Source organism: Nocardioides sp. WJ219 (assembly GCF_058559815.1).
Map to the genome: position 1 here is coordinate 394,485 of NZ_JBZUJV010000002.1, position 55,430 is coordinate 449,914.

Annotated in this window: 57 protein-coding genes and 1 riboswitch (2 of these 58 cut by a window edge); of the genes, 27 read left to right on the forward strand and 30 right to left on the reverse strand. The window is 72.5% G+C overall.

The window, feature by feature from the left end:
- From AC4MBH_RS05925 to AC4MBH_RS05950, 6 genes are all read left to right on the forward strand, one after another.
- Positions 1 to 8: the final stretch of a type II secretion system F family protein gene (locus AC4MBH_RS05925; protein ID WP_491793432.1), read on the forward strand. 1,915 nt of this gene lie to the left of the window's left edge; 8 of the gene's 1,923 nt are visible here — the last part of the coding sequence; its start codon lies beyond the left edge, outside the window; the stop codon is at positions 6 to 8.
- A 1-nt stretch (position 9) separates the two neighbouring features.
- The gene (locus tag AC4MBH_RS05930) at positions 10 to 927 is read left to right on the forward strand and encodes a type II secretion system F family protein (RefSeq protein ID WP_491793434.1); all 918 of its coding nucleotides are present in this window, start codon (positions 10 to 12) and stop codon (positions 925 to 927) included.
- Positions 928 to 941: 14 nt separating this feature from the next.
- Positions 942 to 2,468 (forward strand): sensor histidine kinase, encoded by a 1,527-nt coding sequence (locus AC4MBH_RS05935; RefSeq protein ID WP_491793436.1) that lies wholly within the window; start codon positions 942 to 944, stop codon positions 2,466 to 2,468.
- Between the two features lie 58 nt (positions 2,469 to 2,526).
- A complete protein-coding gene (locus AC4MBH_RS05940; protein WP_491793438.1) occupies positions 2,527 to 3,180 on the forward strand; it encodes a response regulator in 654 nt (217 codons plus the stop codon).
- Positions 3,181 to 3,382: 202 nt separating this feature from the next.
- Positions 3,383 to 3,589, forward strand: coding sequence for a Flp family type IVb pilin (locus AC4MBH_RS05945; RefSeq protein ID WP_491793440.1), 207 nt, complete (start codon positions 3,383 to 3,385; stop codon positions 3,587 to 3,589).
- 83 nt (positions 3,590 to 3,672) lie between these two features.
- Positions 3,673 to 3,810, forward strand: coding sequence for a hypothetical protein (locus tag AC4MBH_RS05950; protein WP_491793442.1), 138 nt, complete (start codon positions 3,673 to 3,675; stop codon positions 3,808 to 3,810).
- 8 nt (positions 3,811 to 3,818) lie between these two features.
- Here AC4MBH_RS05950 and AC4MBH_RS05955 read toward each other — a convergent pair whose 3' ends face one another.
- The 4 genes from AC4MBH_RS05955 to AC4MBH_RS05970 form a co-directional block, all read right to left on the reverse strand.
- Positions 3,819 to 5,048: a M48 family metalloprotease gene (locus AC4MBH_RS05955; RefSeq protein WP_491793444.1), complete on the reverse strand. Its 1,230-nt coding sequence runs from the start codon at positions 5,046 to 5,048 to the stop codon at positions 3,819 to 3,821.
- Positions 5,045 to 6,265, reverse strand: a complete 1,221-nt coding sequence (locus AC4MBH_RS05960; protein WP_491793446.1) for a hypothetical protein — start codon at positions 6,263 to 6,265, stop codon at positions 5,045 to 5,047. The genes AC4MBH_RS05955 and AC4MBH_RS05960 overlap by 4 nt, the downstream gene beginning before the upstream one ends.
- 55 nt (positions 6,266 to 6,320) lie before the next feature.
- Positions 6,321 to 7,268, reverse strand: a complete 948-nt coding sequence (locus AC4MBH_RS05965; RefSeq protein WP_491793448.1) for a C40 family peptidase — start codon at positions 7,266 to 7,268, stop codon at positions 6,321 to 6,323.
- Positions 7,269 to 7,349: 81 nt separating this feature from the next.
- Positions 7,350 to 7,529: riboswitch (cyclic di-AMP (ydaO/yuaA leader) on the reverse strand.
- A 143-nt stretch (positions 7,530 to 7,672) separates the two neighbouring features.
- Positions 7,673 to 7,888, reverse strand: coding sequence for a hypothetical protein (locus AC4MBH_RS05970; RefSeq protein WP_491793450.1), 216 nt, complete (start codon positions 7,886 to 7,888; stop codon positions 7,673 to 7,675).
- Positions 7,889 to 8,642: 754 nt separating this feature from the next.
- Between AC4MBH_RS05970 and AC4MBH_RS05975 the strand changes: the two genes are divergently transcribed.
- From AC4MBH_RS05975 to AC4MBH_RS05990, 4 genes are all read left to right on the forward strand, one after another.
- Complete coding sequence (locus tag AC4MBH_RS05975; protein WP_491793452.1) at positions 8,643 to 10,385, forward strand: DEDD exonuclease domain-containing protein; 1,743 nt, start codon at positions 8,643 to 8,645, stop codon at positions 10,383 to 10,385.
- A gap of 9 nt (positions 10,386 to 10,394) precedes the next feature.
- Complete coding sequence (locus AC4MBH_RS05980) at positions 10,395 to 10,673, forward strand: Lrp/AsnC family transcriptional regulator (protein ID WP_491793454.1); 279 nt, start codon at positions 10,395 to 10,397, stop codon at positions 10,671 to 10,673.
- Positions 10,674 to 10,683: 10 nt separating this feature from the next.
- Positions 10,684 to 11,295 (forward strand): hypothetical protein, encoded by a 612-nt coding sequence (locus AC4MBH_RS05985; protein ID WP_491793456.1) that lies wholly within the window; start codon positions 10,684 to 10,686, stop codon positions 11,293 to 11,295.
- Positions 11,296 to 11,478: 183 nt separating this feature from the next.
- On the forward strand, positions 11,479 to 14,880 hold the full coding sequence (locus AC4MBH_RS05990; protein WP_491793458.1) for an Ig-like domain repeat protein: 3,402 nt from the start codon (positions 11,479 to 11,481) through the stop codon (positions 14,878 to 14,880).
- On the opposite strand, the gene trpD is transcribed toward AC4MBH_RS05990, so the two are convergent.
- From trpD to AC4MBH_RS06005, 3 genes are all read right to left on the reverse strand, one after another.
- The gene (gene trpD, locus AC4MBH_RS05995) at positions 14,867 to 15,901 is read right to left on the reverse strand and encodes an anthranilate phosphoribosyltransferase (protein WP_491793460.1); all 1,035 of its coding nucleotides are present in this window, start codon (positions 15,899 to 15,901) and stop codon (positions 14,867 to 14,869) included. The two genes, AC4MBH_RS05990 and trpD, sit on opposite strands and share 14 nt — an antisense overlap.
- A 138-nt stretch (positions 15,902 to 16,039) precedes the next feature.
- Positions 16,040 to 16,477, reverse strand: a complete 438-nt coding sequence (locus AC4MBH_RS06000; protein ID WP_491793462.1) for an Rv3143 family two-component system response regulator — start codon at positions 16,475 to 16,477, stop codon at positions 16,040 to 16,042.
- A gap of 15 nt (positions 16,478 to 16,492) precedes the next feature.
- Positions 16,493 to 17,446 carry a cytochrome c oxidase assembly protein gene (locus tag AC4MBH_RS06005; RefSeq protein ID WP_491793464.1) on the reverse strand — a complete coding sequence of 318 codons (954 nt, stop codon included), beginning with the start codon at positions 17,444 to 17,446 and terminating at the stop codon, positions 16,493 to 16,495.
- Between the two features lie 74 nt (positions 17,447 to 17,520).
- On the opposite strand from AC4MBH_RS06005, the gene ctaE reads away from it, so the two are divergent.
- The 4 genes from ctaE to qcrB are packed head-to-tail and all read left to right on the forward strand — an operon-like array spanning position 17,521 to position 21,977.
- Positions 17,521 to 18,159, forward strand: coding sequence for an aa3-type cytochrome oxidase subunit III (ctaE, locus tag AC4MBH_RS06010; RefSeq protein WP_491793466.1), 639 nt, complete (start codon positions 17,521 to 17,523; stop codon positions 18,157 to 18,159).
- Between the two features lie 46 nt (positions 18,160 to 18,205).
- Positions 18,206 to 19,144 (forward strand): cytochrome bc1 complex diheme cytochrome c subunit, encoded by a 939-nt coding sequence (gene qcrC / locus AC4MBH_RS06015; protein ID WP_491793468.1) that lies wholly within the window; start codon positions 18,206 to 18,208, stop codon positions 19,142 to 19,144.
- Positions 19,141 to 20,229 (forward strand): cytochrome bc1 complex Rieske iron-sulfur subunit, encoded by a 1,089-nt coding sequence (gene qcrA, locus AC4MBH_RS06020; protein ID WP_491793470.1) that lies wholly within the window; start codon positions 19,141 to 19,143, stop codon positions 20,227 to 20,229. The genes qcrC and qcrA overlap by 4 nt, the downstream gene beginning before the upstream one ends.
- Entirely contained in the window at positions 20,229 to 21,977 is a 1,749-nt protein-coding gene (gene qcrB, locus AC4MBH_RS06025) for a cytochrome bc1 complex cytochrome b subunit (RefSeq protein WP_491793472.1), read from the forward strand. Before qcrA ends, qcrB begins: the two co-directional genes overlap by 1 nt.
- An 81-nt stretch (positions 21,978 to 22,058) precedes the next feature.
- Here qcrB and AC4MBH_RS06030 read toward each other — a convergent pair whose 3' ends face one another.
- The 5 genes from AC4MBH_RS06030 to ctaC all read right to left on the reverse strand — a co-directional run bounded on the left by AC4MBH_RS06030 (position 22,059) and on the right by ctaC (position 27,787).
- Entirely contained in the window at positions 22,059 to 22,904 is an 846-nt protein-coding gene (locus tag AC4MBH_RS06030; protein ID WP_491793474.1) for a hypothetical protein, read from the reverse strand.
- Between the two features lie 284 nt (positions 22,905 to 23,188).
- Entirely contained in the window at positions 23,189 to 24,430 is a 1,242-nt protein-coding gene (locus tag AC4MBH_RS06035; RefSeq protein ID WP_491793476.1) for a L,D-transpeptidase, read from the reverse strand.
- Positions 24,431 to 24,684: 254 nt separating this feature from the next.
- A complete protein-coding gene (locus AC4MBH_RS06040; protein ID WP_491793478.1) occupies positions 24,685 to 25,101 on the reverse strand; it encodes a cytochrome c oxidase subunit 4 in 417 nt (138 codons plus the stop codon).
- Entirely contained in the window at positions 25,098 to 26,870 is a 1,773-nt protein-coding gene (gene ctaD / locus AC4MBH_RS06045) for an aa3-type cytochrome oxidase subunit I (protein ID WP_491793480.1), read from the reverse strand. Before ctaD ends, AC4MBH_RS06040 begins: the two co-directional genes overlap by 4 nt.
- The gene (gene ctaC, locus AC4MBH_RS06050) at positions 26,867 to 27,787 is read right to left on the reverse strand and encodes an aa3-type cytochrome oxidase subunit II (protein WP_491793482.1); all 921 of its coding nucleotides are present in this window, start codon (positions 27,785 to 27,787) and stop codon (positions 26,867 to 26,869) included. Before ctaC ends, ctaD begins: the two co-directional genes overlap by 4 nt.
- 96 nt (positions 27,788 to 27,883) lie before the next feature.
- On the opposite strand from ctaC, the gene AC4MBH_RS06055 reads away from it, so the two are divergent.
- Positions 27,884 to 29,011, forward strand: coding sequence for a cysteine desulfurase family protein (locus AC4MBH_RS06055; RefSeq protein ID WP_491793484.1), 1,128 nt, complete (start codon positions 27,884 to 27,886; stop codon positions 29,009 to 29,011).
- Entirely contained in the window at positions 29,008 to 29,241 is a 234-nt protein-coding gene (locus tag AC4MBH_RS06060) for a sulfurtransferase TusA family protein (RefSeq protein WP_491793486.1), read from the forward strand. Before AC4MBH_RS06055 ends, AC4MBH_RS06060 begins: the two co-directional genes overlap by 4 nt.
- 12 nt (positions 29,242 to 29,253) lie before the next feature.
- Here the strand turns inward: AC4MBH_RS06060 and AC4MBH_RS06065 are convergent, their stop codons facing one another.
- Complete coding sequence (locus AC4MBH_RS06065) at positions 29,254 to 30,186, reverse strand: carbohydrate kinase family protein (RefSeq protein WP_491794128.1); 933 nt, start codon at positions 30,184 to 30,186, stop codon at positions 29,254 to 29,256.
- Between the two features lie 128 nt (positions 30,187 to 30,314).
- On the opposite strand from AC4MBH_RS06065, the gene AC4MBH_RS06070 reads away from it, so the two are divergent.
- Positions 30,315 to 30,518 (forward strand): hypothetical protein, encoded by a 204-nt coding sequence (locus AC4MBH_RS06070; protein ID WP_491793488.1) that lies wholly within the window; start codon positions 30,315 to 30,317, stop codon positions 30,516 to 30,518.
- A gap of 120 nt (positions 30,519 to 30,638) precedes the next feature.
- On the opposite strand, the gene erpA is transcribed toward AC4MBH_RS06070, so the two are convergent.
- Positions 30,639 to 30,998: an iron-sulfur cluster insertion protein ErpA gene (gene erpA / locus AC4MBH_RS06075; RefSeq protein WP_491793489.1), complete on the reverse strand. Its 360-nt coding sequence runs from the start codon at positions 30,996 to 30,998 to the stop codon at positions 30,639 to 30,641.
- A 92-nt stretch (positions 30,999 to 31,090) separates the two neighbouring features.
- Positions 31,091 to 32,176 carry a glycerate kinase family protein gene (locus AC4MBH_RS06080; RefSeq protein WP_491793491.1) on the reverse strand — a complete coding sequence of 362 codons (1,086 nt, stop codon included), beginning with the start codon at positions 32,174 to 32,176 and terminating at the stop codon, positions 31,091 to 31,093.
- 42 nt (positions 32,177 to 32,218) lie between these two features.
- On the opposite strand from AC4MBH_RS06080, the gene AC4MBH_RS06085 reads away from it, so the two are divergent.
- Positions 32,219 to 33,109 (forward strand): GNAT family N-acetyltransferase, encoded by an 891-nt coding sequence (locus AC4MBH_RS06085; protein WP_491793493.1) that lies wholly within the window; start codon positions 32,219 to 32,221, stop codon positions 33,107 to 33,109.
- 319 nt (positions 33,110 to 33,428) lie between these two features.
- Positions 33,429 to 34,604, forward strand: a complete 1,176-nt coding sequence (gene nadA / locus AC4MBH_RS06090) for a quinolinate synthase NadA (protein WP_491793495.1) — start codon at positions 33,429 to 33,431, stop codon at positions 34,602 to 34,604.
- A 72-nt stretch (positions 34,605 to 34,676) separates the two neighbouring features.
- On the opposite strand, the gene AC4MBH_RS06095 is transcribed toward nadA, so the two are convergent.
- From AC4MBH_RS06095 to AC4MBH_RS06105, 3 genes are all read right to left on the reverse strand, one after another.
- Positions 34,677 to 35,642 (reverse strand): sugar phosphate isomerase/epimerase family protein, encoded by a 966-nt coding sequence (locus AC4MBH_RS06095; RefSeq protein WP_491793497.1) that lies wholly within the window; start codon positions 35,640 to 35,642, stop codon positions 34,677 to 34,679.
- A 94-nt stretch (positions 35,643 to 35,736) separates the two neighbouring features.
- A complete protein-coding gene (locus AC4MBH_RS06100; RefSeq protein WP_491793499.1) occupies positions 35,737 to 37,872 on the reverse strand; it encodes a PQQ-dependent sugar dehydrogenase in 2,136 nt (711 codons plus the stop codon).
- A gap of 140 nt (positions 37,873 to 38,012) precedes the next feature.
- On the reverse strand, positions 38,013 to 39,212 hold the full coding sequence (locus tag AC4MBH_RS06105) for an ROK family transcriptional regulator (RefSeq protein WP_491793501.1): 1,200 nt from the start codon (positions 39,210 to 39,212) through the stop codon (positions 38,013 to 38,015).
- A gap of 156 nt (positions 39,213 to 39,368) precedes the next feature.
- Between AC4MBH_RS06105 and AC4MBH_RS06110 the strand changes: the two genes are divergently transcribed.
- Positions 39,369 to 39,752, forward strand: coding sequence for a hypothetical protein (locus tag AC4MBH_RS06110; RefSeq protein ID WP_491793503.1), 384 nt, complete (start codon positions 39,369 to 39,371; stop codon positions 39,750 to 39,752).
- Positions 39,753 to 39,818: 66 nt separating this feature from the next.
- On the opposite strand, the gene AC4MBH_RS06115 is transcribed toward AC4MBH_RS06110, so the two are convergent.
- Positions 39,819 to 40,385 carry an RNA polymerase sigma factor gene (locus AC4MBH_RS06115; RefSeq protein WP_491793505.1) on the reverse strand — a complete coding sequence of 189 codons (567 nt, stop codon included), beginning with the start codon at positions 40,383 to 40,385 and terminating at the stop codon, positions 39,819 to 39,821.
- The gene (locus AC4MBH_RS06120; protein WP_491793507.1) at positions 40,378 to 41,400 is read right to left on the reverse strand and encodes a hypothetical protein; all 1,023 of its coding nucleotides are present in this window, start codon (positions 41,398 to 41,400) and stop codon (positions 40,378 to 40,380) included. Before AC4MBH_RS06120 ends, AC4MBH_RS06115 begins: the two co-directional genes overlap by 8 nt.
- A gap of 141 nt (positions 41,401 to 41,541) precedes the next feature.
- Here AC4MBH_RS06120 and AC4MBH_RS06125 point away from each other — a divergent pair, with 141 nt between their 5' ends.
- Positions 41,542 to 41,979, forward strand: coding sequence for a VOC family protein (locus tag AC4MBH_RS06125; RefSeq protein ID WP_491793509.1), 438 nt, complete (start codon positions 41,542 to 41,544; stop codon positions 41,977 to 41,979).
- Positions 41,980 to 42,002: 23 nt separating this feature from the next.
- Here the strand turns inward: AC4MBH_RS06125 and AC4MBH_RS06130 are convergent, their stop codons facing one another.
- Genes AC4MBH_RS06130 through AC4MBH_RS06150 form a run of 5 tightly spaced genes read right to left on the reverse strand, consistent with a single transcriptional unit; the run spans position 42,003 to position 45,823 of the window.
- A complete protein-coding gene (locus AC4MBH_RS06130; RefSeq protein WP_491793511.1) occupies positions 42,003 to 43,160 on the reverse strand; it encodes a sensor histidine kinase in 1,158 nt (385 codons plus the stop codon).
- Between the two features lie 55 nt (positions 43,161 to 43,215).
- Positions 43,216 to 43,809 (reverse strand): PspA-associated protein PspAB, encoded by a 594-nt coding sequence (gene pspAB / locus AC4MBH_RS06135; protein WP_491793513.1) that lies wholly within the window; start codon positions 43,807 to 43,809, stop codon positions 43,216 to 43,218.
- A 5-nt stretch (positions 43,810 to 43,814) separates the two neighbouring features.
- On the reverse strand, positions 43,815 to 44,717 hold the full coding sequence (gene htpX, locus AC4MBH_RS06140; protein ID WP_491793514.1) for a zinc metalloprotease HtpX: 903 nt from the start codon (positions 44,715 to 44,717) through the stop codon (positions 43,815 to 43,817).
- Between the two features lie 27 nt (positions 44,718 to 44,744).
- Entirely contained in the window at positions 44,745 to 45,041 is a 297-nt protein-coding gene (pspAA, locus tag AC4MBH_RS06145; protein ID WP_491793515.1) for a PspA-associated protein PspAA, read from the reverse strand.
- Positions 45,038 to 45,823, reverse strand: coding sequence for a PspA/IM30 family protein (locus AC4MBH_RS06150; protein WP_491793517.1), 786 nt, complete (start codon positions 45,821 to 45,823; stop codon positions 45,038 to 45,040). Before AC4MBH_RS06150 ends, pspAA begins: the two co-directional genes overlap by 4 nt.
- Before the next feature lie 61 nt (positions 45,824 to 45,884).
- On the opposite strand from AC4MBH_RS06150, the gene AC4MBH_RS06155 reads away from it, so the two are divergent.
- Entirely contained in the window at positions 45,885 to 46,439 is a 555-nt protein-coding gene (locus tag AC4MBH_RS06155; RefSeq protein ID WP_491793519.1) for a DUF3043 domain-containing protein, read from the forward strand.
- Between the two features lie 601 nt (positions 46,440 to 47,040).
- On the opposite strand, the gene AC4MBH_RS06160 is transcribed toward AC4MBH_RS06155, so the two are convergent.
- Complete coding sequence (locus AC4MBH_RS06160; protein ID WP_491793520.1) at positions 47,041 to 48,051, reverse strand: aldo/keto reductase family protein; 1,011 nt, start codon at positions 48,049 to 48,051, stop codon at positions 47,041 to 47,043.
- Positions 48,052 to 48,076: 25 nt separating this feature from the next.
- Between AC4MBH_RS06160 and AC4MBH_RS06165 the strand changes: the two genes are divergently transcribed.
- Genes AC4MBH_RS06165 through AC4MBH_RS06175 form a run of 3 tightly spaced genes read left to right on the forward strand, consistent with a single transcriptional unit; the run spans position 48,077 to position 49,586 of the window.
- Positions 48,077 to 48,631: a GNAT family N-acetyltransferase gene (locus AC4MBH_RS06165; RefSeq protein WP_491793522.1), complete on the forward strand. Its 555-nt coding sequence runs from the start codon at positions 48,077 to 48,079 to the stop codon at positions 48,629 to 48,631.
- Entirely contained in the window at positions 48,628 to 49,287 is a 660-nt protein-coding gene (locus AC4MBH_RS06170) for an AzlC family ABC transporter permease (protein WP_491793524.1), read from the forward strand. Before AC4MBH_RS06165 ends, AC4MBH_RS06170 begins: the two co-directional genes overlap by 4 nt.
- Positions 49,284 to 49,586 (forward strand): AzlD domain-containing protein, encoded by a 303-nt coding sequence (locus tag AC4MBH_RS06175; RefSeq protein ID WP_491793526.1) that lies wholly within the window; start codon positions 49,284 to 49,286, stop codon positions 49,584 to 49,586. The genes AC4MBH_RS06170 and AC4MBH_RS06175 overlap by 4 nt, the downstream gene beginning before the upstream one ends.
- Before the next feature lie 20 nt (positions 49,587 to 49,606).
- Here AC4MBH_RS06175 and AC4MBH_RS06180 read toward each other — a convergent pair whose 3' ends face one another.
- Positions 49,607 to 49,756, reverse strand: coding sequence for a hypothetical protein (locus AC4MBH_RS06180; RefSeq protein WP_491793528.1), 150 nt, complete (start codon positions 49,754 to 49,756; stop codon positions 49,607 to 49,609).
- A 134-nt stretch (positions 49,757 to 49,890) separates the two neighbouring features.
- Positions 49,891 to 50,643: a 4-hydroxy-tetrahydrodipicolinate reductase gene (gene dapB, locus AC4MBH_RS06185; protein WP_491793530.1), complete on the reverse strand. Its 753-nt coding sequence runs from the start codon at positions 50,641 to 50,643 to the stop codon at positions 49,891 to 49,893.
- A 59-nt stretch (positions 50,644 to 50,702) separates the two neighbouring features.
- Between dapB and AC4MBH_RS06190 the strand changes: the two genes are divergently transcribed.
- Both AC4MBH_RS06190 and AC4MBH_RS06195 read left to right on the forward strand, forming a co-directional pair.
- A complete protein-coding gene (locus AC4MBH_RS06190; protein ID WP_491793532.1) occupies positions 50,703 to 51,218 on the forward strand; it encodes a class I SAM-dependent methyltransferase in 516 nt (171 codons plus the stop codon).
- A gap of 1 nt (position 51,219) precedes the next feature.
- Positions 51,220 to 52,752: an outer membrane protein assembly factor BamB family protein gene (locus AC4MBH_RS06195; protein WP_491793533.1), complete on the forward strand. Its 1,533-nt coding sequence runs from the start codon at positions 51,220 to 51,222 to the stop codon at positions 52,750 to 52,752.
- Positions 52,753 to 52,762: 10 nt separating this feature from the next.
- Here AC4MBH_RS06195 and AC4MBH_RS06200 read toward each other — a convergent pair whose 3' ends face one another.
- On the reverse strand, positions 52,763 to 54,070 hold the full coding sequence (locus AC4MBH_RS06200; protein WP_491793534.1) for a M16 family metallopeptidase: 1,308 nt from the start codon (positions 54,068 to 54,070) through the stop codon (positions 52,763 to 52,765).
- Between the two features lie 72 nt (positions 54,071 to 54,142).
- Positions 54,143 to 55,430, reverse strand: the 3' portion of a protein-coding gene (locus AC4MBH_RS06205; RefSeq protein WP_491793536.1) for a polyribonucleotide nucleotidyltransferase. Its footprint extends 941 nt past the window's final position; only the last 1,288 of its 2,229 coding nucleotides appear in the window; the start codon falls outside the window, past its right edge; it ends in the stop codon at positions 54,143 to 54,145.

A 55,430-nucleotide genomic window follows, 5' to 3' on the forward strand; every position in this document is an offset into this window, starting at 1 on the left:
AGGTCTGAGGTGGTCCTCGTCTTCGTGCTGGGCGTCGTCCTGGTGCTGGTGGCCATCGGCCTGGCCGCCCTCGCCCTCGGCGGTGGGCCGAGAGCCGGGGTGACCCGGTCCCTGGCGGTGCTCGAGCAGATGACCTCGGCACCCACCGAGCTCGCCCGGGAGATCGACCGCCCCTTCGCCGAGCGCGTCCTGCAGCCCCTGCAGGCACGGCTGCTCACGCTGGGCCGACGGCTCAGCGGCTCCGACAGCGCCGAGCGGCTCCGCCGCAGGCTCGACTACGCCGGCAACCCCCGCGACTGGAGCGCCGACCGCGTGATCTCGGTCAAGGTGCTCGGGGCGATCGCGATGTTCGCCGTCGGCTTCGCGGTCGGCCTGGTCCTCGGCGTCAGCGCGCCGATCGTGCTGCTGGCGGCGCTCGGCGGCCTCACGCTGGGGTTCTTCGGGCCCGACCTCTACCTCTACCAGGCGGCGTACAACCGGTCCGAGCAGCTGGAGCGGGAGCTGCCCGACGCGATCGACCTGCTCACCATCTCGGTCGAGTCGGGTCTGGGCTTCGACGCCGCCTGCCAGCAGGTCGCCCGCAACACCCAGGGACCGCTGTCGGAGGAGTTCGCCCGGATGCTGGCCGAGATGCAGATCGGGCAGACCCGGTCCGCCGCCCTGCGCGGGATGGCCGAGCGCACCAACGTGCCCGACCTGAAGTCCTTCGTCGGCGCCATGGTGCAGGCCGACAGCTTCGGCATCCCGATCAGCAACGTGCTCCGGGTCCAGTCCAAGGAGATCCGGGTCAAGCGGCGCCAGCGTGCCGAGGCCAAGGCGCAGCAGGTCCCGGTCAAGATCACCGTGCCGCTGATCTTCTGCATCCTCCCCTGCCTGTTCGTCGCGGTGATGGGTCCTGCCGCCCTCCAGATCATGGACAACCTCTGACCACCGGGCCGGCCATGACGATCCCGCAGCGCACGCTCCGGATCACCGTCGGTGCCCGACTCTTCGCCTTGGTCGCGATCGCCGTCCCGGTCCTCTACGACCGTGACCGCGTCGCGCTGGTCGCGATGGTCGGGGTCGCCGGAGCCTGGCTGGTCGCCAGCCTGACCGAGCGCCAGCCCGCGTTGCGCAACGTCTCGCCCGTGGCCGCGGCGGCGCTGACCGGTGCGCTGTGCGGCCTCACGATCGACCAGTCGGAGACCATCCTGCTCGCGCTCGCCCTCCCGCCGTTCGTCGCCGGGGTGATCCGCGGGACGCTCGGCGCGCTGCTGGCCATCAGCGCCGAGCTGGTGACCGTCGTGGTGATGGCCCTGGCCGTCGAGCAGCACCTGAGCACCGATCAGACCTTTGCGATCTTCACCTGGTGCATGGCCGGGCTGGGCCTCGGGCTGATCGGCAGCTTCGTGCACTCCGGTCTCGACTCCGAGGTCGACGAGCTGGCGCCGTACCTCGCCGCCCAGCGCCTGATCCGCGAGCTGCTCGTCCTCTCCGACGACCTCAGCTCCGGCCTCGACGTGACCTCCCTCGCCGGCTCGGTGGTGGGTGACGTGGGCGACCGGCTGCCCACGGTGGGCGTGGCGGTCTACGTGCCGCGCGGGGAGGCGCTGGTCCCCCTGGTCTCACGCTCCGTCGACGACCCGCGCGCCCTCGACGCCGCCGAGGAGCTCGCCGTCGAGTCGTGGTCGCGCGCCGCGCCGATCGTGCACGACGGCGCCTTCGCGTTCCCGATCGGTGAGTCGGCCGTGGTGGCCGGGCTCCTCTCGACGGCGGCCGACCTCGAGACGACCGAGGTCGAGCGCTCCATCCTCGACCTGTCACGGCTGCTGCGGGCCAAGTCGGTCCAGCTCGACACCGCGCTGCTCTTCTCCGACTTCCGCGACGCCGCCTCGGCCGACGTCCGGTCCCGGTTGGCCCGCGAGATGCACGACGGGATCGCCCAGGACATCGCCTCGTTGGGCTACCTCGTCGACGCCCTGGCCGCGCGCCCGACCGACGAGAAGCAGGCCAAGGCGTTCACGCTGCTCCGCGACCGGATCACCAAGATCGTCGCGGAGGTCCGCCAGTCCGTGCTGACGCTGCGCACCAGCATCGGCGAGGCGGCGAGCCTGGGCGCCGCGATCAGCACCGTGGCCCGCCACCTCAGCGAGTCGTCCCGGGTGCCCATCCAGGTGACCCTCGACGAGCACTCCACCCGGCTGCGTCCCGAGGTGGAGGCGGAGCTCTTCCGGATCGCCCAGGAGGCGATGAACAACGCGATCAAGCACGCCGAGTGCTCGACGATCGAGGTCAACTGCCACGTCCACGCCCCGGCTGCGCTGATCACGGTGGCCGACGACGGCCGCGGGATGCAACAGGCCCGCAGCGACTCGCACGGCCTGAAGATCATGCGCGAGCGCGCCCGGCTGATCGGTGCCGACCTGTCCATCGACCCCAACCCCGGCGGCGGTCTCGTGGTCGCCGTCCGCCTCCCCGGCCAGGCGTGACCGGGCCCCGGGTCGGGCAGCCCTTCCACCTGCGCCCCTGGACTGGAAGAGTTGTCACATGACCGACCGGACGATCCGCATCCTGCTCGTCGACGACCACGAGCTGATCCGTAGCGGCCTCGGCACCGTGATGGACCTCGAGGACGACATGGAGGTCGTCGGGACGGCCCCGTCGGTGGCCGAGGCGATCCAGCAGTACGAGGCGCTCTCGCCCGACGTGGTGGTCGCCGACCTGCAGCTCCAGGACGGCACCGGTCTCGACATCGTGCGCACCATCCGCAAGGCCAGCAACGTGACCGGCCTGATCATCTTGACCATGCACTCCGGTGACGACCAGATCTTCGCCGCCATGCAGGCCGGCGCCTCCGGGTTCGTCGGCAAGGACGCCCCGTCCTCGGAGGTGGTCAGGGCCGCCCGGCACGCGGCCGTCTCGCCCCGGGCCTTCGTCTGCGCCGGGCTCGTCGGGGCGATGATGCGCCGCTCGTCGGGCGAGTCGACCAGCCTGACCGAGCGCGAGCACGACGTCCTGCTGCTGCTCGCCGACGGTCTGGGCGCCGCGGCGATCGGCGAGAAGCTGTACCTCAGCGAGTCGACCGCCAAGTCCCACATCGCCCGCATCTACCAGAAGCTCGGCGCCGCCAACCGCGCCCAGGCGCTGGTCACCGCGATGCGCATCGGCCTGCTCTCGAGCATCCAGCCGTCCGCGCGCTGAGGTCCGCACCGGCGGGATCGGCGCCGGCCCCTCTACCCCGGGCGATGACCACCTGCCCATAGCCCGAATTGACTAGACCGCCGGTGCGAAATCCTGATGGAACGCCCCGGTCCCGCTTGGAACAATCGTCCCAGTGAGGTCCCAGCCCACGCACCAGCACCGGCGGGGCCGCCCCACCACCGCCTGTCCTAGGAGAAGCTCCATGTACGCGTACGGCCGCATCCTGCTCACCGCCCGCCTCGCCAAGATGAACGACCGCGGCGCCTCCGCCGTCGAGTACGGGCTGCTGGTCGCCGGCATCGCGGCCATCATCGTCGCCGTCGTCTTCCTCCTGGGTGAGAACGTCCTCGAGGCGTTCACCGACACCAACGACATCATCGAGGAGAACGACGGTGAGGACACCCCGTGACCCACGTCCGGTCCTAGGGTGATCACGTCGACCCCCTGACGCCCCGCAGACCCCGCGCTCGTCACGAGCGCGGGGCCTCGGCCGTGGAGTACGCCCTGGTGCTCGCCGGCATCGCGTTCTTCGTCGTGGTGATCATCGTCGCCCTCGGCGCCAACGTCGGCGGTCTGTTCGACGACGCCTGTGACGAGATCTCCGCCGAGACCGGCGAGCAGTGCCCGTAGCCGGCCGTTCAGCCGGCTGAGACCCGGCGCGCGATCGCGATCCGGGTGAGCACGCCCGGGTGGCTGCCGAACCAGAGCTCGAGCACCGCCGGCGGGGTGGGGTCGGCCAGCGAGCGCACCGCGAGCCGGCGCTGCAGGGCCACGAACGCGTCGACGTCGTCGGTCGCGCGGACCGCGTCGACGTCGGCCCGGGCCTCGAGCTGTCGGCTCACCGCGTTGCTCAACGGGGACGCCGCCAGGCTGCCGGCGGCGACGAGGGCGAGCACCAGCGGCACCACCGCCGCGTCCGCCGGTGCGGCAGCGCCCCGGCGTCGGGCGCCGGCCAGGACCAGCGACAGCAGCCCGACGGCCGCCAGCACGCCCGCCGCGCCGAGCAGGGTGCCGGTCAGGACGTCGCGGTGCCGCGCGTGGGCCAGCTCGTGCGCGACCACGGCCAGGGTCTCGTCCTCGTCCGCGGAGTCGACCAGGGTGTCGTAGACGACCACCCGGCGGGTGCTGCCCAGCCCGGAGACGTAGGCGTTGAGCGTCGTCGTACGACGCGACGCGTCGGCGACCAGGACGTCGTCGACGTCGACCCCCTGCTCCTCGGCGAGGCGCAGGACCTGGGTGCGCAGGGCGCCCTCGGGCAGGGACTCGAAGTCGTGGAACGCCGGCTCCACGACGAGGGGGTAGCCGAACGAGCCGACGACGACCAGTCCGGCGAGCGCGGTCCCCGCCGCCGCCGGCCACGCGCGCGGCAGCCGGCGGGCGCACCCGACCACCACGAGCATCGCCACCGAGGTCGTCACGACGGTGATCGCCTCGCCGACCGCGAGGTCGCGCGCGAAGGCCGTCCACGCCTGCGTGCTGAGGCCGACGTCGAGCCGGGCCCGCTGCAGACCGACGGCGCAGGGCAGCGTCACGAGCCGCCCGAGCAGGGTGAGCGCGGCCACCGCCAGCGGCACCCGCACCCACCACGGTCCGGGGAGCCGCTCGACCAGGCGGCGTCCGCGTGCGGTCAGACCGAACCAGCAGGCGACCGCGAGCGACACCGCCAGGGAGGAGAGGCTCCACACGCGGGCCCACCGCGCGAACTGCTCGGCCCGGGCGACCTCCTGGGCGCCGAGCACCGTCGAGACCGGCACCGGGGTGACGAGTCCGCCGGGCACGGCGTCCCAGGGCACCAGGACCGCCGCGCCCACCAGCAGCGCCAGGGCGCCGACCACCAGGGTGCCCAGCGCCACCCGGCGCTCGGTCACGGCGGCGTCCCGGGCAGCGCCGCGAGCCGGTCGCGCCAGGCGGCGACCAGCTCGGCCTCGGTCCAGTCGAGCTCCTCGGCGAGCGCGTCGTCGACGGGCACGCCGTCGCTGACGCCGGAGTAGAACCGCCCCAGCGCGGCGGCGCCGCCGCGCTCGGCCAGCGTGACGCAGATCAGCCAGGACGCCTCGTAGACCGCGCCGAGGTGCGGGCCACGGGTGTCGAACTGCGCCGGGACCGGCAGCGCCGACGGCAGCCCCTCGTCGCGCACCTGTCGCTCGGCCTGCGCCGCGGTCCGGGACAGCGGCAGCGGCGTGTCGCGCAGGGCGACGTAGTCGGCGAACCCCTCGACCAGCCAGGTCGGCGCGCTGCTCGACGGGGCGTCGGTCGCGACGTGGGTGGCCTCGTGCGCAAGCACCACCTCCTGGCCGATCCGACCGAGGCCGTCGAAGACCTCCGGGTTGACGAAGACGTGGATCGGCGCGCGCGGGACGATCGCTCCCCCGGCGCCGGTGACCGCCGCGATCTGCGCGTAGTAGCCGGGTTCCGCGCCGAGCGCCGCCTCGAGGGCCGCGCCGTCGGCCGGCACCTCGACCACCAGTCGCGGACGCCACCCGGTGAGCACCCGCGAGACGGTCGGCACGGCCGCCCGGGCCCGTCTCTCGTACGTCGCCAGGTCGGTGCCGTCGGCCGCGACGACCAGTAGGTCGTCGGAGCGGCTCACCGCGACCGGTCCGCTCATCCAGACCGGCGTGCGCAGCGACCCGCCGCCCACACCGGCCACCACGACGCCGTCGTCGGTCGTCCGGAACCGGACCAGCACCTCGGTGCTCGCCAGTTCGCGGTCGAACCCGGCGTACGCCCACCCGACGTCGACGGCGGCGGACCAGGTGCCGTCACCGGCGACGCCACCGTCCTCGGTGACGTAGCGCATCGTCACCTCGCTCAGCCCGATCGCGGCGGCGTTGTCGGCCAGGACACCGAGCCGCTTCGCGGCCGCCGGGTCGTCGGGGTCGGCCAGGCCCGTGGCCACCGCCCGGTCAGCGTCGACGAGGGCGTTGGCGAGCCGTTGCAACGTCGCCGCCGCGCCGGCCGGCTCGACCGCCGCCGGCGCCGGGGTCGGGACCGGAGCGACGTAGGGCTCGTCGCCGCCCGGCAGGGCGAGCGTCGCGACCAGGACACCGACGACGACCAGCACCAACAGCGAAGGACCGACCACCCACCATCGGGGTCGGCCGGTCCTCGCGCTGGGGACGTCGGTCAGTGCAGCACCGTCAGCCCGGGCGGACGGCGCCGACGTACGGCATCGAGTAGAGCGAGGCGGTGGTGACGCCGGAACCCGGGTTGGCGGCGTGCACGATCATGCCGTTGCCGATGTACATGCCGACGTGGCTGATCGGGCTGTAGTAGAAGACCAGGTCGCCCGGCTGCAGGTCGGACGCCGCGACCCGCGCACCGGAGGAGTACTGGGCGCTCGAGGAGTGCGGCAGCGACACGCCGGCCTGGGCCCAGGCCATCATGGTCAGGCCGGAGCAGTCGAACGCGCTCGGGCCGGCAGCACCGTAGACGTAGGCGTCGCCCACCTGGGCCATCGCGTAGGAGACCGCGGCCCCGGCGCGGCCGGAGGCCGGCACCGAGACGGGCGCGTCGGCCGTCTCGTCGGTGGCGACGGGCGCGGCGGCGGCGGCCTGGGCGGCGGCCAGCTCGCGGCGCTCCTCCTCCTCGAGGCGACCGAGCAGGTCCTCGGCGTCGGCCAGCTTGTCGTCGACCGTGGACTTCTCCTCGGCGAGCTCGGCCTCGAGCTCGGCGACCTGCGAGATCCGCTTCTCGGTGGCGTCACGACGGATGTCGAGCGCCTCGAGGCCGTTCTCGTAGTCGTTGAAGATGCCGTCCTGGACCTGCCGGTAGGACGACATGGTCGAGAGGTCGTCCAGGAACGACGCGGGGTCGCCGGCCGAGACGACCTGGCTCACGACGCCGAGGTCGCCCCCGCCGTACTGGCGCAGCACGGCGCGGCGGGCCTCGCTGCGCAGCCCGTCGAGCGACTTCGCGGCGCGGGCCTCGTCGGACTCGAGCGCGTCGAGGTCACCACGCAGCTGGTCGAGCTCGATCTTGATGTCGTTGTAGCGCTCGGAGGCCTGCTCGGCCTCGTGGTAGAGCCGGTCGACGCGGGCCTGGACGTCGGCGATCTCGGGGTCGGCCTGGGCCGGGGAGCTGGGCACGAGCCCCAGGCTCGCGGCGAGCGCGAGTCCTGAGACCACGGAGGCGATGCGCGTCCGAGGGCTGATCACAGCGGTGGTGGGTCCTTTGCGAGTCGTACGCCTACCAGGTGAGCTGACGGATTCGGGCACGACCTGCCCTACTCCCGATCCTCGCCACCCACGGTCGAACCGTGTGCGGCGCCTCGCGGGAGATTCACCCCAGAAGAGTTGGTTCCCCGGCTCCCCCACCGCGAGCGGTGCGGGACTCAGCGCGGCGTCCGCGTGGGCCCGGGCGGGCCCAGCTCCGAACGCCTGAGCAGCCACCGTAGTGGCCCGGCAGAACGCCCGCCAAACTTCCACCGGAATTCACCGGCGTGGCGTGTCACACACGTCACAGGAGCCCCAGTGGTTGCGCCTCCCCACGGTCAGGCCGACTCGACCTCCGGCCCGGTGACCGGCCGGACCAGCCGCAGCGGCGGCACCAGCCCGCCGTCCGCCAGGACGTCGAGCGCGCGCAGCTCGTCGTCGTCGATCGTCAGCGGCGCGAGCTCGGGCGGCGGTCCGAGCAGCACCGTGACCACGCAGTCGTGGCACGCGAGACCCCGCACCACGCAGGTGTCGCAATCGATGTGTGTCGTCATGTCCAGAACCGTCCCACCCCCCACCGACAAGCGTGGGCGAGCGCAGGTCGAGCGAGCGCGTCGAAACCCGGTGCGGAGGGGCAGGGCGGCGAGCACGACGGGAGCCGGCCTGACCACCGTCGGCGAGCAACGCCGGTTGAGGAGGTTGCGCTGGCAACCGTCTCGAAACCCCCCGCAAGATCGGCCCCGCCAAGTCCCCGCCCGGTGGTCTCGAGACGGCCGTGACCGGCCTCCTCGACCACCATCGGTGAGCAACGCCGGTTGAGGAGGTTGCGCTGGCAACCGTCTCGAAACCCCCGCAAGATCGGCACCCCGCCGGGCCCCGCACGGTGGTCTCGAGACGGCCGTAGCCGGCCTCCTCGACCAGCGTCGGTGAGCAACGCCGGTTGAGGAGGTTGCGCTAGCAACCGTCTCGAAACCCCCGCAAGATCGGCACCCCGCCGGGCCCCGCACGGTGGTCTCGAGACGGCCGGGGCCGGCCTCCTCGACCAGCGTCGGTCGACCACCCCGACCAGCATCGGTGAGCAACGCCGGTTGAGGAGGTTGCGCTAGCAACCGTCTCGAAACCCCCGCAAGATCGGCACCCCGCGGGGCCCCGCACGGTGGTCTCGAGACGGCCGGGGCCGGCCTCCTCGACCAGCGTGGGTCGCCGTGGTCCCGAGACGGCCGGGGCCGGCCTCCTCGACCACGGACGGTGGGAGGACGCGCGCGTCCTCCCACCGATTGTCGGTGGCCACACCTACCGTCCGGAGACATGACCACGACGGCCACCCCGGGCACGCAGTGGGAGAGCCAGCGCAGCTTCGACGAGCTGGGGCGTCCGCTGCGCGACGTGACCTTCTGCGTGGTCGACCTCGAGACCACGGGGGGCTCGGCCCAGGCCGGGTCGATGATCACCGAGGTCGGGGCGGTCAAGGTGCGGGCCGGGGAGGTCCTGGGCGAGTTCCAGACCCTGGTCAACCCGCACACCGAGATCCCTGCGTTCATCGCGGTCCTCACCGGCATCAGCAACTCGATGGTGGCCGACGCGCCGCCGATCGAGTCGGTGCTGCCGGCGTTCCTGGAGTTCGCGGCCGGCTGCGTCCTGGTCGCCCACAACGCGCCGTTCGACGTGGGGTTCCTGCGCCACTTCGCCGAGCAGCAGCAGCGTCCCTGGCCGGCGTTCGAGGTCGTCGACACCGCCGTGCTGGCCCGCCGCGTCATCACCCGCGACGACGCCCCCAACTGCAAGCTCTCCTCGCTGGCCCGGGTCTTCCGCTCGGGCACGACCCCCAACCACCGCGCCCTCTCCGACGCCCGCGCCACCGTCGACGTGCTGCACGGGCTGATGGAGCGCATCGGGGCCCAGGGCGTCTCCACGCTGGAGGAGCTGCAGACCTTCTCCTCGCGGGTCACCACCGCCCAGCGCAAGAAGCGCCACCTCGCCGACGGCCTGCCGCACTCCCCCGGTGTCTACCTCTTCCGCGACGATGCCGACCGGGTCCTCTACGTCGGCACGTCCCGCGACGTCCGCAAGCGGGTCCGGTCCTACTTCACCGCCTCCGAGACCCGCTCGCGGATGGGCGAGATGGTGCGGCTCGCGGCGCGGGTCACCGCCGTCGAGTGCGCGACCCCGCTGGAGGCCGAGGTGCGCGAGCTGCGGCTGATCGCCCAGCACAAGCCGTCCTACAACCGGCGCTCGAAGTTCCCCGAGAAGACCACCTTCGTCAAGCTCACCCGCGAGGCCTGGCCGCGGCTGTCCCTGGTGTCCCGGGTGCTCGACGACGACGCCGACTACCTCGGTCCGTTCTCCTCTCGCGGCAGCGCCGAGAAGTGCCTGGCCGCGCTGCACGACACCTTCCCGGTGCGCCAGTGCTCCGACCGGCTCGCGCGTCGTCCCTCTCGCAGCGCGTGCGTGCTGGCCGAGATGGGCCGGTGCCTGTCGCCGTGCGACGGCAGCGTCGACGAGCACACCTACGCCGCCGTGGTCCGCCAGCTGCGCGAGACCCTGCTGCGCCGTCCCGACGACGTGGTCGAGCTGGTCAACTCCCGGATGGCGGCGCTCGCCGCCGACGAGCGGTTCGAGGAGGCCGGCGTCCACCGTGACCGGCTCGCGGCGTTCGTCCGCGCCGCCGCCCGCACCCAGCGGCTGACATCACTGACGCACTGTCCCGAGGTGGTCGCCACCAGGCGCGAGGACGACGGGCGCTGGGCCGTCCACGTCGTGCGCTACGGCCGGCTCGCGGCCGCCGGCGTGATCCCGTCGGGCACCGACGCCCACGCCTACGTCGCCGGGCTCCGGGCCAGCGCCGAGACCGTGCTGGCCCCCGTCGGCACCCCCGGCCCCACCCCGGCCGCGACCGCCGAGGAGACCGAACGGGTGCTGCGCTGGCTCGAGGCGCCCGACGTCCGGCTGGTCGACATCGACGGCGAGTGGACCTGCCCGGTCGCCGGGGCGACCCGCCAGCTGGCCCGCCACGCAGCCGCGGCCGAGCCGGCGGCCTTCGCGGCCCACTAACGTGTCCGCATGCTCACCGCCATCGTGTTCGTCAAGGCCGCGGTCGACCAGATCCCCGAGGTCGCCGAGGCGATCGCCGCCATCGACGGCGTCAGCGAGGTCTACTCCGTGACCGGGCAGGTCGACCTGATCGCCATGGTGCGGGTCCGCCACCACGACGACATCGCCGCCGTCGTGGCCGACCGGGTCAACAAGGTGCCCGGGGTGCGCGAGACCGAGACCCACATCGCCTTCCGGGCCTACTCCCGCCACGACCTGGAGTCGGCCTTCTCGCTCGGCCTCGACTAGCGTCCCGCGGATGACCTGGCTGGACGTCCTCGGCTGGGGCGGCAGCGCCCTGCTGGTGTTCTCGCTGCTCCAGACCCGGGTGCTGCGCTTCCGGGCCCTCAACCTGGTGGCCTGCGTGCTCCTGGTGGCGTTCAACGCGTTCCTCGAGGTCTGGCCCATGGTCGGGATGAACGTCGTCCTGTGCGCCATCAACGTCTGGTTCCTGGTCCGCCTGCTCCGCGACCGCCACGACGACGCCGTCTTCGAGGTGGTCGAGGTGGGTCGCGACGACGCCTACCTGCGCCACCTGCTCGCGGTGCACGGCGACGACATCCGGCGCTTCCAGCCCGACTACGCGGGGGCGCCGCCCACCGAGCGCGACGCCGCGTTCCTGGTGCTCAAGGGCGACGAGACGGTGGGGGTCGTGCTGATCGACGCCGACGGCGAGACCGCCCGGGTCCGCCTCGACTACGTCACCCAGCGGTTCCGCGACTTCACCCCCGGCGAGTTCGTGTGGCGACGCAGCGGGATCCTCGCCGCGCTGGACGTACGGCGGGTCGTGACGTCGCCCGAGATGGTCAACGCCTACTACGACCGCGTCGGGTTCCGGCGGGAGGGTCGGACGTTCGTGCTCGACCTCTGACCCGGTCGGTCGGGGTCCGGACCACCGGACGGACACAGGACGCCCGTTCGCAGGACGTGGTCGACGACCCGGGCCTAGGCTCACCGCGATCGGGTCCTGCCGGCTCAAGTGAGGGTCGCCCGCGACCGAGAATCACCGTGCCCGCACTGCAGAGCGGGCAGCCGACGATCCCGGGAGCCCTCCATGGACCAGCACCACCACCGCGCGCTCGCGTCCCTGACGGGGGTGCTGCTGCTGGCCGGTGCCGTGCTGGTCGTCGACCCGGTGGCGGCCGGCGCCGCCCCGCCCGACGCCCCGGAGAACCTCGCGCCGGCCGCCGGCGAGGTGGTCGGGGGCGACGTCGTCCTCGCGTGGGACCGGCCGGCCGGTGCCACCAAGTTCGACGTCCAGGTCGACGACACCGCCGACTTCTCCAGTCCCCTCTCGGCGGCGTCGGTCACGGGCACCGTCAACCTCCGCCACGTCCCCCGGGTCCAGCTGCCGGCCGGCGACCTGTGGTGGCGCGTCCGCGCCTCCAACGGCACCGAGACCGGCGAGTGGCGGACCGAGGCGTTCCGGCGCAGCTCCACGAACGCGCCGGTGCCGATCCGGCCCGCGGCCGGCGCCGAGATCGCCCCTCCCGTCGACTCCCCCCGGTTCGCGTGGGAGCCGGTCCCCGGCGCGACGTCGTACACCGTGCAGGTCGGCCGCGACCCCGAGTTCACCGACCCGGCCCAGTTCGTCAAGAACACGCAGCGGACCACGGCGGCCGTCCTCACCGGCTACCAGGTCCCCGGGACCTACTACTGGCGGGTGCAGGCCGAGCTGAGCAGCGGCTACACCTCGGACTGGTCGCCGTCGCGCCCTTACGTCGCCCAGGGGCTGCCCGCGGTGCAGCGGACCGCGCCCGAGGACACCTTCGACCGCGAGGTCCGTGAGGTCGTCCTCGACTGGGAGCCGGTCCCCGGCGCCGCGACGTACGAGGTCGAGGTCAGCACCGACGACGCCTTCACCACCGTCAAGCACCGCATGGGCGGTGTCGTCGGCACCCGCTACTCGCCCGTGTCGACGTTCGACAACGACGAGTACTACTGGCGGGTGCGCGCGGTCGACGCGTCCGGCAACGCCGCGCCGTGGCCGGGGACGCCGTGGCGCTTCCGCCGCGCCTGGTCCGACCAGCCGACCAAGGTCTACCCGGTGGGCGAGCTCGCGGCGGGGGTGCCGTTCTTCTACGAGTGGACGGCGATCGAGATGGCGAGCTCCTACGAGGTGACGCTCTACAAGCAGTCGCCGACCGGCTCGATGGTCCTCGAGAACACCTGCCCCGCGGTGCACACCACCCTCGCCAACGCCTGCGTCCCCAGGACGGCCGGACGCTACGGCTGGAAGGTCAGGGCGACCGACGGGGGTGGCACCGACGCCCCGATCACCGACGTCATCAGCCAGCCGCTCACCTTCTTCGACTTCGCCCCGTCCGCGGTCGGCGGCGGCACGCCGTTCGACCTCGGCGTGACGGGCGAGGCCGCGTCGATGTCCGGCTCCGCCGCCTACGGCCTCGCCGGCACGCCGCACGAGGTCTGCGACGCGGCCGCGGCACCCGCGACCTGCGTCGACCTGCGCCAGGTGCCCGTCCTCACCTGGGACCCGGTCCAGGGCGCCACGAGCTACACCGTCACGCTGTCCTACGACCGCGAGCTCACCAACACGGTGGTCGGCTTCACCGGCATGTCCGTGTCCTCGACGATGTGGACCGCCCCCAAGACGCTGCCCGACAGCCAGGCGGGGTCGGCGTACTACTGGGTGGTCACGCCGTGCGACCGCGAGGGCTGCCTCGAGCCCGGTCACGCCGAGCAGTCCTTCGCCAAGAAGACGGTCGCCCCCGCGCTCCTCAGCCCGGTCCGCCGCGACGGGGTGGTACCGGTCGTCGCCGACGACGTCACCCTCGACTGGGACTCCGAGCTGGCCGCCCTGCGTGACCCGGCCTCGGCCACCGGCTCCTCGCTGTCGACGCCGGCGTCGACCGAGGCACGCTCCTACGTCGTCGAGACGTCGATCGACCCCGGGTTCACCTCCGTGATCGACCGCGAGACCGTCGACCAGACGACCTTCACGTCGTTCAAGAACACCTACCCCGAGGGACCCGTCTACTGGCGGGTCCGGGCCGTCGACGGCAGCGCCAACCTGTCCGTCTGGAGCCAGACCGGTGCCTTCGAGAAGCGCTCGCCCAGGCCGGCGCTCCTCTCCCCGGCCTCCGGCGCCCCGCTGGGCACCGACTACGCCTTCACCTGGGAGCCCCTCCCGTTCGCCGCCGGCTACGAGATCGAGGTGTACGCCGGCCCCACCCGGGTCGCCGGCTCGACGTCGTGGAAGCACACGTCGTGGGCCCCGGCGGACCCGCTGCCGATCCGCGTCGAGAACGACTACACCTGGCGCGTGCGGCGCATCGACGCCAAGGGGCGCAAGGGCGAGTGGAGCGAGACCCGGGCCTTCCGCCACGACGCGGTCGCGCCCTCGACGATCGCGCCGGCTCCGGGCAGCGTCGTACCGCCGAGCACGGCGTACTTCACGTGGGAGCCCGACGTGCGGGCGACCGCCTACCGCTTCGAGCGCCGCAAGCCCGGGACGACCAGCCTCACCGAGAACGTGACGACGCGGGCAGCGTCGTGGGCACCCAGCGGCGTGATCGCCGCCGGCACCTGGGAGTGGCGGGTCGTCACCCTGGACGCGCGGGAGACCGCGCTCGGCGCGTCCCCGTGGCGGACCTTCGTCGTCATCGACCCGCCCGCCGAGGTCACCCGCGTGACCATCGCCGGCAGCGGCGAGGTCGGCACCGAGCTGCGCGTGTCGGCCCCGGTCTTCGACCCGGTCGCCGACCAGACCACCTACCAGTGGTACCGCGGGACCTCGGCCATCACCGGCGCGACCGGGACGACGTACACGGTCGTCTCCGCCGACCTGGGCAAGCAGCTGACGGTGCGGGCCACCGGCACCCTCGCGGGGTACAAGCCGGCCGTCTCGACGAGCACCGCCATCACCGGCGGCGACGGCGCCGCCCTGGTCGCCGTGCACGACCCGAGCATCATCGGACGCCTCGTCGTCGGGCAGACCCTCACGGTCGACCCCGGCGTCTGGACCGACCAGCCGCGCCTGACCTACCAGTGGTTCCGCGACGGCGTGCCCGTCCCGGGGGCCACGCGGACGACGTACGCCCTGACCGCGACCGACGCCGCCCGCACCGTCCACGTGGTCGAGACGGCCAAGACCACGGGCCGGCTGCCCGGTACGGCGGCCTCCAACCCGGTCCGCATCGCCAAGCTCGCCTCGACGACCGGGCTCGCGCTCAGCGCGTCGCGCACGACGGTGGCCCGGCGGGTCACCGCGAGGGCGACCGTGGCCGTCAGCGGCCTGTCGGCACCCGGCGGGTCCGTCGCCTTCTACGACGCCGGCCGCAAGCTCGGGACCGTGTCCCTGCGCTCGGGCTCCACCGCGGCGTTCCGGCTGCCGCGGCTCGCCGCCGGCCGCCACAGCATCAAGGCCGTCTACCTCGGTGGGCCGCAGGCCAACCCGTCGAGCCGCACGGTGCGGCTCACGGTCACGCGGAGGTAGCGCCCGCCGCGGCCACCCACCGCTCCAGCGTCGCCCCGGCTGCGCCGGAGTCGATGGCCTCGGCGGCCCGGACGACCCCGGCCGCGAGGGCCTCCTCGAGCGGGTCGCCGGGGGTGGCGTGCACGGCCAGCGCGGCGCCAGCGTTGAGGACGACGGCGTCGCGGACCGGCCCGCGCTCGCCGTCGAGCAGCCGGCGCACGACGTCGGCGTTGTGGGACGCGTCGCCGCCGCGCAGGTCCTCGGTGCTCGCCGGGGCCAGCCCGTGTGCCGTCGGGTCGACGGAGAAGGGCCCCGAGACCTCGCCGCCGGTCACGACGTAGACCGTCGAGGTGGTCGTGGTGGTCAGCTCGTCGAGGCCGTCGTCACCGCGGAAGACCCACGCGTCGGAGCCGCGGGCGGCGAAGACGCCGGCCATCACCGGCACCATCCGAGGGTCGGCGCACCCGATGGCCTGGGCGGCCGGCCGGACCGGGTTGGCGAGCGGGCCGAGGAAGTTGAACGTCGTGCCGATCCCGAGCTCGCGCCGGGGCACCGCCGTGTGCCGCATCGCCGGGTTGAAGGCCGCCGCGAAGCAGAACGTGATCCCGGCCTCGCGCGCCACCTCGGCCACCCGGTCGGGCGGCAGGTCGAGGCGGATGCCGAGGGCCTCCAGCACGTCGGCGCTGCCTGCGAGCGACGACGCCGAGCGGTTGCCGTGCTTGACCACGGTGACGCCCGCGCCGGCCGCCACGATCGCGGCCATCGTGGAGATGTTCACCGAGTTGGACCGGTCGGCGCCGGTGCCGACCACGTCGAGCAGGCGGCCCTCGACCGCGATCGGCGTCCGTCGTGCGTACATCGCGTCGGCGAGGCCGGTGACCTCGGCGACCGTCTCGCCCTTGGCGCGCAGCGCGACCGCGAACCCGGCGATCTGGGCCGGGGTGGCCTCGCCGGCCAGGATCTCCCCCATCGCCCAGGAGGCCTGGTCGTGGGTGAGGTCGGTGCGCGCGACCAGCGCCGACAGGACCTCGGGCCAGGTCACGACGCCGCCACCGAGCGTGCGACGTGGCGGTGCACGTCGGGAGGTTGAGGAGCCGCGCGAGCGAAGTACGAGCTCGCGACCGGCGTCTCGAAACTCATGACGCCGCCGCCGAGCGTGCGAGGCGGCGGAACACGCTGGTCACGGGGCCGCGGGCACCCGGGAGCGCAGCAGCCCGACCACCGACTCCGCGAGCTGGATCGGGTCGAGCGGGTGCGGCACCGCCGCGTCGGCCCGCGACCAGGTGGCCAGCCAGGCGTCCTGCGGCCGTCCGGTCAGCACCAGGATCGGCGGGCAGTGGTAGATCTCGTCCTTGAGCTGCTTGGCGATGCCCATCCCGCCGGCGGGCACGGCCTCGCCGTCGAGGATCGCCAGCGCCACCTGGCCGGCGTCCATGTTGGCGATCACGACCGGCTCGGTCGCCACCTCGAGGTACTCCAGCTCGGGCAGGTCGGGGTGCGGACGACGTCCGAGCGCCAGGATCACCTGCTGGCGGACGGAGGAGTCGTCGCTGTAGACGAGCACCTTGAGGCGGGGCGCTGGGGTCGTGGAGGCCGGGGCGTCGGTCACGGCCGCCATGCTATCCGCGCGGGCTCAGTCGCGGGACGCCGCCCGCTCGCGCTCGGCTCGCGCCTCGCGGGCCTCCACCAGGTCGAGCCGCCGGTCCTCGCGCTTGGCCTCGGCCATCGAGGAGCGGACCCACTGCACGAACAGGACAGCGAAGAAGGACAGCCCGATGAGGTCGCCCGAGCCCCACAGCAGCCCGCCCGCGAGCTCCTGGTCGGCGTACGGGTCGGGCAGCCAGGCGCCCATCGGCCCCTCGGCGAGCGAGGGGTACCAGTCGCCGCCGAGCAGGGTCGACTGGCCCATGATCGTGACCCCGAGGAAGGCGTGGAACGGCAGCGTCAGTGCCACCAGCAGCACCCGGAACGGGTAGCCGACCCGTCCGGGCACCGGGTCGACGCCCATCAGGGGCCAGAAGAACAGCGCGCCAACGAGCACCAGGTGGACGTGCATCATCTCGTGCACCCACACCGACTCCAGCGAGGCGCGGTACCAACCCGAGAAGTACAGCGCCCACGGCGAGACGACGTAGAGGGCGAACGCCAGCGGCGGGAACGAGAGCACCGTCGCGAACCGCGAGTGCAGCACGGCGAGCAGCCAGCGCCGCGGACCGCCCGGCAGGGTGCGCAGCGCGAGGGTCACCGGCGCCCCGAGCGCCAGGAACAACGGCACCACCATCGAGAGCACCATGTGCTGGACCATGTGCACGCTCAGCAGCGTCGTGTCGTACGCCGCCAGCCCAGAGGACGTGGCGACGTAGAAGGCGCCCAGGCCGACGCCCACGAAGGCCAGGGTCCGGCCCACCGGCCAGCGGTCGCCGCGACGGCGCAGCACGACCACGCCGAGCAGGTACAGACCGCCCGCCCAGACCGTCACCACCAGCGGCAGCGGGGCCAGCGACCACTCGGTGAAGAACGCCCCGGAGGTCAGCCGCGGGAGCGTCTCGGTGGCGCTCAGGAGGGCGGGGAACGGGGCTGTGCTCACGCCTGTGAGATTACGCGCACGGCCCATCCCGGGGGGGTGGTGGCACCCGGCTCGGGCCACGACATAATGAGGCTGTGGCGACGACTGCAACCATCCCGGCTTCCCGTCTGCACGGGCACCACGACCGCCCGTCCATGGTCGCGGTGGGCACGATCATCTGGCTCTCCAGCGAGCTGATGTTCTTCGCGGCGCTGTTCGCGTCGTACTTCACGATCCGCTCGGTCAGCCCCGACCTGTGGGCCACCAACACCGAGGCCCTCAACGTCCCGTTCGCTGCGGCCAACACCACGATCCTGGTGCTGTCGTCGCTGACCTGCCAGCTGGGTGTCTTCGCCGCCGAGCGCGGCCAGGTGGGTCGCAGCGGGTCGCTGCTGAACTTCCGCAAGTGGGGCCTGCGCGAGTGGTTCATCCTCACCTACGTCATGGGCGCGATCTTCATCGGCGGCCAGGCACTCGAGTACGCCGAGCTGATCCACGAAGGCATCACCATCCCCGACTCGGCCTACGGCACGATGTTCTACCTGACGACCGGCTTCCACGGGATCCACGTGACCGGTGGCCTCATCGCCTTCCTCTTCGTGCTGGGACGCACCTACCTGGCTCGCAAGTTCACCCACGAGCAAGCCGTGAGCGCGATCGTCGTGTCCTACTACTGGCACTTCGTCGACGTCGTGTGGATCGGGCTGTTCGCGACGATCTACCTCATCAAGTAGTCGACCCCAGACGACCGACCCAGACGACCTAGGGACAGACAAGACCGTGCGACTCCTCAACCGCTCCGCCGGCCGCCTCTCGCGCCACCGCCGCGGCCCCCTGGCCGGCCTGGTGGTGCTGCTGCTGGCGCTGCTGCTCACCGGGGGCGCCTACTCGCTCTTCTCCCCGGGCGCCACCGCCGGGCAGAGCGACACCGAAGACGAGCAGGTCGCGGCCGGGCGAGAGCTGTTCCTCGTCGGCTGCGCGTTCTGCCACGGCTCCAACGGCGAGGGCGTCCTCACCGTCGACGGCACCCAGTACGGCCCTGCGCTCACCGACGTCGGCGCCGCCTCGGTCGACTTCCAGGTCGGCACCGGCCGGATGCCGCTGGCCCAGCCGGGCCAGCAGGCCGTCCGCAAGCCCGCGGTCTACACCCAGGACGAGATCGACCTGCTCGCCGCCTACGTCGACAGCCTCGGCACCGGCCCGGAGGTCCCCGACCAGTCCGCGCTCGAGCTGCCCTCGGACTACACCGAGGAGGAGCGCGAGGAGGCGATCAGCCGCGGCGGCCAGGTCTTCCTCACCAACTGCACCGCGTGCCACAACTTCAACGGCCAGGGCGGCGCGATGCCCCGCGGTGGTCAGGCCCCCACGCTGCGCGGCGTCGAGCCCCGCTACATCTACGAGGCCCTGCTCACCGGCCCGCAGTCGATGCCGACCTTCTCCGACGGCAACCTCACCCCGCAGCAGAAGGCCGAGGTCATCGCCTACCTGCAGACGATCGAGGAGACCCCCGAGTACGGCGGCTTCGGCCTCGGCGGCCTCGGCCCCGTGAGCGAGGGCCTGTTCGGCTGGCTCGTCGGCATCGGCGGCCTGGTCGCCTTCGCCATCTGGATCGCCGCCCACACGACCCGCACGAGCAAGCAGAAGCCGTCGGCGTCCCGCGCGCCGGTCAACCTGCCCTCCGGACAACCCGCCTCCGACGAGAGGGGAGCCAGCGCGTGACCGACCTCGCCAAGCACGACGACGCCACCGTCGCCCACCCGGCCGAGCACGGCAGCAACCTGCCGGCCGAGGAACCACTCGCCAACCCGGGCCTCCCGGCCCACACGTGGCGACCCACCGACGTCGACGACGGCGCCGCCAAGCGGGCCGAGCGCCAGGTCTCGCTGATGTTCCTGCTCAGCGCGCTGTGCACCGTCGCGTTCGTCGTCTCCTACTTCGCCCTCGACATCGAGGACAACTGGCAGACCTTCGGCGGCCTCGGCGCCTCCACCGTCTTCCTCGGCGTGTTCCTGGGCCTGGCCCTCACCCTGATCGGGGTCGGGATCATCCAGTGGGCCCGCAAGCTGATGGCCGACCACGAGATCGTGGAGATGCGCCACCCGGCCCGCTCCTCCGACGAGGACCGCCAGGCCACCGTCGCCGCGCTCGGCGCCGGCGCCGAGGAGTCGGGGCTCGGCAAGCACAAGATGATCCGCCGCACCCTGCTGCTGTCGGTCGGCGTGCTCGGCGCCCCGGTCGTCGTCCTCCTGCGCGACCTCGGTCCGACCAACAGCGAGGTCGCCAGCGCCGCCGAGGGCACCGGGCTCCAGCACACGTTCTGGGGCACCGGCCTCGGGACGCCGATCCGCGTCGTCCGCGACGTCGTCGGCACGCCCATCCGGCCGGGCGACCTCGAGATCGGCGACCTGGTCAACGCGGTCCCCGACGGTCTCCTCGAGCTCGAGGGCATCGAGCTGCAGGTCGCCAAGGCCAAGGCCGCGGTGATCGTGGTCAAGATGGAGCCGGAGGCGATCAAGTCCGAGCAGGGCGAGGGCTGGTCGCTCGACGGGATCCTCTGCTACTCCAAGATCTGCACCCACGTCGGGTGCCCGATCTCGCTGTACGAACGCACCACCCACCACGTGCTGTGCCCCTGTCACCAGTCGACCTTCGACCTCGCCGACTCGGCGAAGGTCGTGTTCGGGCCGGCTGGCAGGCCGCTGCCGCAGCTGCCACTCGAGGTCGACGACGAGGGCTACCTGATCGCCATGGACGACTTCCAGGAGCCGGTCGGACCCAGCTATTGGGAGCGTGAGAAGCACTGATGAGCATCGACACGAGCAAGATCGCTGACAGCAACACCACCAGCGCCGCCACCCCGAAGAAGCCCGGCCGTGCCGGCGCCGTCGCCACCTGGGCCGACGACCGCCTGGGACTCGGCGGGGCGATGAAGAAGAACCTGCGCAAGGTCTTCCCCGACCACTGGTCGTTCATGCTCGGCGAGATCGCCCTGTGGAGCTTCGTGGTCCTGCTCCTCACCGGCGTCTTCCTGACGCTCTGGTACGTGCCCAGCATGGGCGAGGTCGAGTACCAGGGCTCCTACGACCCGATGCGCGGCGTCGAGATGTCGGAGGCCTACGCCTCGACGCTCGAGCTGTCGTTCGACGTCCGCGGCGGCCTGCTGATGCGGCAGATGCACCACTGGGCGGCGATGATCTTCATCGCCTCGATGATGATCCACCTGCTCCGCGTGTGGTTCACCGGCGCGTTCCGCAAGCCGCGCGAGCTCAACTGGGTGATCGGCTGCCTGCTGCTGTTCCTCGGCACCCTCGAGGGCTTCACCGGCTACTCGCTGCCCGACGACCTGCTCTCCGGCACCGGCATCCGCGCCGCCGACGGCTTCATGAAGGCCACCCCCGTCGTCGGCTCCTACATGTCGTTCTTCCTCTTCGGCGGCGAGTTCCCGGGCGAGGCGATCATCCCGCGCCTCTACACCGTCCACGTGCTGCTCGTGCCCGGCCTGCTGCTCGCGCTGATCGCGGCGCACATGATGCTGCTCGTCTACCACAAGCACACCCAGTGGCCCGGGCCCGGTCGCACCAACGACAACGTCGTCGGCTTCCCGATGCTGCCCGTGTACGCCGCCAAGGCCGGCGGGTTCTTCTTCATCGTCTTCGGCGTCACCGCGCTCATGGGTGGCCTGCTGTCGATCAACCCGGTCTGGAAGTTCGGCCCCTACGACCCGACCAAGGTCACGGCCGGCTCGCAGCCCGACTGGTACATGGGCTGGCCCGACGGCCTGCTGCGCATCATCCCCGGCTGGGAGTCGGTGATCTTCGGCTACACGATCTCGTGGAACGTGATGATCCCGATCCTGATCGCCCCCGTGGTGCTGCTGATCGTCGTGATGCTGCTGCCGTTCCTCGACTCCTGGATCACCAAGGACAAGCGGGAGCACCACCTGCTGCAGCGCCCGCGCGACGCTCCGACGCGCACGGCGATCATGGTGTCGCTGATGACCTTCTACGGCCTCGCGTGGGCCGCGGGTGGCAACGACATCATCGCCATCAAGCTCGACCTGTCGATCAACCAGATCACCTACTTCATGCGTGGCGCGATCTTCATCGGCCCGCTGATCGCCTTCATCCTGACGCGGCGTTGGTGCATCTCGTTGCAGCGGCACGACGAGCAGAAGCTGCTCCACGGCTACGAGACCGGCATCATCATGCGGTCCCCCGACGGCGGCTACAGCGAGCGCCACCTCCCGATCAGCGAGAGCGAGGCCTACCGCCTCACCGCTCGCCCGCGCGAGGAGGTCTTCGCGGCCAACGGCAAGGTCGACGACAACGGCGTCGCGGCGCCCGGCGGCCGCCTCGACGGCGTCCGCGCCAAGCTGTCGACGCTGATGTTCGCCGACAACGTGCAGAAGCCGACCCACGAGGAGCTCGAGGCGGCCCACCACCACGCCGAGCACGAGCACGCCGCCACCGCGGCGCTCGAGGGCCACGCCGCCGACGGCCACCAGTTCGACGGCCACCACGCCGAGGGTGAGTCGCTCCGCCCCCACCACTGAGCCGTCACCAGGTCGACCCGTCGCATCGTTGCGACGGGTCGATCTGTTTTTTGCGCCGACCCGTCGCATTGTTGCGACGGGTCAGCGAGCCCGGTGCCGCTGCCACTCGAGCTGGAGCAGCTGCACGTAGTCCTGGCGGGTGCCTACGACGTTGTGGGTGCGGGCGACGATGATCGTCCACCCCTGCGAGTCACGGAGCCATTCCAGCCGCTCCTCGTCGTGGGCAGCCCGGTCGGCGCCGTGGAACTCCTCACCGAAGTACTCGCCGCCGAACCGCTGCTCCGGCAGCCCGAAGTCGACGAAGAACCAGCCGCCGTCAGGGGCCGGCACCGGGCACTGGCACCTGGGGCGGGGCAACCCTGCGCTCAGCCAGCGGAGGCGGCCGATGCTCTCGAACTGTGAGTCCGACCCCGGATCGACGTACGGCGCCCACGCGCGCGCCTGGACGATGCCGCGGTAGCCCTTGAACCGCCCCAGCTCCTGCACCAGGTCGTCGACGGCGAACTCCCGCAGGGCAGCGAGGGTGTCCATCGCGGCGAAGGCCTGGTCGACGTGCAGCAGCCTGCCCAGGTCGCACGCGGTGCGCAGCGGCGTCGTCACCAGCACTCCCCCGGTCGGTACGACGTCACCACTGCTGAGCCGCCGCTCACCGCTGTCGCTGAGCTCGTTGCGCAGTCGCCGGCCGGGTGGGGCGAAGACCGACACCCGAGGTAGGACCTCGTGGGCGCCAGGCGCGAGCGCGCGGTCGCCGCACCACACCCAGGCGGCGCTGCGGTCGGTGACCACGCAGTCGGGCGGCACCACTAGCACCAGGCACCGCAGGCGCAGCTCGACGGTGTCCTCGAGTGCGGGGACGTGCAAGACGTTGCGCAGCCTGCGGCTCAACATCCGCGCCGCCACCAGGCGGCGCAGCTGGCTGCCGCTCACCCCGCGCTCACGGGCCTCGGACGAAAAGGTCGCTCTACGGGTAGCCGCTCGAGGATCTCGACCAGTTGCGCGGCACTCAGGGGACGGGGCATGCGGCCATGTTCGGCAATTCGATGGCGCGCCACACCTCAGGATCGGGTTGTCCACAGGCACGCGCGCTGACCCGTCGCAACGATGCGACGGGTCAGCGCGAGATTCCTGGCGACCCGTCGCAACGATGCGACGGGTCAGCGCAAAATGCACTGTGACCCGTCGCAACGAAGCGACGGGTCAGCGTGGGTGGGTCAGAGAGCGGAGCCCTGCTGGTAGTCCTGGAAGGACTTGTTCCAGTCGCCGTAGCCGTTGTCGAAGGTCATGGGGCGGTCGGTGCCGGTGTACTCGACGACGTCGCCGCGGCGGGTCATGGAGTAGAGCCAGGCGGCGTTGTCGGTGCTGAGGCCGGTGCAGCCGTGGGAGACGTTGGCGTAGCCCTGGGAGCCCACCGACCACGGGGCGGCGTGGATGAACTCGCCCGAGTTGGTGACGCGCATGGCGTACTGGACGTTGTTGATGTCGTAGGCCTCGGCGCTCCCGGCGGGGATGCCGACGGTCTCGGAGTTCATCCGCTTGGACTCGAACTTCTCCATGATCACCTTGACGCCGGAGCGCGTGGTGAAGCCGGGCTTGCCGGTGGTGATCGGGATGGTGCGGAGGAGCTTGCCGTTCTCGAAGACCTTCATCTGGTGCGACTGGGCGTCGACCTGGTAGATGTGCGCGTCGCCGACCTCGAAGTCGATCTTGCGGTCCTCCTGGCCGTAGATGCCGCCGCCGGCGTCGACCCCGTTGACGTCGACGTCGACGCTGACCTGGGTGCCCGGGCGCCAGTAGCTCTTCGGGCGCCAGTGGGCGGTGTAGTCGGAGAGCCAATACCACGAGCCCGGCTGGGCCGGGGTGGAGGTGACCTTCATGTGCCGCTCGAACTCGGCCCGGTCGGTCACGGGCAGGTCGAAGCCCACGACGACCGGCATGCCCACGCCCACGGTCTCGTCCTGGAGTGGCGCCACGGACGGGTAGGTCTGCTCGTCGAGCGTGAGGTCGGCGGCGGTGAACCGCTGCCGCACGTCGGACGTCGCCCCGTCGGCCTCGGCGGTGGCCTTGACGGTGTAGGTCACGCCCGGCTCGAGCCGCTCCGAGGCCTTCCACGAGGCGCCGTCGGCGCTCATCGCGCCGGGCAGCTTGCCCCCGGGTGAGGACACCGTGACGGCGGTGAGCGTGCCGGCGTCGGCAGCGAGGCGGACCAGGGTGGAGACGGGGACGTCAACCGCGCCCTTCGCGACGCTGACGTCGATCGCGGGCCCGGCAGGCGGCGCCTCCTCCCCCGCGACGCCCGCGCCGGTGGCCCCGCCCTCGTCGGTGCCGACGGAGTCGCCCTGGCGGTCGCCGGAGCCCGGGTCGGAGTCGGATCCGCTGCTGCACGCCGTCAGGGTCAGGCCGAGCACGGCAGCCACGGCTGCGGCGGTCAGGCGGACAGAAGGACGCACGGTCATCAAGGCACTCCCGGGACTGGGTTCGGTCCTGGCAAGGGTAACCGGGGACCGGGTGCGGACCGATTCGTCAACGTCCGCGCGAACTCACCAGGTCTCGACCCGGGCTCGCTGGCGCCGCCCAGTCCGGCAGCGTGGCGCCGCCGAGTCCGGCAGCGTGGCGCCCGCGCGTGGCGCCGCCCCTACTGCGGCAACCACAGCCCTACATCAAGGGGGCGGCGACACGCGAGACGGGCGACACGCTCGGACCAGTTGGCTCAGTGCGCGTGGACGCCGCGGTAGTACTCGAACACCAGGCCCGAGAGGGCGAGGGAGCCGAGGGCGCCGCCGATGATGACCAGCCACCAGGCGCCCATCGCGACGCCGAAGACCATCACCGCGAGGGTGGCGCCACACCACAGCGGCCACCAGGAGTACGGCGGGAAGAACCCGAGCTCACCGGCACCGTCGGCGATGTCGCCGTCCTTGCGGTCCTCGGGGCGCGGGTCCATCTTGCGGGCGTGGAACCCCAGGTAGAGGGTGACCATCAGCGTCAGCAGGCTGGTCATCGCCAGCGCGGAGACGCCGGTCCAGTCGATGCCGCTGTCGCCGGCCTCGGAGATGAAGTAGTACGCCGGCGTCACCAGCACCAGGAAGACGGTGGTGACCCCGAAGATCCCGGCCTCGGGCTTCATCGCGTGCTCCCGCCTTCTCCGTCGGTGTAGTCGTCGTCGTTGAGCCGTTCCTTGATCAGCGTCTCGCGGCCCTCCATGTCGGGGGCGTCGGAGAACTTGCTGTCACGGGCCTGCTGGTTGTCGTCGAGCTCGATGGCCGCGACCTCCGGGTGGTGCAGGTCGAAGGCCGGCGACTCGGAGCGGATCCGCGGGATGGAGTGGAAGTTGTGCCGCGGCGGCGGGCAGCTCGTCGCCCACTCCAGCGAACGGCCCCAGCCCCACGGGTCGTCGACCATGACCTTGGGCGAGTTGCGGGAGACGTAGACGTTGTAGAGGAACGGCAGCGTCGAGGCGGCGAGCAGGAACGCACCGATGGTGGAGACCTGGTTGAGGGTCTCCCAGCCGTCCTTCTCGAGGTAGTCGGCGTAGCGCCGGGGCATGCCCTCGACGCCGAGCCAGTGCTGGACCAGGAAGGTGGTGTGGAACCCGACGAACAGCAGCCAGAAGTGCAGCTTGCCCAGGCGCTCGTCGAGCATCCGGCCGGTCATCTTGGGCCACCAGAAGTAGAAGCCCGCGAACATCGCGAACACCACGGTGCCGAAGACGACGTAGTGGAAGTGCGCCACCACGAAGTAGGAGTCGGAGACGTGGAAGTCGAGCGGCGGGCTGGCCAGGATGATGCCGGTGAGGCCACCGAAGAGGAACGTCGTGAGGAAGCCGACCGACCACAGCATGGGGGTGTCAAAGGACAGAGATCCCCCCCACATCGTGCCGATCCAGTTGAAGAACTTCACCCCGGTGGGCACGGCGATCAGGAACGTCATGCCGGAGAAGAACGGCAGGTTGACGGCTCCGGTCACGAACATGTGGTGGGCCCAGACGGCCACCGACAGGATGGCGATGGCGAGCGTGGCGCCGACCAGGCCGACGTAGCCGAAGATCGGCTTGCGGCTGAAGACCGGCAGGATCTCGGTGACGATGCCGAAGAACGGCAACGCGATGATGTAGACCTCTGGGTGTCCGAAGAACCAGAACAGGTGTTGCCACAGGATCGCGCCGCCGTGGGCGGTGTCGAAGACGTGGGCGCCGAGCTGGCGGTCGGCCTCGAGGGAGAGCAGCGCGCCGGCGAGGATCGGGAACGCGATCAGGACCAGCAGGCTGGTGATCAGCGTGTTCCACGTGAACAGCGACATCCGGAACATCGTCAGGCCGGGTGCGCGCATGCAGATGATCGTGGTGATGAAGTTGACCGCACCGAGGATCGTGCCGAGGCCGGCGAGCCACAGGCCCATGATCCACAGGTCGCCGCCGACGCCCGGCGAGCGCACGGAGTCCGACAGCGGCGTGTAGGCGAACCAGCCGAAGTCGGCGGCACCCGCGGGGGTCAGGAAGCCGGACGCCGCGATCAGTCCGCCGAACAGGAACAGCCAGTAGCTGAACATGTTCAGCCGCGGGAACGCCACGTCGGGCGAGCCGATCTGGATGGGCATGATCACGTTGGCGAACCCGAAGAACAGGGGGGTCGCGAACAGCAGCAGCATGATCGTGCCGTGCATGGTGAAGAGCTGGTTGTAGAGCTCCTCGTTGACGACCTGCTGCCCGGGGAAGGCGAGCTCGGACCGGATGAGCAGCGCCATCAGCCCCGCGAGCAGGAACCAGACGAACGAGGTGCCGAGGTACAGCTTGCCGATCAGCTTGTGGTCGGTCGTGGTCAGGATCTTGACGAGCTCCTGACCGAGCGGCTTGCGTGCCGGGGCCGCGGTCCGCGTGGGATCGGCGGTGGTGGTCACTGGCAGTACCTCACGTCTTGGCTCTCGGCGTTCTTGGGGTCCTCCGGGTTCTCGATGGCGTCGACACCGGCCTGGGTGTCGACGTTCTCGCCGCCGCACAGCGGACCGGAGGAGGTGGCGCCTGCCTCGTAGAGGCTCTCCAGGTAGGCGTCGTAGTCCTCCTGGGTCTCGATCTTGACGTTGAAGATCATCCGCGAGTGGTAGACCCCGCAGAGCTCGTAGCACTTGCCGGTGTAGGTGCCCTCGGTCTTGGGCGTGACCTGGTAGTGGTTCTCCTGGCCCGGCATGACGTCCATCTTGATCAGGAAGCCCGGGACGCCGAAGTCGTGGATCACGTCGGGGCTGCGCAGCTCGAACCGCGTGGTCTCGTCGACCGGCAGGTGCAGGGTCGGGATGTAGTCGCCGGTGCCGATCTCGTAGACGTTGACCGGCTCGCTCTCGCCCTCGGGCGTGTACTCGTGGTTGAACGTCCACTGCCACTGCTGGCCCACGACGAAGACGGTGTTGTCGACCTCGACGTCGGGGTCGTTGAGGACCTTGTTCTGCGTCGAGATGGTGTGGTCGAAGAAGACGATCACCATGATGATCGGGAAGATCGTGTAGAAGATCTCGAGCGGCAGGTTGTAGCGGGTCTGGACCGGGACCTCGTCGTCGTGACGGCGGCGGTACTTCCAGCAGGCGTAGAAGATCAGGCCCCACACCACGACCCCTGTGACGAGCGCGGCGATCCAGGCGCCCTGCCACAGGCCGAGGGTGCTCTCGCCCTCTCGGGTGAGCGGCTCGGGCATGGCCAACCGCTCGACCTCGGAGTCGGTGCCGCACCCCGTCAGGACGAGGACGGCGAGACCCAGCAGGGCGATCAGGCCTCCGCGGCGGGAACGCCGGGAACCCGAGCGCTCGGGGAGTTGCAGACCCACGAACGAGCCCTTCTCTCAGGCGGTCACGAACGGGATCACACTACCGCGATCGGCAGGCGCCGCTGCCCCCGGGTGGGTGGTTGGATCGTCATCGTGGTGGACCCAGCTGAGCCGACCGGAGCCCCGACGGCGCGCTACCTCGACGCGGCTTCGTCCGAGCCGCTCCACCCGGCCGCGCGCGAGACCCTGCTGGCAGCGCTGGACGCCGGGTACGCCGACCCGAGGCGCCTCCACCACCCCGCCCGCAACGCCCGGCTGCTGCTCGGCAACGCCCGGGCGGTCGTGGCCGAGGCGCTGGACGTGCGTGCCGACGAGGTGACGTTCACCGGGTCGGGCACCCAGGCCGTGCACCTGGGCCTGCTCGGCCTGGCCGCCGCCCGGCGTCACGTGGGGCGGCGCGTCGTCCACGCCGAGGTCGAGCACGCCGCCGTCGCCCACGCAGCGGCGTGGTGGGACGAGGTGACGCTGGTCGGGGTGGACAGCGAGGGTCGCGTCCACGACGGCGACCTGGTGGAGCGGTCGAGGGGTGGCGACGTGGCCGTCACGGCACTGCAGTCGGCCAACCACGAGGTCGGCACCGTGCAGGACGTGGGCGCGTTCGACCTGCCCGACGGGGTACCGCTGTTCGTCGACGCCTGCGCCTCGATGGGCCGGCTACCGCTCCCGGACGGCTGGTCGGCCCTGGCCGGGTCGGCCCACAAGTGGGGTGGCCCGGCCGGCGTGGGCGTGCTCCTCGTGCGGCACCGCGCCCCCTGGGAGAACCCCTTCCCGGCCGACGACCGCGCCGACCACCGTGGCTCCGGCTACGAGAACGTGCCGGCCGCGCTGGCCGCGGCCGCCGCCCTGCAGGCCGTCGTCGCCGAGCGCGACGAGGTCAACGCCCGCCAGCACGCGCTGGTCGACCGCATCCGGGCCGCGGCCGCCGCGATCGACGACGTCGACGTGGTCGGCGACCCGGTCGGCCGGCTCCCCCACCTGGTGACGTTCTCGGTGCTCTACGTCAACGGCGAGCGGCTGGTCACCGAGCTCGACCGCCGCGGGTTCGCGGTCGCGAGCGGCTCGGCGTGCACGGCCTCGACGCTCGAGCCGTCGCGCGTGCTGGCGGCGATGGGTGCGCTGACCCACGGCAACGTGCGGGTCTCGCTGACCCGCACCGCCACGGCGGACGACGTCGAGGCCTTCTGCGCGGCACTGCCCGAGGTCGTCGCGGAGCTCCGGTCGTGAACGCCGCCCTCGAGCTCGACTGCCGGGGCCTGCTGTGCCCGGCGCCGATCATCGAGCTCGGACGCCGCTACGCCGAGGTCGGTGTCGGCGAGGTGGTCGCGGTGGTCGCCGACGACCCGGCCGCCCGCTACGACGTCCCGGCGTGGTGCCGGATGAGGGGCCAGGAGTACCTCGGCGAGGACGTCGCCGACGACGGGACGCCGCGCTACCTGGTGCGGCGCACCAGCTAGAGGCTCAGCGCGTCACTGGAGGTGCTTGGCCACGTCGGCGGCCGCGGGCACGCCGTACGACGCCTCGACGCGGGCCACGAACTCGCTCGGCCGGAACGTGTACTCCTGGGTGCCGACCGTCTCGACGACGTAGGCGGCGAGCACGCAGCCGACCTGGCAGGCGCGCTCGTGGCCGAGGTCCCAGCTCAGGGCGGCCAGGAAGCCGGCGCGGAACGCGTCGCCGACACCGGTGGGCTCCACCGCGCGGACCCCGGTCGCGGCCGCGACCTCGATGACGGGCTCACCGGCGCGCTCGACCCGGACGCCGTCCTTGCCGAGCGTGGTGACCTTGGTGCCGACGCGGGCCAGCACCTCCTCGGGGGTCCAGCCGGTCTTCTGCTCGATCATGTGCGACTCGTACTCGTTGGAGAACAGGATCGTCGCGCCGTCGATCAGCTGGCGGATCAGGTCGCCGCCGCTGAACGCGAGCTGCTGGCTGGGGTCGGCGATGAACGGGTAGCCGCGCTGGCGGCACTCCTCGGTGTGGCGCAGCATCCCGTCGGGGTCGTCGGCGCCGACGAGCACGTAGCCGGGCGTGCCGACGCGGGCCGCGATCGGTCCGAGCTCGATCAGCCGCGCCTCGCTCATCGCCCCGGGGTAGAACGAGGCGATCTGCGCGCCGGTGGGGTCGGTGGTGCACACGAACCGCGCGGTGTGCCGGCTGTCGGAGATGTGCACGTGCGAGCAGTCGACGCCGTGGCGCTCGAGCCACGAGCGGTAGTCGGCGAAGTCCTCACCGGCCGAGCCCACCAGCACCGGCGACAGCCCCAGCCGGCCGAGGCCGAAGGTGATGTTGGCCGCGACGCCCCCGCGACGGATCTCGAGGTCGTCGACGAGGAAGGACAGCGAGATCTTGTCCAGCTGCTCGACCACGAGGCTGTCGGCGAACTTGCCGCCGAAGCTCATCAGGTGGTCGGTAGCGATGGAGCCGGCGATGAGCAGGGGTCCCGTGGTCACGGGCGGCAACACTAGGCCGCGCAGGCTACCGATCGGTATTCCTGGGAGTACCTGCCGGTAGCACCTAGCGTCGGTGCATGAGCTCGTACGACGACCTGTCCACGCCCGCCGCGATGCAGGCCGACTGCCGCGCCGCCAACGCCCGGCTCGAGCAGGCCGCCCGGCGGGCCACCGCCCCGGCCCCGTCGATCCACTACGCCGACCAGCCGGCCGAGCGGCCGAAGCCGACGATCGAGGTCTCCGAGGCCGCGGCCCGGCTGGCCGCGGCGCTCTACCGCTAGGGGTACGACGCCCGGGCCGGTCGCCCGGGCCCGTGACACGACGAGAGGCCCCCGCCTGTGGCGGGGGCCTCTCGTGTTGCCTGTCAGCTCACCGGGTCGGGACCCGCTTCGCGGCCTCGATCAGTGGAACGAGTCGCCGCAGGCGCAGGAGCCGGTGGCGTTGGGGTTGTCGATGGTGAAGCCCTGCTTCTCGATGCTGTCGACGAAGTCGATCTCGGCGCCGTTGAGGTAGGGCACGCTCATCCGGTCGACGACCACGGACACACCGTCGAAGTCGGTGACGGCGTCGCCGTCGAGGGTGCGCTCGTCGAAGAACAGCTGGTAGCGCAGGCCGCTGCAGCCACCGGGCTGCACCGAGATGCGCAGCGCGAGGTCGTCGCGACCCTCCTGCTCGAGGAGGCTCTTCACCTTGGCGGCGGCCACCGGGCTCAGGTTGATCTGGTCGGTACGGCGCGCGGTGGTCTCGAGCTGCTCGGTCATGTGTGGCTCCCTGGTGCGAGACGTGGGGTGTCGGTACGGCTACTGCTCCCAATGGTCGCACACGCGGGGTTATTCCTCCCGGCCGCGGAGGGTCAGCGCGACCAGGTCCGGGCCACCCGGGCCGCCACGTCGGCCAGCGCTCCGGACGGGTCGGACATCGCCCGCTCCAGGCCCACCGCGTCGACCAGCGAGTACGCCGACTCCACGCCCAGCGCCCGCATCTCCCGCGCCCCCACCAGCACCTGCCCGGCGACGGCCACGCAGGGCCGCAGCGCGTCGCCGGCGACCTCGGCGACGCCGTACGGGACCTTCCCGGAGCGGCTGGAGAAGTCGAAGGCTCCCTCGCCGGTGACGACCAGGTCGGCGAGGCGGGCCCGCTCGGCCAGGCGGACGGCGGCGCTGACCAGCTCGATGCCGGGCTCGCGACGGGCGCCGAGGCACAGCAGCGCGTAGCCGAGCCCGCCCGCGGCACCGGCGCCCTTCTCCAGGGAGGTGCGCCAGTCGGTGGCCCGGGCGAGCTGCTCGAGCCACCCGTCGACCTCGGCGATCATCTCCTCGGCGATGCCCTTCTGGGGTCCGTAGGTCTTGGTGGCGCCGAACAGGCCGGTGAGCGGGTTGTCCACGTCGGAGGCCATCACCAGCTCGATGCCGGCCAGCCGCTCGCGGGCGGGCGCCAGGTCGACCGACGAGAGCTGGTCGAAGCACACCGGTCCGCAGTCGAGGACGCCGTCGGCGGTGGCGCCCAGCGCGGCCAGGAACCCCGCTCCCCCGTCGTTGGTGCCCGACCCGCCGAGACCGACGACCACCCGGGTGGCCCCGCCGTCGACCGCCGCCAGCACCAGCGCCCCGACGCCGCCGGTCGAGCCGAACTCGGCCCCGCCGTCGGGCATCAGGTGCAGCCCGCACGACTGGGAGCTCTCGACGTACGCCGTGTCGCCCACCCTCAGCACCGTGGCCGGCACCTCCTCGCCGTGCACCGCCTCCACGGTCACGACGTGCAGGTCGCCCCCCAGCGCCGCGTGCAGCACGTCGACGAAGCCCGGGCCGCCGTCGGACATCGGGGCGAGGTCGAGCTCGTCGTCGGGTGCGCGCCGGCGCCAGCCCTCGGCGATCGCGTCGGCGGCCTCGACGGCGGTGAGGGTGCCGGCGAACTTGTCGGGAGCGATCAGGACGCGCATGACGCCATCCTGCCCGTCGGCCCCGACCACTACGGTGACCGCGTGGAGGACGTGCTGATCCGCCCGATGCGACCCGACGACGTCCCCGTCGCCGAGCGGCTCTCGGCCGAGGCGTTCCTCGAGGTCGACCGGGCCACCCGGCTGCCGTCGTGGCCGGAGCCCGAGGTGCGACCCCCGGCCCGCGCGGCGACGTGGGTGACCCGCACCCGGCACTTCGTGGACACCGACCCCGGCGGGTGCTGGGTCGCCGACGACCCGACCGGCACGATGGTCGGTTTCGCCACGAGCGCCCGCCGCGACGGCACCTGGCTGCTGGCGACGTACGCCGTCCGGCCGGGCCGGCAGGGACGCGGCACCGGCCGGCGCCTGCTCGACGCCGCGCTGACGCACAGCCAGGGCTGCCTGCGCGGCATGCTCTCGGCCAGCGCCGACCCGCGGGCGGTGCGCCGCTACCTGCTGGCCGGCTTCACCCTGCACCCCCAGATGACGCTGTCCGGCACGGTCGACCGCAGCGCGATCCCGATCGACGCCGGCCGCAAGGTGCGCGAGGGGACGGCCGCCGACACCGACCTGCTCGAGTCGCTCGACCGCCAGCGGCGCGGGTCCGGCCACGGCCCCGACCACGGGTTCCTCCAGCAGACCGCCCGGCTGCTCGTCAGCGACACCTCGACGGGGTCCGGGTACGCCTACCTCGCCGAGGACTCGACGGTGCTGCTGCTGGCGGCGAGCAACCGCCGCACGGCCACCCGCCTGCTGTGGACCGCCGTCGCCGACGGCCCCGCCGAGCAGCGGATCGTCCACGTCACCGCCGCCAACGCCTGGGCGATCGACGTCGGCACCGCCGTCCGCCTCGACCTGCAGCAGACCGGCTACCTCGGCCTCCGCGGCCTGGACCCGCCGGCGCCGTACGTGCACCACGGCGCACTGCTCTAGTCCTGAGGGTGGCCGACCTCGGGCCGGGCGCGGCGAGGTGCGTGCGCTGCGGGGGTCTCGACTCGCAGGGACTTCGTCCCCGCGGCTCGACCACCGTCAGTGACGCTGGTCGAGCCGGGCGAGCGCCAGCGAGCCCGAGTCGAGACCCGGCGAGGGAAGGCACCCTGCGGGAGTGGTCTCGAGACGGCCGTGGCCGGCCTCCTCGACCGGCGTCGGTGGCGGTGGGTGCGTTGCGCTGCCGCGGGAAGGAAACGTGCGCCGGGGTGGTTGGAGTCGGCACGACCGCGGCCCCGCCGGCCCCGAGACCTAGGATCGAGCCATGACGACCGTCGACCTCCCACTCCTCCCGCTCGGCCGCGGCGTCGATCGCGCCTCCGAGCGCGGCGTCGAGTGCCCGGGTGACCTGCCCTCGGCGTCCGACCCCGACCTCGTCGCCCGCGCCCGCGCCGCCAAGGACGCCCTCGGCGACCGCCTGTTCGTGCTGGGGCACCACTACCAGCGCGACGAGGTCATCCAGTTCGCCGACATCACCGGCGACTCGTTCAAGCTGGCCCGGGAGGCGGCGGCCCGCCCGGAGGCCGAGTACGTCGTGTTCTGCGGCGTGCACTTCATGGCCGAGTCGGCCGACATCCTCACCGGGCCGGAGCAGCAGGTGATCCTGCCCGACCTCGCGGCCGGGTGCTCGATGGCCGACATGGCCCGCCTGCCCCAGGTCGAGGCGGCCTGGCGCGCGATGGCCGAGGCCGGCGTGCAGGACGTCGTCGTCCCGGTCACCTACATGAACTCCAGCGCCGACATCAAGGCGTTCTGCGGTCGCAACGGGGGCGTGGTCTGCACCTCCTCCAACGCCGAGGTCGCCCTCGAGTGGGCCTTCGCGCAGAAGGGGCCCGACACCAAGGTCATCTTCTTCCCCGACCAGCACCTCGGCCGCAACACCGCGGTGCTCAAGATGGGCTTCTCCCTCGACGACTGCGTCGTGTGGAACCCCCACCTGCCCGGCGGCGGCCTGACCCCCGACCAGCTGCGCGCGGCCAAGGTCATCCTCTGGAAGGGCCACTGCTCGGTGCACGGCCGCTTCTCCCCCGAGGTCGTCGACGAGCTGCGCGCGACCATCCCCGACGTGCAGATCCTCGTGCACCCCGAGTGCCGCCACGAGGTGGTGCTCAAGGCCGACCTGGTCGGCTCGACGGAGTTCATCATCAAGACCGTCGAGGCGGCGCCCGCCGGCTCGAGCTGGGCGATCGGCACCGAGCTCAACCTCGTGCAGCGCCTGGCCAATGCGCACCCCGACAAGCGGATCACGTTCCTCGACAAGGACGTCTGCTACTGCTCGACGATGAACCGGATCGACCTGCCCCACTTCGTGTGGGCGCTGGAGTCGCTGGTCGACGGGGTGGTCGTCAACCGGATCGAGGTCGACCCCGAGACCGAGCGCGACGCCCTGGTCGCGCTGCAGCGGATGCTCGACCTGCCCGGCCGCTCGCACAAGGACTGACCGACGCGACGGTGGCCGGCACCCCGAGGGGTGCCGGCCACCGTGGCGACTGCGTTGCGGACGACGTCCGCGTCAGAAGTCGGTGTGCTCCAGGTAGAGCTTGCCGACCGCGGCCGACGTCAGCGGGGTGACGTCGGGGGTGTCGTTCTCGACGATGTACTCCTCCACGTCGTGCTTGCGGAAGATCGCCGGGAAGTCGATGACGCCCGTGCCCAGGTCGGCCATGTCGCCGCCGGCGGCCGCCGAGCGGTCCTTGACGTGGAACTGGCGCACGGTCTGGGGCGCCTTGCGGATGACGTCGTTGGTGAACTTGATCGGGTTGGACTCGTTCAGGTTCACCGCCGCGGTGTAGACCCAGTAGAGGTCGATCTCGAGGTGCACCAGCCGCGGGTCGAGCTCCTTGGTCAGCACGTCCCAGGGGGTCTTGCCGCCGCCGAGGTCGATCGTGAACTCGTGGGCGTGGTTGTGGTAGCCGTACTTCAGCCCGCGGCGCTTGGCGGCGTAGGCCTCGATGTTCATCTGCTCGGCCCAGGCCTGCCAGTCGCTGAGCTTGTTGGAGTTCAGGTAGGGCACCACGACGTAGCGCTGGTCGAAGGTGTTGGCGTCGTCGAACTTCTTGTTCCGCGCCGAGGTGGTGTCGCTGATGCCCTCGTGGCTCGAGCTGGCCCAGATGCCGAGCTCGTCGAGCCGGGCCTTCATCTGCGCGGCCGTGTAGTGGTAGAGGCCGGCCCGCTCGACGCGCGGGTAGGCGTACTGCGAGAGCCGGCTCAGCACCAGGTCGACGCTCGCGGGGTCGGTCATGGCCGCCCGCAGCGTGTAGAGCTGGATGCTGATCTTGCCCTCGGGCACCTGCCTTGTGCGGCCCTTGCCGCGGTCGTTGCCCGGAGCCGCAGCGGCGGCGGACGTCGCCCCGAGCGCACCGATCGTCGCGACGCCGGCCGCACCGGCGGCCGTGCCCCGCAGCAGACCTCGGCGACTGGCGCCCTGGCGATCCAGCGACTGCCGCAGGGCGGCCTCTCCGTCATACCCGTAACACATGTGGTGGTTCCTCTCGGTGTTTCTTCTCGGGATGGACCGCCGGCCCCGCGACCCGTCCGGGTGGACGGGCCGCGGGACCGAGCGGGGGTGGGGGTTAGGCGCCGTCGTTGGGCTCCAACCTGACCTCGGCGCTGCCGATCAGCTCGCCGTCGTCGTACTGGGCGACGAAGACGGCGCTGAGGTCGTCCTCACCGGGGTCGTGCCCGCCGGGCACGGTGGTGGTGAGCGTGCCGGTGCACCCGTTGGCGGTGCTCTGCGGGTGGCCGTGGCTGTCGTGACCGAGGATGTAGGTGACGGTCACCCGGCTGCAGTCGACCGGCTGGTCGTCGGTCACCGTGACCTCGTAGGTGACCGTGTCGCCGAACTGGAAGGTGTCGTCGGGCGTCGGGGTCACGAACTCCAGCACCGGGGTCTGGTTGCCGACGAGGATGTCGACGTCGGCCGAGGCGTGCCGCCCGCGGTGCCTGCCCCCGACGTCGGTCACCGTGAGGGTCGCCCGGTAGCTGCCCTCTTCCCGGTAGGTGTAGGTCGGGTTCTTCCGGGTGCTGTCGAAGCGACCGTCACCGTCGAAGTCCCACTGGTACTTCAGCTGGTCGCCGTCGGCGTCGATGGTGCCGGCGCTGGAGAACCGCACCTTGAGCGGCGGCATCCCGGCGGTGGGCGTGGCGGTGATCTTCGGCTCGGGGCTGTGGTTGCCGCCCGCGCCGATGTAGTCGATCCGCGACAGCTGCGCGTCGGGGTTCTCGGCGAAGTAGCCGTCGCCGTACTCGAGGACGTAGAGCGCACCGTTGGGTCCGAACTCCATGTCCATCGGGTTGTCGGTGACGATGCCGGGGATGACGTCCTCGATCGCGACGTCGTCGCCGTCGAGGTGGATGCCCTTGATCCAGTCACGGCTCCACTCGTAGAGCAGCGGGGTGTCGTCGTACTGCTCGGGCCAGGCGACGGGGGTCTTGCCGCGGGTGTTGCGGATGTCGTACTGGTACGCCGGGCCGGCCATCGGCGAGATGCCGCCGGTGCCGAGCTCGGGGAACTCCGCGGAGGTCTCGAAGCCGTACCAGATCTCCGGCTTCTCCACGGGCGGCAGCTTGACCCGACCGGTGTTGTTCGGCGAGGTGTTGCGCGGGGCGGCGCAGTTGAACGGCTCGCCGGAGGTCTCGGTGGCGAAGTCGTAGTCGACGTAGGGCAGCTGGTCGGTGGCGCAGTAGGGCCAGCCGTAGTTGGCGGGCTTCTCGATCTGCACCCACTTGCCCTGGCCGCCGGGGCCGCGCTCGGGGTCGGCCCGACGCGCGTCGGGCGAGTAGTCGGCCACCCACAGCTTGTCGGTGCGCGGGTGGATCTCGATGCGGAACGGGTTGCGCAGCCCCATCGCGTAGATCTCGGGACGGGTCTTGGGCAGGCCCGGCCGGAACAGGTTGCCCCTCGGGATGGTGTAGCCGCCCCGCGCGCCCGGCTTGACCCGGAGGATCTTCCCGCGCAGGTCGTTGGTGTTGGCCGACGTGCGCTGGGCGTCGAAGGCCGGGTTGCGGTTGGGCCGCTCGTCGATCGGGATGTAGCCGTCGGACTCGAACGGGTTGGAGTCGTCACCGGTGGCCAGGATCAGGTTGCCCTGGGAGTCGAAGACGATGTCACCGCCCACGTGGCAGCAGATCCCGCGGTCGACCGGCACGTCGAGGATGCGCCGCTCGGTGTTGTTCTTGATCTGGCCGTCGACGAACCTGAACTTCGAGACCCGGATGACGCCCTTGTACGGCGCGAAGTCGGCCTTGGTGCCCTCGACGGGCGCGTCACCCTCGTTGATCGAGGCGGTCAGCGGGTCGTCGGCAGGGGTGTCGAGCGGGGGCGAGTAGTAGAGGTAGACCCAGGTGTTCTTCTCGCCGTCGTAGCCGGGGTCGAGGGCGATGCTCTGCAGGCCCTCCTCGTCGTGGCTGTAGACGTCGATCCGGCCGGCGACCGAGTTGACCCCGGTCTCGGCGTCGTTGTGCCAGATGACGCCGGCCCGCGTGGTGTGCAGGACGTCGCCGTCGGGCAGCACCGCGAGGTCCATCGGCTCGCCGGGACGGTCGTTGAGGGTGACCTTCTGGAACTCCGCGTCGGGCGGCGGGGCAGGTGGGTCGTCATGGCCGGGGTGACCGGCCGCTGGGGCGGAGAGGCCGCCGACGGCGGCCAAGGAGAGGGTGATCGCACTGGCTGCCGACGCGGCCAGGACGCCCGAGAGACGTCGTTGCACGTAGATGCTCCTTGCGTTGGTGCTTCCGAGAGAACCGTCGTCGGTCGGGTGACGGCGGTCACCTCGAACGTAGGGCGGCCTACCGACAGCGTCAACCGGCCGTACCACTTTCGCAGTTCGCTTGCGTAAGGTGGAGACGGTCAGGCAGAAGCGGGGGCGAAGACCGCGGAGCTGACCAGACGCGCGGCGCCGATCACGCCGCCACAGTCGGGCAGCTCGCTCAGCACGATCGGCAGGTTGCCCGTGGCCAGCGGCAGCGAGCGCTGGTACGCCGTCCCGCGGATCTCGGCCAGCAGCGCGTGCCCCAGGCCGCTCACCCGGCCCCCGATCACGATCATGCCGGGGTTGAAGAACGACACCAGGCTGGCCACCACCTGGCCCACGCGCTGCCCGCTCTCGCGGAGCAGGGTCGCGGCCGCCAGGTCGCCTCGGGACAAGGCCGTGCCGAGGTCCTCGGCGGTGAGGCTGCCACGCTCGGCCAGCAGCTCGGCCAGCACCGACGACCGGCCCTGCAGCGCGGCGAGGCGGGCGTCGTCGGCGAGGGCCGCTCCCCCGGCGTGGGCCTCCAGGCAGTCGAGGTTGCCGCACGCGCACCGGCGTCCGTCGCCGCGCACCGCGATGTGGCCGATGTCGCCGGCACACCCGTTGACGCCCCGGTAGAGCTCGCCGTCGACGACCACCCCGCACCCGATCCCGGTGCCCATCTTGATGAACAGGAAGTCGCGGGAGTGGCGGGCGACGCCGGCGTGCTGCTCGCCGACGGCCATCACGTTGACGTCGTTGTCGAGCACCGCGGGGCAGCCGAGCTCGCGCGCGACGGTGTCGCGCACCGGGTAGCCGTCCCAGCCCGGCATCAGCGGCGGCGCCACCGGCACACCCCGCCCGAAGTCGACCGGGCCGGGCACCCCCACGCCCACCCCCATCGGGTGCTCGACGCCGAGGTCGCCCAGCAGCCGTCGGACGGAGTCCAGCGCCGTCCCCAGCACGAGGTCGGGTCCCTGCCTGATGTCGCACCGCACCTGGGCGGTGGCCACCACCTCCAGGCGGCCGTCGGTGACGCCCACCGCCAGGCCCGTCGCACCGATGGCGATGCCGACGAAGCGGATGTCGGTGGCCAGGTCGACCATCGTCGAGCGGCGGCCACCGCGGGACGCGGCGGGCCCGGTCTCGGTGGCCAGGCCGATCTCGACGAGGCGGCCCACCTCGGCGCCGACGGTGGTCCGCGACACCCGGAGCCGCTCACCGAGCTGCGTCCTGGACAGCGGGCCGTGGTCGCGGAGCGCGGCCAGCAGCCTGGCCTGCATCACGGTCTCGGCGCGACCCGACAGGGAGTGCAGCACCGCGTCATCGTGCCACCTCGACGAGCCGGCGTCGTGGAGCCGGCCGCGCCGTGCGCCACGGGACCGCACGCCGAGGTAACAGGCGGACCGGGTCGCGGCAGGTAGGAGGTGTAGCCCACACCGTGGGGCCGCTCACCCCCCCCTCAAGGAGTCCCCATGCACCTCGCCACCCGGATCGCGGGAGCCGCCGCAGGCCTGACCCTCTCGCTCGGCGTCCTCGGAGTGCCCGCCGCCGGCAGCGCCGCGGCCGACAAGCCCGAGCCGTGCGCCCAGCAGCAGGCGCAGGTCGACCGCGCCACTGCCGCCCTCGAGCGGCTGACGGCGGTCTTCGAGCGCCAGCAGACCAAGGTGAAGAAGGCCAAGGACAAGGCCGAGGCCGCCGACACCGCGCTCGAGCGCCGCGACGCACGGCGCGCCGTCGCCAAGGCCACCGAGGCCCGCACCGAGGCCAAGAAGGACAAGTCGGCGCAGGTGCAGCGACTCGCGAAGGCGCAGGAGCGACTCGAGAAGTGCCGGGCGGAGCAGCCCACCGAGGCCTGATCCGACTGCAGCGGCGCCCGACCAGCACGGTCGGGTGCCGTTCGGCGCCACGGCTGCGCCGTCGCCTCAGGAGCTGGGGACGGGTACCTCGGCCGTGGACCCGCCCGCCGGGGCGAGCTGACCGCGCAGGCGTCGCAGGCCCCGGTGCCGGGCCACGCGGACGGCGACCGGGCTGATGCCGAGCGCCTCGGCGGCCGTGTGGTTGTCGAAGCCGAGTCCGTCGACCAGACCCACGACGTCGCGCTCGCGTGCGGGCAGCGACGCGATGGCGACACGGACCCAGTCCTCGCCGTCGAGGGCCGCGGTCGGGTCGGGCACGACCGGGAGGTGGCTCTCGACCTCGCCCGGGTCGGTACGCCGCCGGTCCGAGCGCCGGCGCGTGCTCGCCCCGACCTTGCGGGCGATGCCGAACAGGTAGCCGGCGAAGTCGGACGACGTGCCCTCGAAGTCGGCGATCTTGGCCGCCGCCACCAGCCACGCCTCGGCGGCGACGTCCTCCGCGGACGCGACGCAGTCGCCGGTGGGGCGGGTGCTCAGCCACGCGACCAGTCGCCCGGCGTGCGACCGGTAGAGCGCTCGCCAGGCCTCGGGGTCGCCGGCCTTCGCGGCGGCGACCAGGTCGTCGTCAGCCATGCACGGCCGAATCCCGGGGCGACGCGGTGCGTCGCGGTGTCGCGGCGGGGTCGCGGGGACCCTCGGTCAGCCCGCGCAGCCCGTCGGCCAGCTCCCGGAGCGTCTCGCCCAGCGCGGCGAGGTCCGTGGCGGCCTTCGGCCCCTTCGGCCCCTTCGGCTCCTTCGGGTCCTTGGGACCCTGGGGCCCGGGGAGCGACGGAGGGCCGGGCGGGTCCTGGACGCCCTGGGGTCCGGTGCCTCCCTGCTGGCCCGGCGCCTGGCCGCTGCGACCGGGCTCGACGGGCTGGCCGGGGGCGGGATTGCCGTTGTTCCCGCCCTTCCCGTTGCCGTCGTCGTCCTTCTCGTCCTTGTCCTTCTCGTCCTTGTCCTTCTCGTCCTTGTCCTTCTCGTCCTTCTTGTCCTTCTCGTCCTTCTCGTCCTTCTCGTCCTTGCCGTCGTCGTCCGTGGCGTCCGGCTGTCCGAGGCCACCGGCCTGGTTCGGGACGGCGGGCTGGCCGGGGACCGCCGGCTGCCCGGGGACCGCGGGCTGACCGGGGACGGCGGGGGTGCCGGGCAGACCGGGCTCGGGCGTCGTGCCGGGTGCTGTGCCGGGATCGGGGAGGCCGGTCGGGGACTCGCCCGCCGGCGTGCGGCCGGGCGCCTCGGACGAGCCGTCGCCGGAGGGCGCGGACCCGTCGTCGGTGGGGTCGGCACCGTCGGTCCCGTCGGTCCCGTCGGTCCCGTCGGTCGAGGTGTCCGACGTGTCGACCGGGTCGGACGGCTCCGGGGACTGCTGCGAGGGCTGGTCGACGGGCGAGCTGGGCAGCCCGGGCACCTCGACGGCGCCGGTGGCCCACGCGCCGCCCACCGAGAGCGCGAGGGCGCCCCCGACCCCGGCGGCCACCAGCGAGGCGCGGCGGGCCGACGTCGCCGTGGGCCGGCTGCTCCTGGCCAGTCCGGCGAGCCGGAGCACCAGGTCGTCAGGCGGCTCGATGTCGGGGACCTCGAGACGCAGGTCCTGCGGGGCGGCTCTCATGCCGGTGACCTCTCGGTCGGTCGGGACGGGTGGGGCGGACCCGGGTGGACCCGCGTCCTCTCCCCCGACGGTACCCATCGCGGCGGCAGTGCGCACCCGAAGCGGACGCAACTCGTCCGGGTGCGGTGGCACGGTGAACCCATGAGCCGCGAGTTCCAGGTGACCTTCGACTGCGCCGACCCCCACGCCCTGATGGAGTTCTGGTGCGCGGTGCTCGGCTACGAGCGCGACGCACCCCCGCCCGGGTTCGACACCTGGGACGCCGCCCTCGACGCGTTCGGCGTACCCCCCGACCAGCGCAACACCCGCTCGGCCTGCCACGACCCCGACGGCGCGCGACCCCGGCTGTTCTTCCAACAGGTGCCGGAGGGCAAGAGCGCCAAGAACCGGATGCACCTCGACGTGCGGGCGGCCGTCGGGCTGGAGGGCCACGAGCGGATGGCGGCGCTCGAGGCGGAGTGCGAGCGGCTGGTCGCGCTGGGCGCCGCGCGGGTGCAGCGGCACGAGCCGCACCTGCCACTGGGGGCGGGTCACCTCGTGATGACCGACCCCGAGGGCAACGAGTTCTGCCTGGACTGAGGCCGCGCCCCGGCGACGCCCGGTCAGGCCGGGAGGTCGAACCAGACCGTCGTGCCACCGCCAGGTGTCTCGGTGATCCCGATGCTGCCGCCGTGCGCCTGGATGACCCGCCGCACCGTGTCCAGGCCGATGCCGGACCCCCGCTGGTCGTGGGCCAGGCGCACCCGGGGCTCGAAGACACGCTCCCGGTCGGCCTCGGCGATGCCGGGGCCGTTGTCGGCGACCGAGACCCGCCACCGGCCGTCGTGCTCGGCGGCGGTGACCGCCACAGCGAGCCCGCGATCGGGACGGCGGTACTTCGAGGCGTTGTCGAGCAGGTTCTGCAGCACCGAGCGGAGCTGGACGGCGTCGCCGACGACGGTCGGCAGCGCCCCGCGGGTCACCACCGCACCGACCAGGCTGGTCTCGAGGTCGGCCAGGACGTCGCCGAGGACCTCGTCGAGGTCGACGGGCTCGGCTGCCAGTCCCCCGCCGAGCGCGGCGTAGGACAGCACCTCGTCGATCAGCGCCGCCATCCGGTGCGACCCCTTCAGGGCGCGCTCGAGGAGCCAGAGCGCATCGGCGGCGTCGTCGGACCCCGACATCCGCTCGCGCAGCATCTCCAGGGACATCGACAGGGTGGTCAGCGGCGACTTCAGGTCGTGGCTGACCCGGCCGGCGAACGACGACAGCCGCTCGTTGGAGGCGGCCAGCTGCCGGCTGCGCAGCGTCAGCTCGAGCACGTCGACGACCCGCTCGGCGAGGGTGCCGAGCGCCTCGACCTGCGACTCGTCGAGGTCACGGGACTCGACGTCGAAGACGCAGAGGGTGCCGATCACGACGCCGTCGAGCGTGGTGAGCTGGTGGGAGGCGTAGAACCGGACGTTCCCGATCTCACCGGTCACGAACGGGTTGTCCCAGAACCGCGGGTCGAGCAGCGCGTCGGGCACCACCAGGGGCGTGTCCTGGTCGAGGACCGCGGCGCACATCGAGTCGTCCCGGGCGCAGATCGCCGCGTCGAAGCCGTACGCCGCCACCTGGTGCTGCTCGATGTCGGTGATCAGGTTGATCGTCGCCATCGGGGTGTCACAGATCTTGGCGGCGAGCTCGGTGATCGCCACCAGCTCCAGGCGGGGCGGGCGCCGGAGCACGTCGTACTGCTCGATCGTCCGCGTGCGTCGGTCGTCGTCGGTCGTGTGCATCCCGCCAGAGGATAGCGACGTCACGTACCCCAGAAGGGTGATTTCGGCAACCAGCTCACAACCCCGGCGCACCGCGGATGGCCAGCCACCGCGCCGGGTCGGGCTCGACCGGCAGCTCGCCCTGGAGCGCGTCGCGCACCTGGATCTCGAGCAGGGAGTCGCGGCGCTGATCCGCGCCTCCGACGGGGGCGTAGGCGTAGAAGGTGCCCTGCTTGTAGAGGTAGACCAGCCCCACGCGCCGGCCCGCGCTGTCGGCGAACGGCACCAGCGAGCACAGCAGCGCCGGCCCGAACCCGGCGGCCTCGAGCGAGGTGTTGACGGCGTGCAGGTCGGTGCACAGCGCGCCGAGGTCGCTCGACGCCGCGTCGTACGGCGGCCGGTCGAGCTCGAGCCAGGTGAAGCCGAACCCGTCGGTCGAGACCGCCACCCCGGGCGCGTCGGGCGAGGCGGCCAGCAGGGCCTCCACGTCGCGCTGGACGTCGGCGAACGCCGGGCCCGCGGCGGCGCGGTAGCAGACCGACCCGTCGCCGGTGGGCACGAGCCCGAGCGCCGTCTGCAGGGTGATGGCCGCCGAGGGCACCAGGAACAGGGCGTCGAGGTCGGCCGGCGGTGGCGTCGAGCGGCCCAGGATGCCGTCGAGGAAGCCCACCGCCCTCAGCCCCCGGGCCGGTCGAGCTCGGCCTGGATCCGGGCCAGCTGCTCCAGGCGCTTGTGCAGCGGCGGGTGGGTGGAGGTCACGCCGCGCAGGCTGATCGGCGTGATGCACAGCGCGCTCCCGGCGGCCACCTCGCGCAGGTCGCGCTGGGGCGTCTGCTCGACGCCCCCGGCGATCTTCTGCAGCGCCGAGGCGAGCGCGCCGGGGCGCAGGGTGAGGTAGGCGCCGGCCCGGTCGGCCGACAGCTCGCGGTAGCGCGAGAGCAACCGCAGCAGCAGGAAGCTGACGGCGTAGACGACCATGCTGACTAGCAGCACGACGAGCCAGACCGGCGGTCCCTCGCGGTTGCTGCGGCTACCGCCGAACATGCCCATCCCGCCGTAGGAGGTGGCCTGGGTCAGGGTGCCGGCCGCGATGCCGGCCGAGGAGGCGACGGTCATCACCAGCACGTCGCGGTGGGCGACGTGCGACAGCTCGTGGGCGAGCACCGCCTCGAGCTCCTCGGCCGTCAGCAGGCCGAGGATGCCCGTGGTGACGCACACGACGGCACGGCTGGGCGAGCGGCCGGTGGCGAACGCGTTGGGCACGTGGGTGTCGGCGACGCCGACGCGCGGCTTGGGCATGTCGGCGAGCGTGCAGAGCCGGTCGATCATGCCGTGCAGCTCGGGGGCCTCCTCCGGCGTCACCTCACGGGCCCGCATCGCCCGCATCGCGATGGTGTCGCTCTTGGACCACTGGTAGACGGCGATGCCGATGCCGAGGACGCCGATCAGCACGCCGACCGCGCCGCCGACGTACGCCGCGAGGACGACGACGAGCGCGACGAACAGCCCGCCGAGCAGGAACATGACGAGGGCCATCCGGGCGGTCAGCCCGGCGTCCCCCACGAAACGCGTGGACACGGTGCCCGGTGCCCTACCGGGGCCCGGTCATCCGGGGATCAGTCCGTCGTCGGCCAGGAACTCGCGGACCTCGCCGATCGAGGCGTCCGGGTGCGGCAGGATCAGGTCGGACTCGAGGAGGTCGTCGACCGCGTGCGCGACCCCGACGGTACGGACGCCGTCGAGCAGCGCGTGCAGCGCCGGGCGGAACGTCGCCTCGTCGCCGGCCTCGATGGCGGCCTCGACGGCCGCGTCGAGCTCGTTGAGCCGGTCGAGCGCCGACGCCGCGACGTCGTACTGCCCCTCGCCCAGGATCCGGACGACGAGCGCCTGCTGGTCGCTCATCGCGGGGTCTCGCCCTCGCGCTGCTTCGACAGCGGGTCGGCGGCCTGGACCGGGCCGGACTCGAGCTGGCCGGGCGCCTCGGGCGCGGAGAGGCCCTTGAGCCGGGCGAGCTCGAGCTCGACGTCGGACTGGGAGCTCATCGCGTCGAGCTCGCGGGAGATGTCGTCGCCGGGGCCGGTGCTGGTGACGTCGTCGAGCGCGCCGGAGGCGATCAGCTCGTCGATGGCGCCGGCGCGGGCCTGCATCTGGGCGGTCTTGTCCTCGGCACGCTGGACCGCCATCCCGACGTCGCCCATCTCCTCGCCGATGCCGGAGACGGCCTCGTTGATCCGGGTCTGGGCCTCGGCGGCGGTGTAGGTGGCCTTGATCGTCTCCTTGCGGGTGCGGAAGGCCTCGACCTTGGCCTGCAGCCGCTGCTGGGCGAGGACGAGCTTCTCCTCCTCGCCCTGCAGCTGGGCGTGCTGGGTCTGCAGGTCGGCGATCTGCTGGGTGAGCCCGGACTTGCGGGTCAGCGCCTCGCGGGCGAGGTCCTCGCGGTCCATCTGCAGCGCCTTCTCGGCCTGCGTCTGTAGCTTGGCCTGCTGCTGCTCGAGCTGGGTGATCTGCAGCTCGACCCGCTTGCGGCTGGTGGCGACGTCGGCGACGCCACGGCGCACCTTGGAGAGCAGCTCGAGCTGGCGCTGGTAGCTGTAGTCGAGCGTCTCGCGGGGGTCCTCGGCACGGTCGAGCGCCTTGTTGGCCTTGGCCCGGAAGATCATGCTCATCCGCTTCATCACCGTCATGGCCTCACCTTATGTCGCGGCCGCAAGATCGGCGACGGGCTGCGGGTACCCTGACGGTGCCATGAAGCTGCGTCGTACCAAGTCCGAGGAGGCCACCGCCTCCACCGTCACCCTCGCCAAGCCGGGAGGGAAGGGCCGGCCCACGCCGACCCGCAAGGAGGCCGAGGCGGCCGCACGCGCCAAGGCCCGGGTGCCGCGCACCCGCAAGGAGGAGATGCAGCGGCAGCGGCAGGTCCGCTCGGAGTCGAGCCAGCAGGTCCGCAAGGCGATGAAGGACGGCGACGAGCGCTACCTGCTCGCCCGCGACAAGGGCCCGGTCCGCCGGTTCATCCGCGACTACGTCGACTCGCGGTTCTCCTTCGCCGAGGTCGTCATCCCGCTGATGTTCGTGGCGATCTTCGTCCAGGCGCTGGTGATCCCGCTGTTCCTGGTGCTGGCCGGCGACCTCATCTTCCTGCGGCTGCGGCTGCGCAAGCAGCTCGCCGCCCGCTTCCCCGACGAGCCGCTCAAGGGCACCACCTACTACGCCCTGACCCGCGCGATGCAGCTGAAGTTCATGCGGATGCCCAAGCCCAAGGTCAAGATCGGGCAGGCGCTCCCCGAGCACTACCGCTGACCGTCGGGCGACCGCCGCTGCGGCGATGATCGTCCGCCGTACGACGCAGCATCGGTGACCCACGCTGGTCGTGGAGGGCCGCCAGGCCCGTCTCGAGACCACTCCCCCACGCTGGTCGGGCCGGGCGAGCGCTGGCGAGCCCGAGTCGAGACCCGGCGAGGCGCGCAGCCTGCGGGGGTCTCGACTCGCGGAGACTTCGTCCCCGCGGCTCGACCACCGTCGGTGGCCGGCCGTCGTACGACGCACCGTCGGTGACGCACGCTGGTCGAGCCGGGCGAGCGCCAGCGAGCCCGAGTCGAGACCCGGCGAGGTAGGCAGGCTGAGGTGGTTTCGAGACGGTTGCTAGCGCAACCTCCTCAACCACCGTCGGTGACCGGCCGTCGTACGACGCACCACCGGTGACCCACGCTGGTCGAGGAGGGCCGCCAGGCCCGTCTCGAGACCACTCCCCCACGCTGGTCGAGCCGGGCGAGCGCCAGCGAGCCCGAGTCGAGACCCGGCGAGGTAGGCACGCTGAGGTGGTTTCGAGACGGTTGCTAGCGCAACCTCCTCAACCACCGTGGGTGTCGGCCGTCGTACGACGCACCGTCGGTGACGAGCGTCAGCCGAAGATCTCCGAGCGCCGCGGGGACTGGGTCTTGGCGGCGTCGCGCTCGACGACGTCGCTGACGACGTCGTCGATGGCCTTGAGCACGTCGGCGTCGAGCGTCACGCCGGCGGCCTTGACGTTGTCGGTGACCTGCTCGGGGCGGGAGGCGCCGATGATGGCCGAGGAGACGTTGGGGTTGGCGAGGGTCCAGGCGACGGCGAGCTGGGCCATGGAGAGGCCGGCGTCGTCGGCGATCGGGCGCAGGCGCTGCACGCGCTCGAGGACGTCGTCCTGCATCCAGCGCTTGATCATGTCGGCGCCGCCCTTCTCGTCCGTGGCGCGCGAGCCGGCGGGCGGCTCGGCGCCCGGCTGGTACTTGCCGGTCAGCACGCCCTGGGCGATCGGCGACCAGACGACCTGGCCCAGGCCGAGCTCCTCGCAGGTCGGCACGACCTCGGCCTCGATGACGCGCCAGAGCAGGTTGTACTGCGGCTGGTTGGAGACCAGCGGCACCCGGAGCTCCTGCGCCAGGGCGTGCGCGGCCCGGATCTCCTCGGCGCGCCACTCCGAGACGCCGATGTAGAGCGCCTTGCCGGCCCGGACGACGTCGGCGAAGGCCTCCATCGTCTCCTCCAGCGGCGTCTCGTGGTCGAAGCGGTGGGCCTGGTAGAGGTCGACGTAGTCGGTCTGCAGCCGCTGCAGCGAGCCGTCGATCGACTCCAGGATGTGCTTGCGCGACAGGCCGTGGTCGTTGGGGCCGCCGGGCCCGGTGGGCCAGAAGACCTTGGTGAAGATCTCCAGCGACTGGCGGCGCTCGCCGGCCAGGGCCTTGCCGAGGACCGTCTCGGCCGCGGTGTTGGCGTAGACGTCGGCGGTGTCGAAGGTCGTGATGCCCTCGTCGAGGGCCTGGCGCACGCACGCGAGGGCGGCGTCCTCCTCGACCTGCGAGCCGTGGGTGAGCCAGTTGCCGTACGAGATGGCCGAGACCTTCAGGCCACTCGCTCCGAGGTTGCGGAACTCCATGCACCCGACACTAGTGTCCACGTCCATGAGCACCAGCCCCGGGCCGACCGCCGACGTCTCCGTGCGCGTCGCGTGGGCCGACGACGCCGAGGCGATCGCGGCCGTGCAGGTGCGCGCGTGGGCCGAGCAGTACGCCGGCCTCCTGCCGGCCGGTGCCGTGCCCGACGACCCCGCACCCGTCGCCCAGGCGTGGCGGGCCTCGCTGACCAAGCCGGCCGACGCGCGCAACCGGGTGCTGGTCGCGCTCGAGCGCAACCGGGTGGTCGGCTTCGCGGTGACCACCCCGGCGTCCGACCCCGACTGCGACCCGGTCGCCGACGGTGAGCTGGCCGAGCTCGTCGTCCTGCCGGGCGAGCACGGCAAGGGCCACGGGAGCCGGCTGCTGCAGGCGGTCGCCGAGACGCTCGAGGCCGACCGGTTCACCCGCGCGGTCACCTGGACCATCGGCACCGACGACGTGCGCCGCGCGTTCCTGACCGGTGCCGGGTGGGCGCCCGACTCGGCCCACCGCGAGCTCGACCTCGACGGGACCGGCGCCACCACGGTCAAGCAGGTCCGCCTGCACACCGCCCTGGCGTGAAGCCCGTCGTCCGCGACAGCCTCGGCGTCGGCATCGCGACCGGCACCTACGGCGTCTCGTTCGGCGCGGTCTCGGTGTCCTCGGGGCTCGACGTCGCCCAGACCTGCGTCCTGTCGCTGCTGATGTTCACCGGCGCCTCGCAGTTCGCGATGATCGGCGTGCTCGCGTCCGGCGGCGGGCCGTGGTCCGGCGCGGCCTCGGCGCTCCTGCTCGGCACCCGCAACACGCTCTACGGGCTCCGGCTGGCGCCGCTCCTGGACTGGCGCGGACGCCGGCGGGTGGCGGCCGCCCACCTGCTCATCGACGAGTCCACCGCGATGTCGGTGACCCGCGAGTCGACCGAGGAGGCCCGGCTCGGCTTCCTGGTGACCGGTGGCTCGATCTTCGTGCTCTGGAACGTCGCGACCCTCGGCGGCGCGGTCGCCGGCGAGGCGATCGGTGACCCGCGCGACTTCGGCCTCGACGCCGCCGTCGGCGCGGCGTTCCTGGCGCTGCTGTGGCCCCGGCTGGACCGGCCGCTGCACCGCTGGGTGGCGGTGCTGGCCGCGGCGGTCGCGCTCGGCGTCGTCCCGCTGACGGCCGCCGGCGTGCCGGTGCTCGTCGCCGCCGGCGTGGCGCTGCTCGCCGGGGTCCTCGCGACGCGGAGGACGGCATGACCTGGGCCGCGATCCTGACCGCCAGCGTCGGCTGCTACCTGCTCAAGCTCGCCGGTCTCTCGGTGCCCGCGCGGGTGCTCGAGCGCCCGGTCGTCTCCCGGATCGCCGACCTCATCCCGGTGGCCCTGCTGGCCGCCCTGGTGGCGGTGCAGGTCGCGGCGACCCCCGACGGGGGTCTCGCGCTCGACGCCCGAGCGGTCGCCCTCGGGGTCGCCGTGCTGCTGCTCCTCGCGCGGGCACCGTTCCTGGTCGTGGTCTTCGGGGCGGCCCTGGTGGCCGCGCTGGTCCGGCTCGTCTGACCGCTCGCGGGCCGGGCGCGTCAGGGGTGGCGCCGGATGCGCTCCTGCTCCACGAGACGCTCCTGCTCGACGAGGCTGCCGGACCCGGCGCCGGTCGCCGGGGCGGTCTGGAGGCTGAGCGCGCCGACGGCCAGGACTGCTGCCGCGGCCAGACGCAGGGGTGTGCGCATGGGGACCCTCTCGGACGTGCGGCGCCCACGGGAGGAGCCGTCACCGCACCCTGGCGCGCGGAGCCCGCGGCGTCGACGGGGCCGTCGCCCCAGGTTCGTGCATCGCACGTTTCTGAGGGATGCGTCCCCGGCCCTCAGAGGTCGACGAGCTGCTCGAGCCCCACGGTCAGGCCCGGCCGGTCGCCGATCGCCCGGACCGCGGCCAGCACACCGGGGGTGAACGACGATCGGTGCAGGGAGTCGTGCCGGATCGTGAGCGTCTCCCCCGGGCCGCCGAGGACGACCTCCTGGTGCGCGACCAGGCCCCGGATCCGCAGCGCGTGCACCGGGACGCCGTCGACGTCGGCGCCACGGGCGCCGTCGATGCCGGTCACGGTCGCGTCGGGCGCCGGGCCCACGCCGGCGGCGCGGCGGGCCGCCGCGACGAGCTCCGCCGTACGACGTGCGGTGCCGGAGGGTGCGTCGGCCTTGTCGGGGTGGTGGAGCTCGACGATCTCGACGGAGTCGTAGTGCACGGCCGCGGCCGCGGCGAACCGCATCATCAAGATGGCGCCGATGGAGAAGTTGGGGGCGATCAGCACACCGCTGCGCGGCGCGGCACCCAGCCGGTCGCGCAGGACCGCCAGGCGCTCGTCGTCGAAGCCGGTGGTGCCGACCACGGCGTGGATGCCGTGCTCGATGCACAGCGCCAGGTGGTCCATCACGACACCGGGGTGGGTGAAGTCGACGACGACCGCAGCGCCGGCGTCGACGACGTCGCGCGGGTCGTCGCCGTCGTCGATCTCCGCGACCAGCTCGAGGTCGTCGGCGGCGGCCACCGCGGCGCACACCTCGGAGCCGACCTTGCCGCGTGCGCCGAGCACGCCCACCGCGATCTTGTCCGCCACGGCGCTCACCCTAGGGGTTGGTCAGTGAACCCCCGACGACGTTCTGGCAGGGTGGACGCATGGTCGCGCAACAGATTCCGGCCCGCATCCGGTGGGCCGTCGAGTTCATGGACCCCCAACCCGCCGACCACGTGCTCGAGATCGGCTGCGGACCGGGGGCCGCAGCCGAGCTCATCTGCTCCCGTCTCGAGACCGGGAAGCTCTTCGCCATCGACCGGTCGGAGTCGGGGGTCGACCGCACCAAGCGCCGCAACGCCGACGCGATCAAGGCCGGCAAGCTCACCGTGCGCCAGATCGACCTCGCGACGCTCCGGGTGCCGGTCAAGCGGCTGACCAAGGTGTTCGCGTTCAACGTCAACCTGTTCTGGGTGCGCGAGTGCGCCGACGAGGTGGCGCTGCTGCACGAGCGCGTGCTGCCCGGGGGCGCCGTCCACCTGTTCTTCGAGACCAAGATCGCCGAGGACGTCCCGCGCATCGTCAAGGGCGCCTCCGCGGCCCTGAGCGGCGGCGGCTTCCGGGTCTCGGTGGTCGACAACAAGCAGCCGCCGGTCGTCGGGATCATCGGCCGCCGCTGACGTGGTCGACGGTCGTCTCGACCTCGCCGGTCTCGACCGCGAGCTGGCCCGCGCGGGCCTGCCGCCGATGAGCGAGCAGCGCGACGTGCACGTGCGGGCCGACCCGCTGACCCTGACGACCTACAGCTTCCGCGGCGACCCGGTCTCCACGTCCTTCGACGACGAGGACGCGCTGTGCCGCACGGCCCTGGTGGTCCTGCTGCAGGCGGCGAGTGCGACCCGGGCGAGCGGCCGGTACGACGACCTCGACCGCGTCCCGGCGGTCCCCGGCCCTCGTGGTCCGACCGGCGTGGGTCCGCCCGCCCTGCTCTGGACCCGGACGATGTGCACCGGCACCAGCACCGCCCAGCGGCTCGGGCTGGCGGCGTACGACGGACAGGTGCTGGTGGTCGACACCGAGGCCCTGTGGCGGCACGGCGTCGACGGGACCACCCTGCTCACCGCGCTCGACGGCGAGACGGGGGCGGTCCGGTGGTCGGTCCCGGTCGAGGGGTCCGGACCGACGGTGCTGCTCGCCCAGCCCGGCCTCCTCCTCGGGCACGCCGACGACCGCCTGACCTGCTACGACCCGCGCGACGGACACACCGTGTGGTCGCGCCCGTTCCCCCAGCCGCGGGAGGTGACCGGCCGGTCCGACGGCGTCGTCCAGCTGCGGGTCTCGCTCGGTGACGACGAGCCGGTGCGTGGTCTCGACCTGGCCACCGGCGCCGACCGCTACCAGGTCCGGGCACCGCGTCCGTCGTGGGACCGCCACCCCGGCTCGGTCGCCCCGCGGTCGTGGTGGTGGGCAGAGGCGGACGCCCGGTCCCTCCGGGTGCTGCACACCGACGTCGCCGACGGCGTGCCCCGCCTGGTGGCCGCCGTCGAGCACCGCCTCCCCGAGCTGGCCGGCGCCGTCCTCCACGAGGTCGGGGGGTACGCCGCCGACCGCGGCCGGTGCTTCCTCCGGGTCCGGCAGGACGACGGACGGGGGCCCCTGCTCGTCGTCGACCTCGACGGGCGGCGGCCGCCGCGGTGGGCCGACCCGACGACCGGTCCGGCGACCACGACCCGGTCGGTGCCGGTGGACGCCGACCACGTCCTGACGACCCGGTGGCGCGGCCCCGACGGGCCACCGAGCCGGTTGCTGGCGGTCGACGGCCGCGTGCTCTGGGAGCGACCCGACCTGCTGACCCCGCTCCACCGCGAGCCCGGTCTGACCGTCCTGCAGCGGCGGGGCGCGGTCCAGGCGCAGGTGCACAGCGCCAGGCTCCGGCACGACGACCTGGTGACGGCGGTCGACGACCGGGGGCGCGAGGCCTGGACCGCCGACCTGGGGCCCGCGGTGGTCGTCGGCGACGAGCTGTGGCACTGCCCGCGCGGGCAGGTGGCGGCGGTGGGCCTGCGCGACGGGCGGCGCCGGTGGGTCGTCCCGTCGCGGCACGCCACCCCGTGGGCCCTGGGGCTGGCGGCGGTGGAGCACGTCGCGGCCGGCCGCACGCGGGGCGCGGCCACGGTGCTGGGCTCCGGCACCACCTTCGTCGCCGTGCGCTGACGGCGCCGGGTCAGGACGGGCCGACGACCGCCAGGATCTCCTCGCGCGAGAAGACCTCGGCGGCGACCTCGCGCACCTCGTCGAGGGTGACGGCGTCGATGCGGGCCATCACCTCGTCGATCTCGAGGAGGTCGTCGTGGACGAGCTCGGCCTTGCCGAGGCGGATCATCCGCGAGGCGGAGTCCTCGAGGCCGAGGACCAGGCCGCCGCGCAGCTGGCCCTTGCCGCGGACCAGCTCCTCCTCGGTGATGCCGTCGGCGGCGACCCGCGCGAGCTCGAGGCGCACGGTGGCGAGCACCTCGTCGAGCTTGGCCGGCAGGCAGCCGACGCTGACCCCGACCAGGCCGGAGTCGGCGTGGTGGGACGTGAAGGAGTAGACCGAGTAGGCCAGGCCGCGGCGCTCGCGGATCTCCTGGAACAGCCGCGACGACGTGCCACCGCCGAGGGCGGTGTTGAGGACGCCCAGCGCGAACCGGCGGTCGTCGTCGCGACCGAAGGCCTCCATGCCGAGCACGACGTTGACCTGCTCGAAGGGCCGGGTGGTCTCGACGTGACCGGGGTGGACCCGGACCCGCTTGGCGCCGCGGCGCGGCTCGGCGGGCGGGCGGTCACCGGCGAGCCAGTCGCGGCGGCCGAACGCCCGGCGCACGTCGCGCACCACGGTGCCGTGGTCGAGGCTGCCGGCGACCGAGACGACCATCCGGTGCGGCTGGTAGTGACGGCGGTAGAAGCGCTGGATGCGGCCCCGGTCGAGGGCGGTGATCGACTCGACGGTGCCGGCGATCGAGCGCCCCAGCGGCGAGGTCGGGCCCCACGCCTGCTCGGCGAAGAGGTTGTGCACGACGTCGTCGGGGTCGTCGTCGTGCATCGCGATCTCGTCGAGGATCACCTCGCGCTCGGCCTCCACGTCGTCGTCGGTGATCACCGAGGAGGTGATCATGTCGCCGAGGACGTCGACCGCGAGCGGCAGGTCCTCGTCGAGGACCCGCGCGTGGAAGCAGGTGTACTCCTTGGCGGTGAAGGCGTTGAACTCGCCGCCCACGGCGTCGAGGGCGACCGAGATGTCGAGCGCCGACCGCTCGCGGGTGCCCTTGAACAGCAGGTGCTCGAGGAAGTGCGAGCAGCCGTGCAGCGCCGTCGTCTCGTCGCGCGAGCCGACGTCGACCCACACCCCGATCGTCGCCGACCGGGCACCGGCCATCTGCTCGGTGACCACCCGCAACCCGCCCGGCAGCACGGTGCGCCGGACCCGTGAGGTCACCGCTCCCCCGCTGTCGCGCACCGTCGACAAGGTGCGCGTCGTCCCGACCTTCTGCATGTCCCTCATCCTCGACCCCTGCCAAAAAGCACGCTGACCCGCCGTCCGGGACGACGGGTCAGCGTGGGTGGATCAGTCCTCGGTGTCGCCACCCTCGGCGTCGGCCTCGGGCGCCTCGGCGTCCTCGACGACCGGGATCAGCGAGAGCTTGCCGCGGTCGTCGACCTCGGCGATCTCGACCTGGATCTTCTGGCCGACCGAGACGACGTCCTCGACGTTCTCGACGCGCTTGCCGCCCACCAGGCCGCGGAGCTTGGTGATGTGCAGCAGGCCGTCCTTGCCGGGCATCAGCGAGACGAACGCACCGAAGTTCGTCGTCTTCACGATGGTGCCGAGGTAGCGCTCGCCGACCTCGGGCATCGTCGGGTTGGCGATCGCGTTGACCGCGGCGCGGGCGGCCTCGGCCGCCTCACCGTTGGTCGCGCCGATGTAGACCGTGCCGTCGTCCTCGATCGACAGGGTCGCGCCCGTGTCGTCCTGGATCTGGTTGATGATCTTGCCCTTCGGGCCGATGACCTCGCCGATCTTGTCGACGGGCACGCGGACCGTGATGATGCGCGGCGCGTGCACCGACATCTCCTCGGGGGCGTCGATGGCCTCGGCCATCACGTCGAGGATGGCGAGACGGGCGTCCTTGGCCTGGGTGAGGGCCGCGGCCAGCACCTCGGCGGGGATGCCGTCGAGCTTGGTGTCGAGCTGCAGCGCGGTCACGAACTCGCGGGTGCCGGCGACCTTGAAGTCCATGTCGCCCATCGCGTCCTCGGCACCGAGGATGTCGGTCAGCGCGACGTACTTGGTCTCGCCGTCGACCTCGCCGGAGATGAGGCCCATCGCGATGCCGGCGACCGAGGCCTTGAGCGGCACACCGGCCTGGAGCAGCGACAGCGTCGCGGCGCAGACCGAGCCCATCGACGTCGAGCCGTTGGAGCCCATCGCCTCGGAGAGCTGGCGGATCGCGTAGGGGAACTCCTCGCGGCTCGGCAGCACCGGCAGCAGCGCCCGGCGCGCGAGCGCGCCGTGGCCGACCTCGCGGCGCTTGGGCGAGCCGACCCGGCCGGTCTCGCCGGTGGAGAACGGCGGGAAGACGTACTTGTGCATGTAGCGGCGGTGCTTCTCGGGGCTCAGCGTGTCGAGCTGCTGCTCGAGCTTGAGCATGTTGAGCGTGGTGACACCCAGGATCTGGGTCTCGCCGCGCTCGAACAGCGCCGAGCCGTGCACCCGCGGGATGACGCCGACCTCGGCGTGCAGGGCTCGGATGTCGGCCAGCCCGCGGCCGTCCATGCGGATCTTGTCGCGCAGCACGCGCTCGCGCATCAGGTTCTTGGTGACCGACTTGAAGGCGGCACCGATCTCCTTCTCG

Excerpts from the sequence above, each read along its gene's own strand:
- AC4MBH_RS06165 (WP_491793522.1), top strand. The coding sequence starts at position 48,077 with ATGAGCACCAGCCCCGGGCCGACCGCCGACGTCTCCGTGCGCGTCGCG.
- AC4MBH_RS06180 (WP_491793528.1), bottom strand. The coding sequence starts at position 49,756 with ATGCGCACACCCCTGCGTCTGGCCGCGGCAGCAGTCCTGGCCGTCGGC.
- pspAA (WP_491793515.1), bottom strand. The coding sequence starts at position 45,041 with ATGAGCGACCAGCAGGCGCTCGTCGTCCGGATCCTGGGCGAGGGGCAG.
- AC4MBH_RS05935 (WP_491793436.1), top strand. The coding sequence starts at position 942 with ATGACGATCCCGCAGCGCACGCTCCGGATCACCGTCGGTGCCCGACTC.
- AC4MBH_RS06035 (WP_491793476.1), bottom strand. The coding sequence starts at position 24,430 with ATGACCGTGCGTCCTTCTGTCCGCCTGACCGCCGCAGCCGTGGCTGCC.
- AC4MBH_RS06000 (WP_491793462.1), bottom strand. The coding sequence starts at position 16,477 with ATGGCGGCCGTGACCGACGCCCCGGCCTCCACGACCCCAGCGCCCCGC.
- AC4MBH_RS06065 (WP_491794128.1), bottom strand. The coding sequence starts at position 30,186 with ATGAGCTTCGGCGGCAAGTTCGCCGACAGCCTCGTGGTCGAGCAGCTG.
- qcrB (WP_491793472.1), top strand. The coding sequence starts at position 20,229 with ATGAGCATCGACACGAGCAAGATCGCTGACAGCAACACCACCAGCGCC.
- AC4MBH_RS06190 (WP_491793532.1), top strand. The coding sequence starts at position 50,703 with ATGGTCGCGCAACAGATTCCGGCCCGCATCCGGTGGGCCGTCGAGTTC.
- AC4MBH_RS06200 (WP_491793534.1), bottom strand. The coding sequence starts at position 54,070 with ATGCAGAAGGTCGGGACGACGCGCACCTTGTCGACGGTGCGCGACAGC.
- AC4MBH_RS06125 (WP_491793509.1), top strand. The coding sequence starts at position 41,542 with ATGAGCCGCGAGTTCCAGGTGACCTTCGACTGCGCCGACCCCCACGCC.
- AC4MBH_RS06115 (WP_491793505.1), bottom strand. The coding sequence starts at position 40,385 with ATGGCTGACGACGACCTGGTCGCCGCCGCGAAGGCCGGCGACCCCGAG.
- AC4MBH_RS06155 (WP_491793519.1), top strand. The coding sequence starts at position 45,885 with ATGAAGCTGCGTCGTACCAAGTCCGAGGAGGCCACCGCCTCCACCGTC.
- AC4MBH_RS05970 (WP_491793450.1), bottom strand. The coding sequence starts at position 7,888 with ATGACGACACACATCGATTGCGACACCTGCGTGGTGCGGGGTCTCGCG.
- AC4MBH_RS06130 (WP_491793511.1), bottom strand. The coding sequence starts at position 43,160 with ATGCACACGACCGACGACGACCGACGCACGCGGACGATCGAGCAGTAC.
- AC4MBH_RS05940 (WP_491793438.1), top strand. The coding sequence starts at position 2,527 with ATGACCGACCGGACGATCCGCATCCTGCTCGTCGACGACCACGAGCTG.
- AC4MBH_RS06150 (WP_491793517.1), bottom strand. The coding sequence starts at position 45,823 with ATGACGGTGATGAAGCGGATGAGCATGATCTTCCGGGCCAAGGCCAAC.
- AC4MBH_RS05985 (WP_491793456.1), top strand. The coding sequence starts at position 10,684 with ATGACCTGGCTGGACGTCCTCGGCTGGGGCGGCAGCGCCCTGCTGGTG.
- AC4MBH_RS05945 (WP_491793440.1), top strand. The coding sequence starts at position 3,383 with ATGTACGCGTACGGCCGCATCCTGCTCACCGCCCGCCTCGCCAAGATG.
- AC4MBH_RS06175 (WP_491793526.1), top strand. The coding sequence starts at position 49,284 with ATGACCTGGGCCGCGATCCTGACCGCCAGCGTCGGCTGCTACCTGCTC.
- AC4MBH_RS05975 (WP_491793452.1), top strand. The coding sequence starts at position 8,643 with ATGACCACGACGGCCACCCCGGGCACGCAGTGGGAGAGCCAGCGCAGC.
- AC4MBH_RS06095 (WP_491793497.1), bottom strand. The coding sequence starts at position 35,642 with ATGTGTTACGGGTATGACGGAGAGGCCGCCCTGCGGCAGTCGCTGGAT.
- AC4MBH_RS06110 (WP_491793503.1), top strand. The coding sequence starts at position 39,369 with ATGCACCTCGCCACCCGGATCGCGGGAGCCGCCGCAGGCCTGACCCTC.
- erpA (WP_491793489.1), bottom strand. The coding sequence starts at position 30,998 with ATGACCGAGCAGCTCGAGACCACCGCGCGCCGTACCGACCAGATCAAC.
- AC4MBH_RS05980 (WP_491793454.1), top strand. The coding sequence starts at position 10,395 with ATGCTCACCGCCATCGTGTTCGTCAAGGCCGCGGTCGACCAGATCCCC.
- AC4MBH_RS06040 (WP_491793478.1), bottom strand. The coding sequence starts at position 25,101 with ATGAAGCCCGAGGCCGGGATCTTCGGGGTCACCACCGTCTTCCTGGTG.
- AC4MBH_RS06160 (WP_491793520.1), bottom strand. The coding sequence starts at position 48,051 with ATGGAGTTCCGCAACCTCGGAGCGAGTGGCCTGAAGGTCTCGGCCATC.
- AC4MBH_RS06120 (WP_491793507.1), bottom strand. The coding sequence starts at position 41,400 with ATGAGAGCCGCCCCGCAGGACCTGCGTCTCGAGGTCCCCGACATCGAG.
- AC4MBH_RS06080 (WP_491793491.1), bottom strand. The coding sequence starts at position 32,176 with ATGCGCGTCCTGATCGCTCCCGACAAGTTCGCCGGCACCCTCACCGCC.
- nadA (WP_491793495.1), top strand. The coding sequence starts at position 33,429 with ATGACGACCGTCGACCTCCCACTCCTCCCGCTCGGCCGCGGCGTCGAT.
- AC4MBH_RS05990 (WP_491793458.1), top strand. The coding sequence starts at position 11,479 with ATGGACCAGCACCACCACCGCGCGCTCGCGTCCCTGACGGGGGTGCTG.
- AC4MBH_RS06070 (WP_491793488.1), top strand. The coding sequence starts at position 30,315 with ATGAGCTCGTACGACGACCTGTCCACGCCCGCCGCGATGCAGGCCGAC.